Genomic DNA, 47,792 nt, shown 5'->3' on the forward strand with positions numbered 1-47,792 from the left:
CGGCAAAAGCTCGTGGCTACGTCAAGCAGCTCAATCTGTTCTTCGCTATATCCCAAACCAGCCATCTGCATGTCATTCTCTCCTCGAGCCTCTGCGTCCTCTATGGCGCGAGGCATGGCAAGAAATCAAGGCGATTTAACCGGTCGATTAAAAGCGGGGCCTAGGCCTGCTCAAGAATCTTTCGGCCTGGCCGTACTTTCATTTTATGCCCTGTCTTGGTGGCAAGCGACAGGTCCTTGACCGTCTGCATAAACACCCATTCGTTCGTTGCCGCCTGCGGGGTGAGAGCCAGATGCATGTAGCCGCGGTTAGATGTATCGACCCAGCGCAATTCCTGCTTGCTCGCGTCAAGCAAGCTGCGTGCGACATCGGCCGGGGCGGTGAACGGAATTGCGCTTTCAAAGCCAGGCGACGAGACGCTGTGACCGCCAAATTCAACGCCTGCAGGTTTGCCGCCTTCGGGCAAGTCATAGGCCCAGCCATTATGACTATCGCCCGTCACAACCACCAAGTTTGCGTCTGCGCGCTGGGCCGCCGCCAGCAAAAGCGACCGCGCTGCAGGGTATCCGCCCCAATTGTCGAGATTAGATGGCAAGCCTGCCTTTGTCGCAGCGATGCCCTGCCGCACATAATTGCGCGCACGCTCCGGCGCTAATTGGGGGACCCAATCCATCGCGTTCTCCGGCGTGTAGTTATAGCCCATATTGGTAGCCGAACCGAGCACAGCCCATGTAGAATTGTTGCGGCTAATCGCGCGTGACAACCATGCCTCTTGTTCGCTTCCCAACATCGTCATGGACGGATCACGCCATGCGCCATCGCGATATTCGGAAAGTTCCTTTGCCGGATCACCCAACCGCAGAAGGTTACTATAATCATAAGGCTCGGATCGGGCGACCGCACGCGTATCTGTACGATAATAAGTTGCGAGATCGCCAATCGGATATTCCTTCCACGGCTGCTCACCGACAGGTAACCATTCGCGCCACACCTGCATCGCAGCGTTGCGCCGAGAATTCCAATCACCTTCATCCACGCTGTGATTTTGTGCGCCGCCTTCCCAACTATCATTGGCGCTTTCATGATCGTCGGTATTGGCGATCATCGGGAAATTGGCGTGCAGCGCCTGCAACTGCTTGTCCGAACGATAGCTAGCATAACGCAAACGATAATCCGCCAGCGTCAGGATTTCATCGGCGGGGAAAATACGCGCGGCAAATTTCGCGCCGCCATCATATCCCCCACGGCCATATTCATAGATATAGTCACCCATGTGGAGCACAAGATCGATGTCATCACGCGCAGCAGCATGGCCGTATGCGTTGAATTCGCCGAAGCCCAGATTGGAGCATGAGAAGACCGCAATGTTGAACTTGGCAGTCTTACCTAATGGTAAAGTCTTGGTGCGGCCAATCGGGGAAATGCTGCCATCAGGCGCAATGAAACGGAACCAATGCCACTTGCCCGGCGCGAGATTGTCGACGGTAATCTTGACCGTATGGTCGCGCCAGGGTCCAGTCACCATTTGTCCGCCGCCTGCAATTTTTACAAAATCACGGCTTTCGGAAATTTCCACGCGCACTTTGGATGGTCCACCGGTGGGGTTCACATAACGCGTCCACAAAAGAACCGAGTCAGGGCCCGGCTCGCCGCTGGCAACATTATGGGTAAATCCGGTAAGGCCAAGAAGAGTTTGGGCCATAGCCACGCCGCCGGGCAGCAACAGTCCGCCAATACCAAATCCAGCGGTTGCAAGCAAAAGACGGCGGTTGGTTAATAATGACATTTCTAGATTCTCCTTTTGCGTTTTAGCAATCCCTGCGGCGCATGGTCCGGATGCTGAGCAGAACTCGCTAATCAAAAGCTGTTGCAGCCTTATGACAGGCGTATTTGCCGGCTCAGATAAAGTTATCCAGCCACTTTTCGGCCAAGGCCTCTGCTTCGCCGACGCTGAAGGGTGCGTTGCCGAGGCTCAGCTCCAACCAAAGGCCGTCGACTAAGGCTGTCAACGCAACTGCTGCCAATCGCGCGTCCTTTGGCGCGTTTGGACAGGCGCAGATCAGGCGTTCAATGTCTTGGCGGTTCTCGGCGTAAATTTCGTCATGGATTGCACCGATGGCTGGCACCGTGCGCGACAGGCTCCAAAACGCCAGCCATGTGGCCAGCAACGCGGGGTCAGCGATGGGCGCACGAAAGCTTGCGGTGACAAACACCAGCAATCTGCCACGCGGATTGTCCACCGCTACGTCCTCCACAGCGGCATGCATCGCGGCGGCAACGCGTGCGCCAGTGGCACGATAGGTCGCGGCCACCAATGCATCAATGCCATCGAAATAGTGCCGCAGAAGACCGGCCGAAACGCCAGCCTCCACACAAATGGCGCGTACGGATGTCCCATGGGCGCCGCGCGTCGCAAGGCATCGCGCCGTCGCTGCAATCAACGCATCGCGTCGGGTATCGGCGCTTTCGCGGGTGAAGACTTGTCGCACGGTCATGGCGCTGTTATACACTCGTATTACAAGGGGAGCAAGATGTCCGAGTCGGACTTACACAATATGCGCGATGATCTTGATTGCTGCAGCCTTCCGGCGTGGACCTATGATGATCCTGAATTCGCAGCGCTTGAGGTGGACCGCATTTTCCGCCCGTCATGGCAGGTCGTATGCCATGTCAGTGACGTCGCGAATGCGGGCGACTGGCACAGCCTTGATTATATCGGCGAGAGCGTGATCGTCGTGCGCGGCAATGACGACGTGCTGCGCGCCTTTACCAATGTCTGCCGCCACCGCGGAAGCCGTTTGGTTGACGGCTCCGACGGATGTGCGAAAAAGCTCGTCTGCCCCTATCACGCATGGACCTATGACCTTGATGGCCGCTTGACCGGCGTGCCCGACAGCGCATCCTACCCAACGCTCGACAAGAGCAAGGCGGGCCTTGTGCCCGTCGATATGGAAATCTGGCGCGGATTCATATTTGTCCGTCTTGAAGGGGATGGCCCCTCGGTCGCGGACATGATGGCCCCGTATGAGGCCCAAGTCGCGCCGTACCGCTTTGAGGAACTCAGGGCGCTTGGACGCGTGACGATGCGCCCGCGCGATGTGAACTGGAAAAATGTCGGCGACAATTATTCCGATGGCTTGCACATTCCCGTGGCACATCCCGGCCTCACCCGCTTGTTCGGCAAAAGCTATGGCATAGAAGCAGAGCCGCATGTTGACCGCATGTGGGGCGATCTTGTCGACCGGCCTTCGGCCAACTGGTCCGAGCGCGGATACCAGAATCTGCTGCCTTCGGTGCCCCATCTGCCTGAGGCCAACCAGAAACGCTGGCTGTATTTCAAGCTGTGGCCGTCGGTCGCGTTCGACATTTATCCTGACCAAGTGGATTTCATGCAATGGTTGCCCACTGGCCCCAATAGCTGCGTCATTCGCGAGATCAGTTATGTGCTGCACGATGACCGCCGCGAAATGCGGGCGGCACGTTACCTTAACTGGCGCATCAACCGGCAGGTCAACGCAGAGGACACCGTCCTCATCACCCGCGTGCAGCAAGGCATGGCAAGCCGCAGTTTTTCGATGGGCCCGCTGTCCGACAAAGAAGTGTGCTTGAAAAGCTTCTGCCGCCAAATCCGCAACATCATTCCCGAGGCCCGCCTCGAACATCGCCCCGCAACGGGCTGGAGCAAAAAATGACCAAAAAATATGACGCCCTCATCATTGGCGCTGGCCATAACGGCCTTGTTTGCGCCTTTTATCTCGCGCGTGCTGGCCTGAAGGTCCGGATTGTCGAGCGCCGCGATGTGGTCGGTGGCGCTGCTGTGACCGAAGAGTTCCACCCCGGTTTCCGCAATTCGGTGGCAAGCTATACGGTAAGCCTGCTTCAGCCGAAGGTCATTTCGGACATGAAGCTGGTCGACCATGGCTATCGCGTAATCGAGCGGCCCATTTCCAATTTCCTACCGCAGGAAGATGGCGGCTATCTGAAACTCGGCGGCGGGTTGGAGCGGACGCAAGCTGAGTTCGCGCGCTTTTCAAAGCATGATGCGGCGGTGCTGCCGCAATATTACGACATGCTTGAGGGCGTCGCCGACGTCCTGCGCGACCTTGCGTTGCGGTCGCCGCCCAATGTCGGTGATGGCCTCAAAACGTTAATCGACGCCGCAGTGCAGGGCCGTGGCTTGATGAAGCTTAATCTGTCGCAGCAACGCGATGTGTTAGAACTGTTCACAAAATCAGCGCGCAGCTTCTTGGATAGCTGGTTCGAGAGCGAGGCGGTGAAAGCGGCATTCGGCTTTGACGCTGTTGTCGGCAATTATGCCAGCCCCGATACGCCGGGCAGTGCTTATGTATTGCTGCACCACGTCTTTGGTGAAGTGAATGGCAACAAGGGCGCATGGGGCCACAGCATTGGCGGCATGGGTACCATCACGCAGATCATGGCCAAGGTATGCCGCGATCTTGGCGCAGAAATCAGCCTCGAGGCGCCTGTCTCACGCGTATTGGTGGATGGCGAAAAGGTTGCGGGCGTCCGCCTTGAAAGCGGCGAGGAAATCGTTGCCGACCGCGTCATTTCCAATGTCGGACCAAAGCTATTGTACGAACGCATGTTCGACGATGCCGACTTGAAACCGGAATTCAAACGCCGCGTAAAGGGTTTCAAGGCAGGCAGCGGCACATTCCGCATGAACGTCGCCTTGTCGGAATTGCCCAAATTCACGTGCTTGCCCGAAGCTGGCGAACATCATCAATCGGGCATCATCATTGCCCCAACGCTCGATTATATGGACCACGCATTTTTGGATGCGAAGCGTGACGGTTGGTCGCAAAAGCCAATCGTAGAAATCCTGATCCCGTCCACCGTCGACGACAGCCTTGCGCCTGCGGGACAACATGTCGCCAGCCTATTCTGTCAGCAATTTGCGCCAGAGTTACCCGCCAATGCAGATGGCACGCCACGTGACTGGGACGCCGAAGAGGGCAAGGCCGCAGACGATATCATCAGCACAGTTGAGGCCTATGCACCCGGCTTCCGCGCGTCCGTTTTGGGTCGCCAAATTCTTAGCCCCAAGGGACTTGAGCGCAAATTCGGTTTGGTCGGCGGCGACATCATGCATGGCAATATGAGCCTTGACCAATTGTGGTCCGCCCGCCCGATATTGGGCCATGGCGCCTATCGCGGACCGCTCAAGGGCCTATATATGTGCGGTGCAGGTAGCCACCCTGGTGGTGGCGTCACGGGCGCACCGGGGCATAACTGCGCGGCAGAAGTGTTGGCCGACCGGAGTATGTTCAAACGGATATTTGCCTGAGGACTTTGCCTGAGGACAATGAAAAAGCCGGACCTTTTCAGATCCGGCTTCTCCTCCCCTGTTGCCAGTGGCAACAAACTAAAATGAAACTTTAAAAATCGCGCGAGAATTTTACTCCGATCACGCGAGGCTTGATGAGGACATCATAAAACGCGCCACCCGTTGGTGTTGATGCCGTCTTACCCGTGCCGCAGACCGTTTCAAGACACTGTACCCCGGTATTTACCACGCCGCGTGTGTCAAACAGGTTGGTGGCAAAGGCTTCAATGTCCCACACGTCTTTCTTCACGCCAATGGAGAAGTCCGCCGTGGTGTAAGCATCCAGATTACCCTTGATGCTGTTCTGCGCTGGGCGCAAATCACTTCTACGGCTACCTATATGGTTCACCGCAAGTTGCACATGACCATCCCAATCTGCGATCGGGAACTCGTAACGTGCAATTGCATTGCCCTTGACCTTCGCTGTCACGGGAAGGCGCGATCCAGATGCTGCAAGCAACGAATTGCCCGCCGTGGTGCAATTAAAGGTTGCGTTGGCAATGGCGCAGAAATCGCGACGAATTTGCGCGTCATTGTAGCTGAACCCAGCGTTCAGGCTGAGCCCGCCAGTACGGAAGCCAGCGTCCATTTCGAGGCCGCGAATGCGCGCAACGCCAGCGTTGCGGATTTCGGTCAGGCCGTTCGCACCCAAGAACGACAGTTGGATATTATTCCAATCTTCTTGGAATACGGCGCCGTTCAAACGGAACGCACCGAACGTAGTTTTCCAGCCCAATTCATAATTGTCGAGCTTGTCCGAACCATAAGGCGGCAAGGTGCCGCGACGGTTGATCCCGCCCGGACGGAAACCGCGCGACCATGTGGCATAGACCAGAACATCGTCGGTGACTTTGTATGTCGCGTTTAACTTATGGATGAAACCAGTGTCCGATGTGGATTTGTCCACATTGGTGCAAGGGCTGCCGTCGACAAGGATTGGCACAGGCTTTCCCGCCGGATTGGCGCGCCGCGTTGTGCCATCGGTGTTCAGACAGGCAGCTTCACCAGTCCTGCTAGAATAGCCGGAAGAGAATCCGAAGAAGCCCTGAAGCGAGTTATCAAACTTATAATAACGTAAGCCTCCTGTCAGCGACAGCTTCTCTGTCAGGTCATAGGTCAATTCACCGAAGGCCGCGTAATCCCGGTCGACGCGCTTTTGCTTGGTCAGCCAGATATTGCTGTTGGTACCCGTCACGGTGATGGAGTCGGCAATATTATCGATGATGTAATTCTGTTCAATATTATGCGACTGACGTTGCGCAAAAAGACCGCCAATGAAGCGCAATGGAGCATCCAAGGGGCTTGCGACACGCAATTCGCCAAAGCTTTTCTTATACCGGTCAATGCCTTGAATATACTGGTTCGGGTTTACGAGATCACCGGCATTATCGTAAAAATAGTTACCGTAACCGGACAGCGCATCGTAAAAATAGGCATAATCAGAGTAATCCGATTGTGTTTCAGTTTTACGGCGCAAGTGGCCGCCTGTCGCGGTAACATCCCAGCTTCCGATTTTTCCTTCAATCGTCAGTGCAGCCTGAACCCATTTATCGCGGCTACCCTCTGGGTTATATTGCACCGTCTGAAGCTCGCCAGTGGTCTGGCCGGAACGTTCCTGCGCGTAGCTGCCATTCGTATTCTGAACCTGCCCCATCAATGTTGGCTTGATAGTCCAATTGTCGTCAAGATCGATGCCGAGCGCCAAACGCGCGCCATAGGTTTCGGCATTGTTGTAGTTATCTTCCACCAACAACCTGTTGCTTTGCGAAATGCCCGAGCTTGCATAAGTGCGTGCGCCCAACACATTGTCGATGTAACCGGCATCATCGCGATACCAACCCACGAGACGGGCTGCGGCGCCTTCAGCGATCGGCACGTTCAGGAAACCTTCGTAGATTGCGCCAAAATCACCATGCGCAACATTGTTAAACTCAACGCCAGCGCTTCCGTAAAGACCAGAAGGATCCGGCGCGTTCGTCACCAGCTTCAACGTACCAGCCATCGAGCTTGCACCATATAAGGTGCCCTGCGGTCCGGCGAGCGCCTCAACACGCGCAAGGTCATAGGCATGCAAATCAAGCGCACCTTGGATGGTCGTGATTGGCATTTCGTCCAAATAGGTGCCGACAGTTGGCAACGATGCCGAGTGGTTCGCGTTTTCGCCAGATGCCACACCGCGGAAATACACCTGAGCAAAGCCGGGGCCGCCCTGTTGAATGGTGACCGAAGGCAGGAATTTCACAACATCCTGTAATTCGCTCACTTGCAGCTGGTCGAGCTTTTCATTGCCAATGGCATTAATCGCGATCGGCACATCCTGCAAATTCTGTTCGCGCTTTTGCGCGGTCACGACGATGACGTCACTGTCGGAGCCGGCGGCTTCTTGCGCCAATGCCGGAACCGCAAAAGCTGTTGATGTCAAAAGCACGGCCAACGCCGAACGGATCCTGCTATTCTGAATTTTTAGGTGCACGCAGCTACCCTCCCTTGTTACTCTGTAACAAATAGACCCCGATTTGCGTTCTGGCGCAATATATTTTCGCTTTATCGGCCATTTGGGCCTAATTTGGCATCATTGTGTTGCAAGACAACAACTATGATATTGCCGGATATGTCTTCCAGTAATCGCCGAGCGCGCGTTTCAGCGGTTCAAGATGGGCAGCATATGGTTTCCACTGATCAACGCCATCGCGGTTGATTGGGCGACGGACTTGCTCGCTGGATGCCGTGCGCACCGCGCGTTTGTTTTGATGGAAATTCAGGCACGTCTCTTCGAACGGAAGGCGCAAAAATTCCAAGAGCGAACGGATTTCACCTTCCGGATTTTCCAACAGTTGCTCGTGGATAACGCGATATATAGAGCCTGGCTCGACAGCATCGAAATGCGCCATCAACCGCACATAATCGGCATAATATTGCCCCAAATGGGTAAGGTCATAACTAAACGCCTGCCCCTTGGCGAAATGCTGCCGGTAATTGGAGAAACAGCAATCCAACGGATGCCGCCGCGCGTCGATGATCTTGGCATTGGGAAGAATGAGGCGGATGAAGGCGAGATAATTCCAGTTGTTGGGCAGCTTATCGATAAAAAATGGCTTGTCCGTTTTGCGTTGAATGCGCGTGCGTTCCATGAACTCTGCGCCAAGCCTTTCTAAATCCTCCGCGCTGAAGCCGGCGAGCGCATCAATCCAGTCGGCATCATTGCCTTCGCGCAGCGCCATCGCCGGAATATCGGGCAGTTCCATCGTGCCTTCCACCATGGAATGGCTGGCGAGAATTTGTTCAATCAATGTAGAACCGGCACGCGGCATGCCCAAAATGAAAATAGGGTCACGCGCAACATGCCCCTGCCCTGCACGCGATGCCAGAAATTCGGGTGTGCATTGCGCAATGACCCTGTCGACCTTTTGACGGAAGGTTTGAGGGTCATATTTCAACTCAGCATTTCGCAAGGCGTTTGCGCGTTCATAATGCTTGAAGGCCGGGTCATGCTTGCTGCGTTCTTCCATCGCCTTGCCAAGCGCAAAATGCAGATGATATTCATCCTCCACATTAAGGCCGGATGAAGTCAGCGCCTTATCCATCGCGGCGACATCTTCGTCCGAGAAACTCGTGGTTTTCAGATTGGCGAGGCTCCACCAAACTTCGCCCAAGGTCGGCTCAACCGCAAGTGCGCGGCGATAGGCGGCAACGCTCTCGTCCTGATTGCCAACGGTTTTGAGCATATGGCCATAGCTCATCCACAATTTGGCGTGGTCGGGAAACCGCGTGGTCAGTTCTTTGTAAAGCGCGATGGCCTCTTCATAACCACCAATCCGACCAAGTGCCGCGGCCTTCAGATTTTGCTGGACCGGGTTATCGCCCCCGTCAGCCAACACGGCATTGAGATGCTCAAGCGCTTCTGGAAAGCGGTTTTGCTTGTACAATATCGTCGCCAAATTGGCCCGCGCTGCGCCGAAGTCTGGTGTCAGCTCCAACGCCCGGCGGAGCAAAGCCTCGCTATCCTTCAACCGGCCAACGCGTGCGGCCAGCTCGGCCATCATACGAATGGCCGCCACATCGGTCGGCGCCTCGCGCAAATGGCCGCGCAATATGGGCTCTGCGTCCTCCAACCTGTTTTCCGAAAGCGCCACGGCGGCCGCCATGAGGTTGGGGTTGCGCAAGGCGGCTTCAATGGCAGGGCGGGCGGAAGGCTTGTTCATGAGGAGCGGTCTAAGCCAAGCGGCGGCGCTTTTGAAGCGGCCAAATCATCTGGCGTATCTATATCGCGCAAGCTGCCCTCTGGTGCAGCTAATGTGTGCGCGCATGTAAGGATATGCCGCGCACCGGCATCCCCCTCGGTGTCCAGCAAGCGTGACCAGCTGTCGCGCGGGAAAATGGCGGGCGGCATGGATTGGATCCCGTCAGAGGACGCAAGTATCTCGCCGTCACAGCCCGCAATCAACGCCGCGACATGGGCAAGTTCAACGAATGGCATATCGGCGAGCAGTATCACCAACGCCTGCGCTTCGGTCTGCGCCGCAGCCTCAACCGCAAGATGCAACGAACCCGATAGGCCACTTTCAGCGTGCCGATTTTCAGCGATAGTGTAACCCAGCTTCAGATAATGCGGCGTAATCGCTGCGTCCGGTTGGCACACGGCGATATGCGCGGCTGCACCCAGCTGCCCCATCTGCGCCGCGGCGCGCACGCCAAGCGGCATCCCATCCAGATCGGCCATCAACTTATCCGCACCAAAACGGCGCGCGTTACCAGCGGCGAGGAGGACGATTGCGACGTCCTTTATGTCCATCAACGCAGGCCCATATTAAACGCGCGGATCATTCCGCCCGCAATCGATAGCGCGATTTCCGGCGCGCTGATCGCGTTAATCGCAACGCCCGCTGGACCTTCTATCCGCGCAGTTTGGTCCGCACTGACCCCCGCCGCAGATAGCCGCGATAGCCGGGCCTGATGCGACCGAACCGAGCCAAGCGCGGCGACATAAGCAGCGGGACTATCCAATGCGGAAATCAGCGCTGGGTCATCAATCTTGGGATCATGGCTCAACGTCACAATCGCGCTGCGGCTATCGGGCGCAAAGGCCTTAACCGCTTCGTCGGGCCAGCGGTCATCAAGCCGCACATCGGGGAAACGGTCCGCCGTCAAAAACCGTCCGCGCGGGTCGCATAAGGTGACATCAATGCCTTGCGAGACAGCAACCGCCGACAGCGCCGCTGCAATCTCCACCGCGCCTACAATCAACAACCGGCGGGGCGGGTAATAGACGTTTACAAAGCCCTCTGCCGCAGCATCCTGCGCGATCATGCTGCGGCCAGTGGCAAGGTTCGTTACGACGGCCAATGTTGCTCCATTGCCCCGCGCATCGACCATGTCGGCAAACAGGCTTTCCGGAAATCCGTCCGCCGACACAGGCTGCACCAGCACTTGAATATCACCGCCACAGGGCAGGCCTACGTCCCACGCCGCATCATCGGCAACGCCATAGCGGCGCACTATCGCTGGCGCGCCGGCCAAAACCATCTGCGCGCGTTCCAGAACGTCAGCCTCAACACAACCACCCGATACTGACCCTACGAAACGCCCATCGGCATGGACCAGCATATGCGTGCCAACTGGACATGGCGCCGACTTCCACGTTTCGACCACCGTCGCAATCGCCATAGGCGCGCCAGCCCATTCGATTGCGGCGGCGAGGATACGATCATGATTGGCGCTGCCCGTTTGCATGGCTAACCGCTAGCAAAGAGGATGAAGCGTTGCTATATGAAACGCATCTAAGAGTGGGAGCTTCTTCACATGGCAATTCAGACGTCAATCAATGGCAAAGCGGTCGCACTGTCCGCAGAGCCCGATACACCCTTATTGTGGGTTATTCGCGAAGAGCTTGGCCTGACGGGCACAAAATTCGGTTGCGGCGTCGCGGCGTGCGGCGCGTGCACCGTCCATGTTGATGGCGAACCCACCCGTTCGTGCAGCGTCCCCGTCAGCGACGTCGCCGGCAAATCGATTACCACCATCGAAGGCCTCAAGTCCGCCGACGGAACGCTGCATGCCGTGCAAAAAGCATGGATTTCCTCGCAAGTGCCGCAATGCGGATATTGCCAGTCCGGACAAATCATGGCCGCTGTCGCGCTCATTGAAAAAACGGGCCGCCCAAGCGACGCGCAAATTGACGAGGCGATGACCAACATCTGTCGCTGCGGCACCTATCCGCGCATTCGCAAGGCGATCCACGCGGCAACTGGGCAAGCCGCCAAAGCCGCGGAAGGAGCCGTCTGATGACCGATACCCCTACAGCCGATAGCGCAGCAGCACCCATAAAACGCAAAGGCGTGAAGCGCCGTGCCTTCCTGATCGGCGGCGTCGCAATTGTGGGCGCTGGCCTGTTCGGCATATCTATCGCCGACAGCAACGCTGCCAAGGACGCCAAGGTGCGCATCGCTGGCAAAGGCGAGCATGTTTTTGCGACATGGCTGAAAATTGGTGAGGATGACAGCATCACCATTTATTCGCCGCATACCGATATTGGTCAGGGGTCGAACACAGGTCTTGCGCAAATGCTTGCCGAGGAACTCGATGCCGCATGGGATCAGGTGCGCTTGGTCTCTGCACCTGCGGAACCCTCTTTTGCCAATGTCGGTCTGGGTCGCGGATTTCTGGGTGAGATGACGGGGCAAGCTGCGATCGTCAATGGCATTCCAGCATCCTTTTTGTCGTTCATCGCACGGCAAATGAACCTTCAGATTACGGGTGGTTCAACCGCCTTGCGCTTCACGGGGCAGCAGACCTTCCAAAAGGTCGGTGCAGCAACGCGGCTCGCATTGATTGAAACCGCCGCCAAGCGTTTGAATGTCCCTGCGGCTGAACTGACCACGCAAGACAGCCGGGTCATCCACGCCAAATCAAGCCGTGCGCTGCGTTATGGCGAGTTGGCAGCCGAAGCTGCGACCTTGTCACTCGATAATGCGCCAAAGCTTAAGGATCCTGCGCAATATCGCCTGATGCGCCAATCCATGCAGCGCTTAGATATCCCGGCAAAGGTCGATGGTACCGCCCAATATGGTATGGATTTCGCGGTGCCGGATATGCGCGTCGCAACAATCATGGCCGCGCCCGTGCGCGGTGGAAAGCTGACGTCAGTCGACACCGCGCCCGCATTGGCCATCAAGGGCGTCGAAAAAGTCATCAAGCTGGATGACGCGGTTGCCGTGATTGCTAAGGGCTATTGGCCCGCTATTTCGGGCTTGCGCGCTTTATCGCCCAGCTTCAGCGATGGCGGCAATGCAGGCATTTCAACTGCATCCATTTTTACAGCGCATAACGCACTCATCGCCAAAGGTAAGGCCGATAATGAGGCCGGCGAAGGCGATGTAAAGGCTGGGCTCGGTGCCAAGCCGATCGAAGCGAAATATCAGGTCCCGTTCCTCCACCATGCGATGATGGAGCCCTTTGCGCTCACCGCGCATTTCAAGGACGGCAAGCTCAACATTTGGGGCGGGATGCAAGACCCGTTGGCGACCAAAATGGCGGCGGTCGAAGTGTCCGGTTTGGATGCCGACAATGTCACCTTCCACCCCATGATCATCGGCGGCAGCTTTGGTCGGCGTTTGCCCATGTATATGGAAATTGTCAGCCAAGTGACGAAGCTTGCGATGCAATTGCCTTATCCGGTCAAGCTGATCTGGAGCCGTGAGGAAGAAGTCGCGCAAGGCGCCTATCGTCCACAAAGCTCTGCGGTGCTGACGGCATCGGTGACGGATAAAAAGCGGATTGCCGCATATCAAAACGATTATGCCCAACCCGAAAGCGCAGAGGACGAGACCGTGTTCCCGTACATCTTGCCTGCCGTGTCTCGTCGGCATTTTGCGCATGTTTCGAACCAGAATACAGGCGCATGGCGTTCGGTAAACTCAACACAGCAAGGCTTTTACAATGAAAGCTTCATGGATGAACTGGCGCACGCCGCTGGCGAAGATCCCGTTGTTTTCCGCCGCAACCATTTGCAGGCGGGATCGCGGCATCTGCGCGTATTGGACGAAGTCGCCGCGCGCAGCGGATGGGGCACGCCCGTGCCTGCCGGACGCGGACGCGGCGTTGCGTTGGTTGAAAGCTTCAAAACCATCGTCGCACAGGTCGTTGAAGCCTCGGCAGGCGAAGACGGCATGCCAAAGGTTCACAAAGTCACAACGGTCGTGGACGCCGGTAGCATCGTGAACCCTGATGCAGCCATGGCACAAATTGAAGGCGGCACGATCATGGGCCTGTCTTCTGCCATTGGGGAAGCCATCACGCTCGACAAGGGCGCGGTGCAGCAAAGCAATTTGTCTGATTATCTATTGCTGAAAATGGCGCAATCGCCGTTGGTGCAGGATATCCACTTCCTGAACAGCGGCGCGGATATGGGCGGCATTGGTGAACCCGGCGTTCCACCAGCGGCGCCGGCCTTGGCCAATGCGCTGTTCGCGGCGACGGGCAAACGTGTGCGCAACCTGCCAATTATGACGCAGGCGAAGGGGTAATTTTGCCGCACGCACGGGTATTGCAACCAACCGATAATCTGGAAATCGCCGAGACTTTGGCGCGTGCGTTCCAGAATGAATCGGGCTGGAGCTATGTCATACCCGACCCCCAATTGCGGGCACGGCGACTGGTGGGCGCGTTCCATTTGTTTTTACGCGACGAACATCGCAAAGGCGCTGTTTTTGGTACTGACGGTATTGAGGCGGTCACCTTATGGCGCGGCCCCGGCCAAGCGCGCGACAGCATGTTCGACACGGCAAGGAATATCATTCCCTTCGTGCAACAGTTGCGCTTTTCCATTTTCCGCGGGCTTGAAGTCGCCGACTTGATTGAAAAGCATCTACCGAAAGAGCCTGTCTGGTATCTGCATTATGCCGGATGCGACCCCGCCTTTCAGGGCAAGGGATTTGGCGGCGCGGCGATCCGCGCAGGGCTAGAGCGCGCAGATCAAGATGGCCTGCCCGCCTATCTGGAAACCGCCGACGAACATAATATCCCTTTGTACCAAAGCTTTGGCTTTGCCATCAAACATAGCTGGCAAGTCCCCGAAGGCCCCCAATTTTGGGGCATGCAACGCCCCGGCAAAACGCGGCATTAAGCGAATCATCGCGCGCCCCCTTGCCCTCCATCCAAAAGCCGCCTAACCCCGCCGAACGCACCAGGTCTGCGCGAGAGCGTGGATAATAGGGAAGCCGGCGGAAATCCGGCGCTGTTCCCGCAACTGTAACCGGCGAGCTTTTGCTCCAAATGCCACTGGAAAAACGGGTGACCGTGAAACTGGGAAGGCGGGGCAAAAGCAGTGACCCGGGAGCCAGGAGACCTGCCTGATTGCGGTTTGTCCTTTGTGCTTGCGGGACACTGGCGCAATCGGGGTTTTCCTCCGCGTGACGACATACTGTTGGACGTCATGCGAAGGAGATAAAACCATGACAATGTTAAAAATTACGGCAGCCGCGCTTGCGATGCTGCCGACGAGTGCCTTTGCGCAAACGGCAGAGGATGAAATTGTTGTCACCGCCAGCGGCTTTGAACAGCCGCGATCCGAAACCGGCCAAGCCATTGAGATTGTCGGTCGCGACCGGCTTGACCAGTTACAAAGCGCGACAATTACCGATGCCCTGCAGACCGTGCCGGGGGTGCGCATTGCCACACGCGGCGGCCTTGGCGGCCAAAGCAGTGCCTTCATCCGCGGCGGCAGCAGCGCGCAGACCTTAGTGCTGATCGACGGTGTCCGGATCAACGATCTCACCAGCCCCAATGGCGCGTTTGACTTTGGCGCATTGATGACGGGCAATATTGGCCGCGTGGAAATCTTGCGTGGGCCAAACTCAGTCATCTGGGGCAGCCAAGCCATTGGCGGCGTCGTCAACATCCAATCAATTGCGGCGGTGGATGGCCTTGAAGGCCGCATGGGTGCAGAATATGGGGCCTATGATACCAAGCGGTTGAACGCCAATCTTGCGGGCAGCAGCGGCCGGTTGGAAGGCAGCGTCGGCGGTTCTTTCGTCAACAGCGACGGCATTTCTGCGCTGGCGGGCGGAACCGAACGCGATGGGTATGACAATCTGACGGGCAATGCGCGGTTGAAGGTGCATGTCGCTGACAATGTCGACCTAGATTTTCGAAGCTATTACAACCGCGCCACGGTTGCCTACGACTCGGCCTTTGGCGTCGGTGCCAATGGCCTGCCCGTGTCGCGCAATCGCCAATTTGTAGGATATGTCGGCGCGAATTTCGACCTGCTTGATGGGCGCCTGCAAAACAGGATTGCCTATACCCGCACAGACATAAAACGCGTTGGCACCGACCCGGTTGTGTTTAGCTTCAACAATTTCAACGTGCGCGGCGCAATCGACAGGGCCGAATATCATGCGGCCTTTGACCTGAACGATGCGCTGACTTTAGTGGCGGGCGCGGAATATGAACGCAGCTTTGCCAGCACCGCGTTTGAGGGCGCGGCCCCTGATGTCGCGCGCAACGATGTGGGTAGCGGCTTTGGTCAAATCATTATGCGCCCTGTCGCTGGCCTGACGCTGACAGGAGGCGTGCGGCATGATGTCTATGATGATTATGGCGGGCAGACCAGCTTTGCCGGCAATGCGGCCTTTACCCCAAATGACGGGCGGACGATGTTCCGCGCGACCTATGCCGAGGGGTTTCGCGCCCCCACCTTAACTGAAGGGCAGCCGCCTTATGGCAATCCGGACCTCAAACCGGAAACGGCCCGCAATTTCGATCTGGGCGTTGAACATCAGTTTCTGGGCAGCAAAGCCCAAATTTTTGCGACCTATTTCAATCGCCGTAGCAATGACCTGATCGCTTTTTCGGCGATCAGTTTCCAATCGGAGAATATCGACAAAGTGACGTCAAGGGGGCTTGAGGCCGGGCTGAGCCTGAACCCCACTAACGACATTGATATCCGCGCCAGCTACACACTTGTCGACGCCATCAACCGCAGCGTAGGGACCAATTTTGGTAATCGCCAAGCCCTGCGCCCGCAGCATAGCGCCAGCTTGACCGCCGATTGGCAGACGCCGTTCGGCCTGTCCGTCGGCAGCAGCTTGCTTCTAATCGGCGACAGCTTCGACAATGCCGCAAACAGTTTGCGCCTCAATGGCTATGCGTTAGTCGGGCTTCGGGCGTCGATGCCACTGACTGACACACTAGAGGTGTATAGCCGCATCGACAATCTGCTTAACGCCGATTACACAGTGGTCGCTGGCTATAACAGCTTTGGGCGCAATGCGACGATTGGCGTGCGGGCGAAATTCTGATGCGCTTTGGCTGGTGCCTCCTTTGGGCTTTTGCCTTGGCCGGATGCGCCAGCCAGCCCGTCATTGCGCCACATGGCGTCGTGTCGAATAATCCGTGCATTGATGCCGTGTTGGCGCACATCGCAATGCCCGGACAAGTCACCGCCGTCAGCATCTATTCGCATGACCCCGATAGCGCGTCCGCACCTTTGGCATGGGCGCGGCAGTTGCCCGCCATTGGCATAAGCGCAGAGGAACTGCTGCTGGCGCGGCCCAAGATGGTGCTCACCGGAAATCTGGCGAGCTCTGGCACCAACGCGGTTCTTGCGCGGGCGGGCATTCAAACATTGGCATTGGGGGTCGCACCGACGATCGCAGACGACATGCAACAGATCCGGACGATCGCCGCCGCACTCGGCAGGGGCGATGCTGGAGAAGCCCTGATTTCCGACATTGAGGAATCTCTACCCAGCACCCAATTTTCAGGTACCAACGTGTCGGCGATTATCTGGCAAAATGGTGGATTTGTGGCGGGTAAAGGCACGTTGCAGGACGAATTGCTGGCGCACCACGGCTTTCGCAACGCCAGCGCGCAATATGGCCTGTCATCATGGGGGGTATTGCCGTTGGAAACCCTGATGCGCAACCCGCCACAGGTGATCTTTATGCCCACGCATCAGCGCGGTTCCGATGCCCGTCAAATGCGCGCACGGCAAAAGCTGCTGGCCCATTTGGGTGGTCGCACACGTATCATAGAATTCCCCGACAGGCTGTTATTCTGCGGCGGGCCGACGATCATCAAAGTGTCGGCAATACTAGCAAAAACCCGCGCTTCATTCGGCAAGGATATGCCATGAATACGCGCGCCGTAACATCGCTCCTGCTGCTCCTCACGGTCACTGCGTTCCTGCTGTCGTTGATGGCGGGCAAGGTCTGGATTTGGCCGACCTCTTGGGCGGCGGACAATGCCGATGGCTGGATTTTCTTGGAACTGCGCTTGCCCCGCGCGGTGCTTGGCCTTTGTATTGGCGCGGTGCTCGGGCTTTCGGGCGCAGTGATGCAGGGCTATCTGCGCAACCCGCTGGCTGATCCTGCGGTGCTTGGGGTTTCGGCCAGCGCGGCGCTTGGCGGCGTTGTTGCGATTTACTTGGGGCTTAACCTGCTGCCCTTTGGCCTATTTGCCTGCGCAATGCTTGGCGCGGGGTCTAGCATATTGTTATTGCTGGTAATTTCGCGTGGCGGCGGGCCGGTTGGCTTTATCTTGGGCGGCATGGTGCTGTCGACGCTGGCGGGCGCGCTAACCGCCTTTGTCATCAGCATTGCGCCAAACCCCTTTGCCGCCAATGAAATCATCAACTGGCTTATGGGCGCGCTGACCGACCGGTTGATGGCCGATGTCTGGACCGCTTTGCCCTTCATGGCGATGGGCGTTGCTTTATTACTTTCCACTGGCCGCGCGCTGGATGCGCTGACCTTGGGCGAAAATGGCGCAAAAAGCCTTGGTATCAACTTGGCTCGGCTGCAGTGGATTATCGTACTTGGCGTCGGCCTTGCCGTTGGCGCATCGGTCGCGGTGTCGGGTGTGGTCGGCTTTGTCGGGCTAATCGTCCCGCATTTTATCCGCGCCATATATGGGGAACAGCCATCGCAGATATTGCTGCCGTCGGCCTTGGGCGGCGCAATCCTGACGCTGACCGCCGATAGTCTTGTCCGGTTGGTCCCCGGCCCCGGCGAAGTGCGGCTCGGCATTGCTATGGCAGTGCTTGGTGCGCCGTTTTTCCTGCTGCTGTTGCTGCGCTATCGCAAGGGTGCCGCATGACTTTGACCGTCCGCAATCTTGGCTTTTCGCATGTGCAACGGCCCACTTTAATCGGGGTCGATGCGACATTTGAAGCCGGTAAACTCACCGTCATTCTCGGTCCCAATGGCGCAGGCAAATCTACGCTGCTCGCGTGTCTCGCCGGCTTGTTGAAGCCCGATAGCGGGACCGCCAGCCTGCATGATGCGGACATCACCCGCATGGCTCCGACCGCACGCGCCCGCCAAATCGGCCTTTTGCCGCAGGGCGCAGAAACGCATTGGGCGATCACATCACTAGCCTTGGTTGCGCTTGGCCGCATTCCCCATATGCGCGGCGCAGGGACATCTAAAGACGACCGCAGGGCGATAACAATGGCGATGTCGGCGACCGCCACCGAAGGCTTCGCGCATCGGCCAGTCACGCAGCTTTCGGGCGGCGAACGCGCCCGCGTCCTGCTGGCGCGCGTGCTGGCAGGTGAACCTTCATGGATATTGGCGGATGAACCACTCGCGAACCTCGATCCCGGCTTTCAACTCGACATTTTGAACCTGCTACGGCGGCAGGCCGAGGCCGGAAAAGGCGTCGTCGCAGTGCTGCACGACTTACACCACGCAGTGCGCTTTGCCGACCATCTTGTGTTGCTGCATGAGGGCAGATTGTTTGCGCAAGGCAGCGTCGATGACGTCATCACACCTTCCAACCTGGCGCATGTTTACGGGATTGACGCGAATCTCTTCAAAGACGAGGAAGGTTCAGTTCAGTTGTTCATCAAAGGCAAGGTCAGATCATGAAATATGCCCTCCCGATTATTGCGCTTTTGCTCTCCAGCTGCGCCATGAGTGTCACGTCGACGTCCAATATGGCCCCACTTGCCCCGCAGAGCGCGCAGGAGGCGCTTCGGCCTTATTATGCGACTATGAGCGCCAATTTGCCCAAGGCCCCTTCTAACCCCGCTTTATCGGCAGATACGGTGATCACGCGTTTCGCCTTTGGCAGTTGCGTGAACGAAAACCGCGACATGAAATTCTGGGACGTCATCGCCGCGCAGAACCCGCAGGCTTTCCTGCTGATTGGTGACAATGTCTATGGCGACACAAGGCCTACCAATGGCGCGGATATGCCGACATTGACCGCGAGCTATAGAAAGCTCAACAGCCGCGTCGAATTTGACCGTTTCCGCCGCAGCGTGCCGATGATAACGGCATGGGACGATCATGATTATGGCGCGAATGACGCTGGCGGCGCTTTTGCGTTCAAGGAATGGGCGGAAAAAGCCTATGAAACCTATTGGGGGTCCTCCGACGCGGTAAAGTCCCGCCCGGGCGTGTATGAAAGCCGCATCGTCGGGCCAGAAGGCAAACGCGTGCAGTTCATCATGCTGGATGGCCGCTTTTTCCGGTCAGCCCTTGCAAATATGCCCTATCGCGACCTCAGCCCAACGCTGGGTTGGTACATTCCCAACATGGACCCCAACGCGACGGTGCTTGGCGCTGCACAATGGGACTGGTTGGCGCAGGAGCTGGAAAAGCCAGCCGAACTGCGCTTCATCATTTCATCGACTCAGGTGATTACCGACGCGCATAATTTCGAAGGCTGGACCAATTTTCCCAAGGAACGCGATCGCCTATATGCGTTGCTCGGGCAAAAGGGCGTGAACAACGCCATTTTCCTGAGCGGCGACCGGCATAGCGGCGGTTTCTACAAAACCAATGCCCCCGGCCTTTCCAAGCCATTATGGGATTTCACATCCAGCTCGCTCAATTTAGCCTTTGGCAAGGGCGATGGCGGCGAGCGTGAACCCGACCCGCGCCGGACCGGCGGATTTTGGGGCATTGCAAACTTTGGTCAGATCGACATTGATTGGGCGGCAAAAAAGGTAGTGATGACTTTGCGCAAAGATGATGGCAGCGTGATCGAAACGCAGGTTGCTAATGCGATTGATTGATCGCTGAATAGTCAACAGCAGCAACCTTTTCCATTACTGTATCGCGGATAGCGACAGCGGTGGCCAGCGGCAGGGCGATCATTTCCAGCGTGCCGCCGGCGATACCGAAACGAAGCGACGCTAGACCTTGCCGCCGTGCGAGCGGACCTTGCGCAATTTCAATACTTTGCACCTTTACCTTTGGCGCGATGGTCAATTGCTGCTGCCACCAGCCGCGCTTGAGATATAACTGATGGTCATCAAGCCCGAAACGGTACTGCCGCCAGTCCAGCCAGAATAGCGCGCCGGGAAGCACCAGTAACAGCAGCAGGACAATCGTGCGGCCAACCGCGGCATCCGCGAAGACCACAAGCGCAGCCATGCCAGCCAACACTACAGGCACGATGACCAAAAGCTGCGTAAACCAATGTTTGGCAGCGCCTCTCTGCAAGCGATCGTCACCATCGGGGGGAGCAAATGTTGCGGCCTGTGCGATGCGCCAGACCTCGCTTAGTGTCGCAAAGGGCGCTGCGACAAAGTTGCTTTCTTCCTTGCTATCCTGCGCAAGGCTAACAAATTTCAGGCTGTGCCAGCCGCGCCGTTTGCGGATGGGGCCAGTTTGCACGACGGCGGCTTGCACCCGGTGCGTGGGCATCACGACATCGGTGAGCGTAAGTAGCCCGCGCCGACGTCGGAACCCTTTGTTGGTCTGGTCAAGCCGGAAGCCATGCTCGCGCAAATATGTCCGCACAACACCGGTGGCAAAGCCGATGAATATTAGGCTGCCAACCGCTCCGAAGGCCAAAATCAGTTGTGCGAACAGGCCAACGCCGTTGATCTGTTTAACACTAACGCCCCGCTCTTCCGCCAAACCAATCCAATGTTTGAAGTCCCAAAAATCGAACGGCAGCAGAAAATCAAATTGCTGCGTAAGACCACCAAGAACCGCAAATATGACGAGTGAGAAGGAATAGAGGCCAAGGATAAAGACGCGTTGACCGTCCATCGCAAAGATCGTTTCTGCATCTTCGGGCTCGACGATCTTTCGAACATTATGCGCTTCCGTTAGGCCAGCCTTGCGTGCGCGGATTAACGCGCGCAACCGGTTCGCCTCCTCCAACGTGACGAAGCGTAACGTCGCGTCATCGCCATCGCCACCACCTGTTTCAAACTTGACCTCGCTGAGCCCCATCATGCGCGCCAGCGGCTTTTGCTCAAAGCTCACATCCTGAATGCGGTCATAGGGAATGGAGCGGGCCGTGCGGTTCAATATGCCTTTTTCAACGCGGATATCATGCCCCCCCACATGATAACGAAAACGCCGCCATCCAAGCCAGCGGAAGAATAGGCTGAGCGCCAGCACAGCCCCGATGATGATGGGGATGAGCGCAGGGTTGTCTGATTTCCGCACGCCAAAAATAGCAGCAAACAAAGGGAACAACAGTTGCGGCAGGCCCGAAACAAAGCCGACGAAAAGGCCGCTAATGTGCAAACACTCGCCTTCCTGCCCCGTAACGTCAATAGGGCCGTCTGTGGCGTGGTTCACAAAACGTCTTGCCGAATGGCAGCCCGAATGGCCTCACGCATCGCCAGGGCGTCGGTATGCGCCAAGCCCGGCAGCACCACGGTGCTGTTGTAGTTACCTGCCGTGTGAACCGTCAGCTTGGCAAGGCCATAGCGCCGGTCGACCGGGCCTTGGTCGACGTCGATATGCTGGATGCGGCCAAAGGGAACAATCGTGTCGCGATAAAACATATATCCACGCACGACGCGCAACTGGCCCTTCCCCATATCATACCCCCAATGACGATATCTGCGGGCTGGCACAGTGTATGCGATGAACGCGTATACCAAAAATATGGGCACAAGAAAGGTGCCGGGCGGAAGCAACTTTGCAAACTCCAGAACGCCTGCCCCAACAACAAATGGCAGCAAGCCAAGCGCGGAGGCTATCCGGCTTGTTGTTACATACGCAGGATCAAGCGGGGTGAGTTCCGGCGGGGTGTCATCGGTCATGCGGCTGATATGCGCAGACTGTGTTGTGTTGGCAAGACGGTTTGTCTCCCCTCCCGCCTGCAGCCGGTGGGCGTTAGCGCGCCAAGGCAGTGTTGGCTTCGTCAACCAGCTTGGCGATGATGTCGACAACGGGTCGCTCGACATGCACCATGCCAACCGATTGTCCGGCCATCACGGAGCCATATTCGACATCCCCGTCAATCACCGCGCGGCGCAATGCCCCTGCCCAATATTTCTCAATTTCAAGCTGCGCAGTGTCCATGTCGATTTCGCCGCGATCAAGCATCGCCGCGACTTCGACCTGTTTTTTGGTGAACTCTTCAGTCCCCTTGTTCTTCAACGCACGCACCGGGATGACGGGCAAGCGCGGGTCAATCTGCACGCTTGCGACCGCATCGCGGGCATTGGCGCGCAGGAATGCTGCCTTAAAATTGGGGTGGGCGATGCTTTCATGCGCGCAGACGAAGCGCGTACCCAACTGAACCCCTGCCGCACCCATTTCCAGATAGCTTGCGACCGCGCCGCCACGGGCAATTCCGCCAGCAACAAAAATCGGCAGTTGATCGCCAAGCTCGGGTAAGATTTCCTGCGCCAAAACCGATGTCGACACAGGGCCGATATGCCCGCCCGCTTCACTGCCCTCTATCACCAGCGCATCAACGCCGGAGCGTGTGAATTTCTTGGCGAGCGTCAGCGCCGGGGCGAAGCAAATGACCTTCGCACCAAATGCCTTGATCGCTTCAATGCTGCCCTTGGGTGGAAGTCCACCCGCGATAACAACATGGCTGACGTCATATTTTGCGCAGACGTCGATCAATTCCATGATCTGCGGATGCATAGTGATTAGGTTCACACCGAAGGGCTTGGCCGTCAGCTTTTTCGTCGCCGCGATTTCCGCATCAAGCAATTCCGGCGACATCGCACCGCACGCAATAACGCCGAACCCGCCTGCGTTGGAGATCGCCGACACAAGATTGCGCTCCGATACCCACGACATCGCGCCGCACATAATCGCAACCTCGCAACCCAGAAAGTCCGTGCCACGTTGCATGAGATGTCGGAGTTTAGTCATATAGAGCCTCTTATACACAGTTCGTCAGCGCCGCGAAGGCAGCAATCCGATGCCTGACGTCTAAATTGGCGAGGGATGGAGCGGACTTACTCCGCATCCAACCCATAAGCTGTGTGCAGGACGCGCACCGCAAGTTCGGTTTCGTCTTCATCAATCAGCACGCTGACCTTGATTTCGGAGGTCGAAATCGCCTGAATGTTGATTTTACGGTCTGCCAACGCACTAAACATCGTCGCGGCAACGCCTGCATGGCTTTTCATACCCACGCCAACAACCGAGATTTTCGCGACCTTGGTATCCGAAATAAGGCGGTTATAGCCAATGGCATCGCGACGGTTCTCTAATATGTCGGTGCAACGCGCAAGGTCTGCTTGCGGGCAGGTAAAGGTCACGTCGGTCTCGCCTTTGTCGCGGCCGACATTCTGAATAATCATATCGACGTTAATATTTGCATCGGCCAATGGCGCAAAAATATTGGCCACCGCGCCAGGACGGTCAGGGACCCGCGTGAGCGTTATCTTCGCTTCATTCTTGTCATGGGCGATGCCGGTGATCAGTTGACGTTCCACTTGGCTATTCTCCAATTCTGCGTCGGTCACGATCATCGTGCCGGGGATGCTATCGGCGTCGGGCGCGCTGTCGTCGACGAATGAGGACAGCACTTGAATGCGCACGCCTTCCTTCATCGCAAGCCCTACAGAGCGGGTTTGCAATACTTTCGATCCGACCGAGGCCAGCTCAAGCATTTCTTCGTAGGTGACCGCCTTCAATTTACGCGCGCGGGCCACAATGCGCGGGTCCGTCGTGTACACACCATCCACATCGGTGTAGATATCGCAGCGGTCCGCTTTCACGGCGGCAGCGACGGCAACGGCAGAGGTATCCGACCCGCCACGTCCAAGGGTAGTAATGCGATTGTCATCGGTCAGGCCCTGAAATCCAGGGATAACCGCGATATTCCCTGCCTTCATCGATGCGAGCAATTCTTGCGAGTCAATTGACCCGACCCGCGCCTTGGCATGTGCATTATCGGTGTGGATTGGCATCTGCCAGCCCAACCAACTGCGCGCCTCGCAGCCTAGCGCCTGAAGCGTTATCGCCAAAAGGCCAGCCGTGATTTGCTCACCGGCGGCGACAACCACATCATATTCGGCTGGGTCATAAAGCGCATTTGCCTCACGACAGAAATTGACGAGGCGATCCGTGTCGCCTGCCATGGCCGAAACGACAACGGCAACCTCGTCCCCACGCTCGGCCTGCCGCTTGACCAGCTGGGCAACACGGCGGATGCGCTCGGTGCCAGCCATCGACGTACCGCCAAATTTCATTACAATGCGCGCCATGAACACCTTCAATATTCGCTATATTACAATCGCGCGCCCTGATAGGGACAGGATATGACAAACGCAAGCTTACCCACGACAATTAACGCCGCGGAAGCCGCGCATTTTGGATCCCTTGCCGCCGAATGGTGGGATCCAAAAGGTAGCTCTGCCATGCTGCACAAGCTAAATCCCGTGCGCTTAGGTTTCATCCGGACCGCGATCGATGCGCATTTTGGTGGCGATGGTAAGTCGCGTCATCCGCTGATGGGCAAAGCTGTGCTCGATGTAGGTTGTGGCGCTGGATTGCTGTGTGAACCCCTCGCGCGTCTTGGCGGCGCAGTCACCGGTGTGGATGCCGCCCCGGAAAATATTGAGGCTGCAAAGGCACATGCGGCGTTATCCGGCCTAGCGATAGACTATCGTGCTGGCGAAATTGCCGCGCAGGGCCTTGGTCAGTTCGATGTCGTGACCTGCATGGAAGTTATCGAACATGTCATGGACCCCGCGGCGTTTGTTGGAGAGCTTGTCCGCCATCTAAAGCCCGATGGTCTATTGTTGCTCTCTACGCCAAATCGCACAGCAGCATCGCGCATATTCTTAGTCGAGGCGGCGGAGCGTTTGGGTCAAGTCTCACGAGGCACACATGATTGGGACAAATTCCTGACGCCAGAGGAGGCGACCGTTTTGCTTGAGGATTCCGGGCTTGAGATCGTGGACATGAAGGGCATCGCCTTTTCGCCAATGTCCGGATTGCACTTGAGCAGCAATATGGCGCTGAATTACATCCTCAGTGCGCGGTTGCGGGGGTAAAGTTCGTTTCGAAGGTGGTCGGGATAACCTCCACTTCACTCCTGCCGTCAGCTCTGACCCGCCGCCTCAATCATAGCGCGCATCGGCATATTGGTCATCGGCAAGATCGCTAAAGCGCGTGATTTTTGCTTCGAACTTCATCCGCACGCGCCCTGTCGAACCGTGCCTTTGTTTGGAAATGATAAGTTCTGCAACGCCGTGGATTCTCTCCATTTTTTCGTTCCAAGCGTCAAATGCGGGCGTGCCTTCATCGGGTTTTTTCATCAGCTCGTAATAATCTTCGCGGTAAACGAACCACACCATATCGGCGTCCTGCTCGATTGACCCTGATTCACGCAAATCGGACAACATCGGCGTCTTGTCTTCGCGCTGTTCGACAGCACGACTAAGCTGCGACAGTGCAACGACAGGAATACTCAGTTCCTTTGCCAGTGTTTTCAGGCCCCGGCTGATCTCTGAAATTTCATTCACGCGGTTGTCGTTCGCACGGCTTGAACCTTGAAGCAGCTGCAAATAGTCAACAACGATTAGTCCAATCCCATGCCGACGCTGTAGGCGCCGCGCGCGGGTGCGCAAGGCTGCGATCGTCAGCGCCGGCGTGTCGTCAATGTAGAGCGGCAATTCCTGCAATTCGCGGGACGCACGCGAAAGTTCCCGGAAGTCGTCGCGGGAAATTTTGCCCATACGCAGCAATTCGGAACTGATCCCCGATTGTTCGGCCAAGATACGGGTAGCGAGCTGATCTGCGGACATTTCGAGGCTGAAAAAGGCGACCTTTGCACCGGCACCCTTGGATTCCTCAATGCCGTCTTCGCGCTCGCGTACCCAACGCCGTGCTGCGTTAAAGGCGATATTGGTGGCAAGCGAAGTCTTACCCATGCCGGGGCGTCCGGCCAGAATCACAAGGTCAGAATTATGCAAACCGCCGCATTTGGCGTTGATGCTGTTCAGGCCCGTCGTGATGCCCGAGAGGCTACCACCGGAGTTTAGCGCCTTCTCGACATTTTTAATCGCCTCAGTCGACGCCTGCAAAAAGCTCTTCATTGAGCCGGTTTCGCTCTCGCCCTCGGCAACCTTATACAGCGCGCTTTCGGCAGCTTCAATCTGCCCTTTGGGGTCAACGCTTTCGCTAGTGTCGAGCGCGTTGTCGACCAGCGTTCGACCAACGGTCACCAACTCGCGTAACAATGCCAAATCGTAAATCTGCTGGGCAAAGTCGCGCGCACCAATCAATCCCGCGCCATCGGCGGTAAGCTTAATCAGATAGCCCGGCCCGCCCAGTTCACGCATCGATTCATCCGCTTCGAAAAACGGCTTCAGCGTGACGGGCGTGACGAGCATGTTCCGGTCAATCAACCGCAGGATTTGTTCAAAAATGCGGCCGTGCAACGGTTCGAAAAAATGATCCGGCTGAAGTTTGATCGAAACATCCTCGTTCACGCGGTTATCGATTAAAATCGCACCGAGAAATGCTGCCTCCGCCTCGATATTGCGGGGCAATCTTTGGGGTTCAGCTTCATTCGCTGCAGCAAGTCTAATCAGTTCGGCCATAGCTCCCTATCCTTTAGCACGTTGCACTCCGCAAGGGGGCAGAAAAAGAAGTGCGGGGATATGGCTGTGGACAACATTCTGCACGCGACCAATCGCTTGGAACTCGATACCCCTTGCTCCAAAATTATCTGAAGCTAACACAGCAGAATGAGCGATCCACGCATCATTAAGGTTGAATTGGACGAAGCAACGATTCTGCGGCGCAACGCCGATATTGAGCAGGAGCGGCGCGTCGCCATTTTCGACCTGATTGAAGAAAATTTCTTTAAACCGCTGCGCGATATGGGCGACGGCTATGCCGGTCCCTACCATTTGAGCATAAGCGTGACAGAGGGCCGCCTTATCCTCGATATCCGCCGGGAGGAAGGTTCTCCGCACGAGACGTTGATCCTTGGACTTGGCCGGTTCCGCCGCCCGCTGAAGGATTATTTCGCCATTTGCGACAGCTATTACCAAGCTATCCGCAAGGCAAGCGCGGCGGAAATCGAGACCATAGATATGGCACGGCGCGGGGTCCACAACGAAGCGGCAGAATTGTTGATGGAACGACTTGAGGGCAAAGTGGAGGTTGATTTTGCCACCGCACGCCGGCTGTTCACGCTGATTTGCGTTCTACATATCAAGGCTTAAACGCGCCGCGCGCAACTTCTCTCGACTTCGCTAGACCGGAGCGCCTAGAGAGTGGCAGAATCAAGCACGTAGATTTGGGGTCGCATGTTCGGGAGAAATCGCAAATTGATCCGCTGGGGCGCGCTCCTGCTTGGCCTGGCTATCGCGAGCTTTGTCGTTTGGAGCTATGTGACAGCATGGGCGCCCTCACGCGACGTCTATCCGGTGCAAGGCATTGTCGTGAATGCAAGCAATGGGCAACCCGAATGGGCGGAGCTCGGCGCAACAGGCGTCGATTTTGCCTATCTAACTGCCGTCGAAGGCGCGGGAGGTCGTGACCCCCAGTTTCAGAATAATTTAGCGGCCGTGCAGGAAGCCGGTATTCGCTTCGGAGCGCTGCACCATTTTGACCTTTGCCGTTCGGCGTCGGAACAGGCAACGATGTTTATCACCAGCGTGCCGCGCAACAACAGTGCGTTGCCACCAGCGGTACAACTGGATTTCTCGGAAGGCTGCAAAAGCCGTCCGAACCGCGCATTGATATTGTCGGAATTGGCAACCTTCCTGAACCAGATTGAGGCGCATAGCGGCACACCCGCAATCCTGTTACTAACCCCCGCGTTCGAGAAGGAGTATCAAGTGAGCAAGTCGATTGACCGCAACATCTGGCTTGAGGGCAATGGCTTGTCGCCCGATTATTCTGCTAGGCCTTGGGTTATGTGGACGGCCAATGCCCATCGCCGCATCACCGGGATTGACGGCGCCTTGCGCTGGGTCGTGGTCCGCAAATGAGCGCGGCAACACAACGGCTCGTCCAAGCCGCCATTGATGCATCCAAGACCGCATATGCGCCTTATTCCAACTTCCATGTTGGCGCTGCGCTGTTGCTCGACAATGGCCAAATTGTCACTGGCAGTAATTTTGAGAACGCAAGCTACGGCATGACATTGTGCGCCGAAACTGTGGCAATCGCCAAAGCGAACAGTGACGGCCAATTGCGCGCTATACGAGAAATCGCAGTCGCAGGCGGCTTGGCTGGGCATGTTGGTGCAGCGGCAGAGCCTATCACGCCGTGTGGCCGCTGCCGTCAGATTATCAAGGAAGTGGCTGACCTCACCGACACCGACATTCCCGTGCATTGTGCACATGCCGGAGGCTATGAGACATTTACGCTCTCGGAACTGCTACCCCACGGCTTTGGTCCAGCCAGCTTGAAGTAATTCGCTTTTTGGGGCGCGCAAGATACGCACAATTTTTTCTTGACCACCTCTTGCGCTCGCCTCGCAAATTGGCACAAGCGGTTCGCATAACAGGGAGTTTTTATGTCTATCTTGTCTGACATCTGGATCCGCGAACAAGCGCAGGCGACCAGCATGATTGAACCATTTGTCGAGGCCCAGCGCCGCGATGGGTGCATCAGCTATGGCTTGTCCTCTTACGGTTATGACGCCCGCGTTGCCGATGAGTTCAAGATTTTCACTAATGTCGATAGCTCTGTCGTTGACCCTAAAGATTTTGACCCGAGAAGCTTCGTCGATCGTAAGACCGATGTGTGCATCATCCCGCCCAACAGCTTTGCTCTTGCCCGCACGGTGGAATATTTCCGCGTGCCGCGTGATGTGCTTGTCATCTGCTTGGGCAAATCGACCTATGCCCGCTGCGGCATCATCGTCAATGTGACACCGCTTGAACCAGGTTGGGAAGGCCATGTGACGCTGGAGTTCAGCAACACCACGCCTTTGCCCGCCAAAATCTACGCCAATGAAGGCGCATGCCAGTTCCTGTTCCTAAAAGGCGAGCAGCCCTGCGAAACCAGCTACTCCGACCGTGCGGGCAAATATATGGGCCAGCGCGGCGTAACTTTGCCAAAGCTGTAAACCAAATAACATCCTGATAGCTCGGATCAGCCCGTTGCGCATTACCTACAGGATCGGGTTCTGCTGCCACTCGGCTGGACCTAGTCAAACTGGATGGCACCGAGGCCACTACCATCGCGGTTTATGACCGTGTTCCCCGCATTTGGTTCTGCCTCGCAGCGATTTTGGTCGACTCATCGCGCGTTTTTGAGCATCGATTTCAAAATCATTTTTCTGGGAGAGAGACATGCCAACTGAAAGCCGCGAATTCGATATCATTGTCTATGGTGCCACTGGCTATACTGGGCGTTTGGTGGCTGAATATCTCAAGGACAAGAACGGCCTGAAATGGGCGATGGCGGGGCGTAGCCTTTCCAAGCTGGAAGAAGTGCGCGACCTGATTGGTGCCGCCGCAGACACAGATTTGATCGTTGCCGATGCGTCTGACCCCGCTTCGCTCGACGCGATGGCCAAGCGCGCCAAGGTCGTTTTGACGACGGTTGGACCCTATCAACTATATGGCAATGAACTTGTCGCCGCCTGCGTCGCCAATGGAACCGATTACACCGATCTGTGCGGCGAACCGGCTTGGATGCGCCAGCAAATAGACCAGCATGACGCCGCGGCAAAGGCGTCGGGCGCACGGATCGTGTTTTCCGCTGGCTTTGACTCCATCCCCTTCGATTTGGGCGTGATGATGCTGCAAAAGCATTGTGTGGATACCTTCGGTGCACCTGCCCCGCGCGTAAAAGGCCGCGTGCGTGCCATGAAGGGGACTTTTTCCGGCGGCACAGCAGCCAGCCTCAAAGCAACAATGGCGGCGGCGGCGAAAGACCGAGCAGTCGTTGGCTATCTTACGAATCCGTTCAGCCTGTCAGGCGATTTTGACGGCCCGCCGCAGCCTGCGGGGAACAAGCCAGAATATGACGAAAGGTTGGGTAGTTGGGCGACCAGTTTCGTCATGGCCCCGATCAACACCAAAAATGTCCACCGCACCAACCATTTGCTGGTTCAGGCCTATGGCGCAGACTTTGTCTATGACGAAATGGTGCTGACTGGCCCCGGCGAGCAGGGCGAGGCCATGGCCAAGCATGTTGCCTCCACCCCCATGATGGGCGGCGCGGATGACCCGAAGCCCGGCGAAGGCCCGACCAAAGAAGAACGCGAAACCGGCCATTATGACGTGTTGTTCATCGCGGAATATCCCGATGGCCGCACGGCGCAGTTCAGCGTCAAGGGCGACCGTGACCCCGGCTATGGTTCAACCAGCAAGATGATTAGCGAAACCGCGATTGCTTTGTGCGAACATAATGGTCCCGGCGGCGTGACAACACCGGGGGCTGCCTTGGGCGAGCGCCTTGTTGACCGGTTGCAAAAAAATGCTGGATTGATCTTCGCTGTTGAGAGCTGAATACTCCCATAAAGCGCGGGATGGGACGGGAACGATAATGAAAAAACTACACTTACTGGCAGGTATAATCGCTATTGGTTTAGCTTCGCCCGCAACCGCACATATTAGCCCCCCGGGCAATCCGAAGCCAGAGCGCCTGAAGGCTGACGTTGAAAAACTCGTGAGCTTTGGCACGCGCCATACGCTGTCATCGGCGACTGATCCGAAACGCGGCATCGGCGCCGCTCGCAAATGGGCGCAAGGCGAGTTCGAGAAAATCGCTAAAGCCTGCAACGGCTGTCTGAGGACTGAATTGTTAGAGCGCAACATGTCCGGCCCGCGCATTCCCAATGGCGTTAACATCGTCGATGTCCTTGCGATCAAGCCTGGCAAAATGGGCTGGGACCATGTCATCATCATTGCTGGACATATCGACAGCCGCGTCTCGGACGTGATGGATTTTACAAAGGACGCGCCGGGGGCCAATGACGATGGTTCAGGCAGCGCATTGGTGATCGAGGCGGCGCGGATCATGGCACAGCAGCCGCAGACCGAGGCGACTATAGTGTTCGCCTTGCTATCCGGCGAAGAACAGGGCCTGATGGGCGGACGACTGCTGGCCGAAACCGCCAAAGAACGCGGTTGGAAAGTCAGCGCCATGTTGAACAACGACATTGTCGGCGGCACCGTTGGCACCGACGGGCGCAAGGTCGACAATGTCGTGCGCGTGTTCAGTGAAGGCATCCGCGCATCGGAAGATCTGGCGGGCCAGATGGCGCGTCGCAACAGCGGTGGTGAGGATGACGGCCCCAGCCGCGCACTGATGCGTTATGCCGACAAGGTCGCAGCCACGGCCTATCCAGACGTCACGCTCGATGTCTTTGGTGTCCGCCGTCCCGACCGTTTTGCGCGCGGTGGGGACCATTTGCCTTCGCTTGAGCTTGGATTTCCTGCAATTCGCTACACAGTTGGTGTCGAAAATTACAACCAGCAGCATCAGGACCTGCGTACTGAAAACGGTATCGAATACGGCGACACAGTCGACAAAATGGATTTTGGCTATTTGGCGAAGGTCACAGCATTGAATGTGCTGACCGCAACGGCATTGGCAGAAGCCCCGCCAGCGCCAACGTCTGCAACCTTGGGTGGCGCGGTAACCTCAGACACTACGGTAAAATGGGACGCCGCACCCGGCGCACAACGCTATCGCGTGTATCAACGCCCCGCAGATGCACAGGATTGGACGTTTGTCCGCGACGTCTATGGGACAGAAACGGTCCTGGACGGCCTAATCGTCGATGACCATTTTGTCGGCGTAAGCTCCGTCAACGCAAAAGGCGCCGAAAGCACAATCACCTTCGCTGGCCTGCCCCCGCGGCGGTAAGTAGCAGATAAAAATGGGCGCTGCCATTTCCGACCGCGCCCATCATGCCTTTAGACTATTTCAACGCAACTGCGTCAGGCGACGAGCGGTTGCTCTATTGCCCGCGATGACGTGGCGATCAGTGAAGGCATGTAACGTATAACCGCAGTTGAAGACGCTGAAATAATTTTGGTGGACCCGCGGTAACAATATGCCAAGACTAGCTTGTTTTTGATGCCCTTTACAAACCAACCAGATCTCACCGGTGGCAACCTTCTGGTCTCAAGTTGACAGTGTAAGGCTGTCTGCGTGATATTGGCAAAATCCAACGATGGCTGTTACAGGCGTCGCTATGACCTTTGACCTTCCCGAAGATTTGCTTGAAGAAACTTTCTTGGCCTCTACCGGGCCGGGTGGGCAGAATGTCAACAAGGTCGCTACCGCTTGCCAGTTGCGCGTGGACGTATATGCGCTTGGCCTGCAACCTTATGCCTTTCGTCAGTTAAAAATCCTCGCGGGGAGCAAAATGACGATTTCGGGCGAGCTAATCGTAACAGCGCGCAGCCACCGCACGCGCGAGGCCAATCGGCGAGACGCGCGCGCGCGCGTGATCGAACTGATAGACCGCGCGCATGTCCGCCAACCCCACCGCGTGGCCACAAAGCCAAGCAAAGCGGTCAAGGCGCGGCGCGTGGACGCGAAAAAGGACCGAGCCACGATCAAGAAAAACCGTGGCAAGGTAAGCTTCGATTGATAAGGCAAATCCATGTACACATTTAAAATTAAAGCCGCTGCGCCGAAATCCGAATTTTATGCTGAATTGGCCCGCGCGGCTGACGCGCTGACCAGCGGAGAGACGGACGCAGTCGCCAATATGGCAAATGTCGCAGCGTTGCTTTGGGAATATCTGCCGGACGTAAACTGGACAGGGTTCTACCGTGTGGTCGATGGCGAACTTGTCCTCGGGCCATTTCAGGGCAAGGCGGCCTGTATCCGCATCCCTTTTGGTAAGGGCGTCTGCGGGACCGCTGCACAAACGGGCGAGACGCAGTTGGTCGAAGACGTCCATGCGTTCCCCGGTCACATCGCCTGTGATGCCAACAGCGCATCGGAACTGGTCGTGGCGGTGAAGCGTGCTGGTCAGGTTATTGCTGTCATCGACCTCGATAGCCCCTCACTAAATCGTTTCGATGCCGAGGACGCCAAGGGCGTTGAACTGCTGGCTGGGATCATCGCTGCCAGGATCTAATCGCTTGCGTCAAATTTAGCACAAGCGCCTGTCTGTAAATTACAGAGCCTGCGCCTCAGCGTCGGGATCAAAATATTCCCATCCATCGGGACCACGGCGCTCCAATGGCCTGTAACGCGTCTTATACTGCATCCGCGCTGCGCCGTTCACCCAATAACCCAGATAGACATATGGAAGCCCTGCGGCCCGTGCGCGCATGATATGGTCCATGATGATGAAGTTACCAAGGCCGGTGCGGCCCTCGATATCCGGATTATAAAAACTGTAAATCATCGACACGCCATCGCTCTGCTGATCGGTCAGGCAAGCGCCGACCAATTCGCCAGGTCGACCGAACCGTGTCGGTGTGCGATATTCGATCACATGGCTGCGAACGGGAGAATGTTCAACCATGTCAGCATAGTCCATGTCGTCCATATTCGCCATACCGCCATCGGGATGGCGCGACGAAAGATAATGGCGCAGCAGGTCATATTGCTCGGTAGTTGACCATGGGCGGCACTCGCTGACCACCAGATCCGCATTGCGGCGCAAAATACGGCGTTGCGTTGCGTTCGGCCGGAACTCGTCAGTCCGAACACGCACCGATACGCATGCTTTGCAGTCGAGACAGCTTGGCCGATAGGCGACATTCTGGCTTCGACGAAACCCAATGCGGCCAAGCGCCTCGTTCAGTTCATCGGCGTGATTGCCATTGAGTTCAGTAAAGACTTTACGTTCAGTTTTGCCCGGCAAATAGGGACAAGGACCAGGACTAGTAATAAAAAATCGCGGAAAACGAACTGGTGCACTCATATTCTCTTCGCTTACCTGCCGTGGTTGTTGAGAAATTCTGTACCTTTTATGCACAGCTCATCCAGCGCTGAAAAGCGAATTTACCATCTTTTTTGCGATACCTGTTTATTTGTTAAGCTCGACCCGCTCGACTTTGTATCCCGCGACATTCAAGCCATCGACAAGCCCCTGCAACTGCTGGGCGTCGCGGGCTTCGCATTCAATATCGGTGATCAGTCCCTTGGCAGGCAGGGTTGTAAAGATACGCTGGTGGTAGATTTCGATGATATTGATATTATGCTCGTTGAAAAGGCGCATAACCTTAAACAACGCGCCGGGCCGATCCTGCAATGTTAGGCGCAAACGCGCTAGGCGGCCAGACCGCGCGAGATCACGCAAAAGGACATTGGCGAGCAGCCGCGTATCGATATTACCGCCGCACAGAACGATACCGACATTCTTGCCAGCAAACATCTCCGGATTGGCCATCACCGCCGCTAGGCCAGCTGCACCTGCGCCTTCGACCACAGTCTTTTCAATCTGCAACAAGAGGCTGACTGCGGTTTCTAGTTCCGCCTCGCTAACCAAAACAATTTCGTCCACCAGTTCGCGGATGACTTCGCTGGTGAAGGCACCGGGAATTTTAACCGCAATGCCCTCCGCCAAGGTGTCGCCCTCACACGGCATCTGAAGATTTTTAAGCAGCGCGTACATTGACGGGTAAAGTTCGGCCTGCACGCCGATTAGGCCGATGTCGGGCTTCGAGGCGCGCGCGGCTGTCCCCATTCCAGACAGCAAGCCACCTCCCCCGATTGGTACCACAAGCATGTCCAGCGATGGGATGCTTTCAAGCATTTCCAGCGCGACCGTCCCCTGCCCAGCGGCAACGTTGGGGTCATCAAAGGGATGGACAAATGTCAGACCCTGCTCTGCCTCAAGCTGCCGCGCATATTTATACGCATCATCAAAGGTCTCACCAAACAGGACCACCTTACCGCCCACGCTTTCGGTCTGCATCACCTTCACGGTAGGTGTCGGCACCGGCATGACGATAGTGACGGGAATCCCAAGGCGGGTGCCATGATAGCTCAGTCCCTGGGCATGATTGCCAGCCGATGCAGCGATGACCCCCTTGCTGCGTTGTTCTTCCGATAGCAACAGTATCGCATTCAGCGCGCCCCGCTCTTTATAAGCCGCTGTAAACTGGAGGTTTTCAAATTTCAGATATATATTCGCACCTGTCAGCTTTGACAAAGTCTGGCTGTGCAGCGTTGGCGTCTCCACGATGGAATCGCGAATACGGGCGTGGGCGGCGCGGACATGGTCCAGGGTCAATAGGTCAGACATATAAAAGGGCCCTAACGCATCTGGCATTAAGTGAAAACAAACATTAAGGCTGGGGCATGACTAGAATAGCTTTTATCGGATTGGGCGTCATGGGCGCCCCTATGGCTCGACACCTCATACGGGCGGGACATGACCTGACGGTGTACAACCGTTCGCGTGCCAAGGCTGAAAACTGGGTGACTGAACATGGCAGCAGCTTGGCCGCTTCGCCAGCGGACGCCGCCAAGGACGCAGAGGTCGTCATCAGTTGCGTTGGTACCGACGATGACCTGGCTGGCGTGACACTTGGACGAAACGGTGCGTTTGCAGCCATGGGCAAGGGCAGCCTGTATATCGATCACACAACGGTTTCCGCGCGCATTGCCCGGCAACTTGGTGTCGAGGCCAAGTCGCGCGGACTTCTCATTGTCGACGCGCCTGTAACTGGCGGACAAGCCGGCGCAGAAAACGGCACGCTGTCCATTATGTGCGGCGGCACCGAAGCATCTGTCGATGCGGCCCGCGCAATCATCGCGGCTTATTCTAAGCGCATTGTCCATGTCGGCGGGCCCGGCACGGGCCAGATAACCAAGATGTGTAACCAAATCGCCTTTGCCGGCGTAATCCAGTCGCTGTCCGAGGCTTTACGTTTTGCGCAATCGGCTGAGCTTGATGTCGAAAAGGTGTATGAAGCAATCTCGGGCGGCGCTGCACAGAGTTGGCAGATGGACAACCGCTGGGCCACCATGGCGCAAGACAAGTTCGATTTTGGCTTTGCGGTAGATTGGATGCGCAAGGACCTTGGGCTGGCATTTGAAGAAGCGCGCGCGGTGGGCGCAACTTTACCGATCACTGCAATCATCGACCAGTTTTATGCCGATGTGCAGCATATGGGCGGGGGTCGCATGGATACCAGCTCGATTGTGAAGAGATTGCCAAAAGGATGATGAAAACTCCAATTTCGTTCGCTTTCCCTATCCGTTCCGCAAAATCTCTCCGTGCCTCGGCGGCGCTCGACACCGAGGGAAAAAGCAGGCTCAAGACAGCTCTCGCTCTCTTTTTGCTGGCGACCGGAAGCCCTGCATTTGCAGACGGACTGGTCGAAAATGTGAACGGCATTACGCCGATTTCATATTGATTGATGTTGACCCAATGCTTGCAAGCCCGCGTGAATTGCGTAAGGCAGTTGTCAAGGAAACATGGGCGGTGGACGCCCCGTATATAAAAATACTGCAGCAAATGCTGCGGATAGCAAAAAAGATGGAGAGACACGATAATGCGCGCATGGACATTGGCCAGTCGGCCAGCGGGGCTTCCGAACGACAGCAATTTTGCGATGATTGACCATCCCGACGCACCCTTGGGCGCGGAGGCGTTTCGAGTGCGCAACAGCTGGCTATCGGTTGACCCCTATATGCGCGGGCGCATGAATGACGCAAAAAGCTATGCCGACCCATTTACTTTGGGCGAGCCAATGACAGGCGGCGCAGTCGGCACCGTGACCGAGAGCAACAATGCCGAGTTCCCTGTCGGGGCCAAAGTATTGCATATGGCTGGCTGGCGCGATTCCGCAGTTTTTGGCGGTGGCAAGACGCCACCTGCCGGCATGCCCCCCGTCAAATTGCCCGACATAGGCGTGCCCGACCAACATTGGCTAAGCATCATCGGAATGCCAGGCGGCACCGCATGGTTTGGTCTGCTTAAGGTTGCTGAAGCCAAGCCCGGCGAGGTGATTTTTGTTTCCGCCGCTGCTGGCGCAGTTGGATCTACCGTGACCCAGATTGCGAAAGCCAAGGGAATGAAAGTCATCGGTTCTGCGGGCGGCGCAGACAAATGCGCCTGGGTGAAAGAACTCGGTGCAGACGCCGTGATCGATTACAAATCGGGCAAGGTGCTGCCGCAATTGATAGCCGCGCTTCAGGATATGGGTGAAACCGGCATTGATGTCTATTTTGACAATGTCGGCGGCGAACATTTCGACGCAGCGCTCGCCACTGCCAAGGAATGGGCGCGGTTTGCGATTTGCGGCATGATCGATGTCTACAACGACTTCAAGGCACAGCCGATGCAGTATCTGCCGATGATTATTGGTAAAAGGATCATGATCAAGGGTTTCCTTTACCCTGATTTCTATGCGCAAGTACCAGAGTTCAATGCCGACATGGCTGGTCTCATTCAATCCGGCGCAGTTAAGGGTCGCGAAACCGTGAAAGACGGGCTGGAGAAGGCACCAGAAGCCTTTATCGGACTGTTCAGTGGTGAGAACACCGGCAAGATGTTGGTCAAGTTGTAAATAAATTGCTGCGCAGCATTTTGGTGCGGGATGCAGGAGACCTGCAACCCGTCACACTAGCTTTCTGAAACGTCAGGCAGACTAATGTTGCAATATTGTCGCACGAGAAAAATTTTCGAATTTTAGCGTTTAACCACGATGACATCCGCATGCTTAACCACGATGACATCCGCATGCTCCCTCAGTAGGTTGTAACAAGAGTGTCAAATAGGAGAAACTATATGTTGCGACGTGACAAACCCCTTAGCCATGCATTGAAACTATCGGCGGCCTGCCTTGCGCTCGCCATACCTAGCCTTGCATTCGCGCAAGAGACGCCTCAGGCAGAAGATGCCTCGGACGGGGAAATCGTCGTTACGGCGCAGGGTCGTAGTCAGTTGCTTTCGGACGTGCCCGTCGCGATTTCAGCTGTGAGCGCCGAAACGCTGCAAAACAGTGGCGCAAACGACATACGCCAGCTCAACCAAGTTGCACCATCGTTGCTCGTGTCCTCCACGGGATCGGAAGCCAATGGTTCCGCCCGTATTCGCGGTATCGGCACTGTCGGCGACAACCCCGGCCTTGAAAGCTCGGTTCCCGTGTTTATCGACGGCGTCTACCGGTCGCGTTCGGGCATTGGCCTGAACGAACTTGGCGAAATTGACCGTGTCGAAGTGCAGCGCGGGCCACAAGGCACCTTGGGAGGCCGTAACTCGTCGGCTGGTCTGATCAGCATCTATTCGAAAAAGCCAAGCTTCACCTTTGGCGTCAGCGGTGAACTGACATACGGCAATTATGACTTCATGCGCGCCGCGGGCAGCGTCACTGGCCCAATTTCAGAGCAATTGGCATTCCGTGTCGACGGCGTGTACGTAAAGCGTGACGGTTTCTACCGTGACGACCAGAATGGACATGACGTCAATAACCGTGACCGTTATTTCCTGCGTGGACAGTTGTTGTTTGAACCCACCGATGCGCTGTCGGTTCGCCTGATTGCGGATTATACCTCGCGTAAGGAAGAATGCTGCGCGGCAACTTATGTCGACCGGACCGTCAATCAATTTATTGGTGACCTGAACACACCAAGCACGGTCGGCGTCGCGTCAACCGCCACGTCAAACAACATCATCAATGTATTGCGCGACTTGGGTCAGCCACTGGCTGCGTTCAACCAAGGCTATGGCCGCAATATTTCGGTTAGCCCGAACCGCGTATTCAGCGGCGAAACCAAGGACTACGGCTTCTCGGGCCAGATCGATTATGACTTTGGCGGCGCAACTTTGACTTCGATTACGGCTTACCGTCAGTATCGTTCCGGTCAGGCTTCGGATACCGATTATGGCGAAGTCGACATCCTGTACCGTGCGCCAAGCGACGAAGCTTACCGTCAGTTCCACACCTTCACGCAGGAATTGCGTCTTCAGGGTGAGGCATTCGGCGGCAAACTTGACTGGCTGGTCGGCGGATTTTTTGCCAACGAAAAGCTGACGGTGCGCGACAATCTGCGTTTCGGCAACCAATATGGCCGCTTTGCAACATGCCGCATCATTTCGGGCGGTGGCTTGGCGGGTCTGTATTCGCCTGCCAGTCCCTCTTGTGTGGTTCCCGGTGTCGGTGCAGCAACAATCGGTGGCGCTGCGGGGCTTTCCGGTCCAGATGTACTCGCAGCCTTCACGCGGCTTGATACTCTGAACGATCTTGGCACCACTAATGATCGATATTTCCAGAATGGCACCAACTTTGCAGCATTTACCCACAACATCGTGCACATCACCGATACGCTCGATCTGACGCTTGGCCTTCGTTTCACAAGCGACAAGAAGAAGTTCGACGCCACTTTCGGTAATGACAACAGCGCGTGTACTGCTGTCCAAGGCCTCGTGCTCGACGATTTGGTCAATCCGCTGACCACCGCAACGGCACGTGCGCTTGCAGGCTCATTGATTGGACTTTCTTGCCAGGGCAACTCAACCGCGGAATTGAATGGCGTTTCCATTAACGACAAGCGCAGTGAAGATGAATTTACCGGCACTGCAATCCTCTCCTGGAAGCCAGTTGACGATCTCTTGGTCTACGGCAGCTTTGCACGTGGGTATAAGGCGGGTGGCTTCAACCTTGACCGCTCCGCCTTGAAGTCACCTATTCTGCCATTCGGCGGACAGGCCGGGACGCAGGCGCTTGTCCGCAATCTGCAGTTCGATCCGGAACTGGTAGACAGCTATGAACTGGGTGCTAAATTCTCAAATGGTCCATTTGGCCTGAGCGTTTCGGCATTCCGTTCGGACTTCAGCAGCTTCCAGCTAAATACCTTCAACGGCACCGTCTTCCTCGTGCAAAACGTTAACGGTTGTGACAGCCTCGTTGGCGGCTCAAGCGCAGATACTGACCTAAGTAATACGACCGGCAGCTGCGCCGCCGGCGACATCACTTACGGTGTCCGTACGCAGGGTCTGGAACTTGAAGCATCGCTTGTGCCAGCACGTAACTTCCGCGTGGCGGCTGGCCTCACTTATGCCAAGACCACCTATCGGGACGATCTGATCGGAACCAAGAACGGGGCGCCGCTGGATCCCGCGCTGCGCAAATTGCCGGGCGACAATTTGTCTAACGCACCTGAATTTGTTGCCACCTCAAGCGTCACATGGACGCCTGATATCGGCAGCGGCGGCATGAGTGGCCTCGTATACATCGACGGTCGCATGACCAGCGATTACAATACGGGTTCTGACCTCTTCCCGCAAAAGGAACAGGATGGCTTTGCCGTATTCAACGCGCGTATCGGTCTTCGCGGTCCTGACGAAGCATGGGGCCTTGAGCTTTGGGGCCAAAATATTTTCAATCAGGATTATGCGCAGGTCGCGTTCAACGCGCCATTCCAGGGGGGTCAAAGCTCGGCACCATTTGTCGACCCACGATATCCAGGTGGCCGCCAGATCTTCGCGCACTTCCTTGCCGAGCCGCGGACCTACGGCATCACACTGCGCGGCAAGTTCTAAAAACTTAGCCAACGTAAACGGGAAAGGGCCTGCAGCGATGCGGGCCCTTTTTTGTTCTTATGCCTATTGAAACAGCTTTGAAGGACGGGGACCCTCCACCCTGAACTTATATCAGGGCCTTACTTCTGCGTCGTCGAAAAATGAAGACCCTGAAGCAAGTTCGGGGAGACCAATGCAAAGGGTCCCTAACTCCCGAAACCGACGCTCAAGAAGCCAGGCATCGGCCCATTCCAGCTGTCATCGCCAGGCGCCGCCGCTCCCGCAGACTGATCGGGCTTAGCCGTTTCAATCTTAGGCGCGGGCTTCTTGCGCGCGGGCTTTGCGGCGGCTTTCTCTGGCACGGGCTTGGCCGCCGCTTTCGCACGCACGGGCGTTGCCTCTGGAGCTTCAACAGATGCCTCAGGCGTTTCCATCTGCGCTTCTTTAACCTTACTAACCGGGGCCCTGCGGGCACGTTTGGCAGGCGCGCGCTCTTCGCCATCGGCGGGCGCCTCGATTTGACCGAGACGGGCAATCTTATTCCCGATAAGCTTTTCGATGCTTTCAATTGCCTCTTCATCCGCCTTAGTGACAAAGGTAAATGCCTTGCCCTTGGCTCCGGCACGGCCAGTTCGGCCAATGCGGTGGATATAGTCATCGGGGTGCCACGGCGCGTCAAAGTTGAAGACGTGGCTCACGCCCTTAACGTCAAGGCCGCGTGCTGCGACGTCGGACGCTACGAGCAAATCAATGTCACCATTTTTGAATGCCTCTAACTGCCTCTGACGCGACGCTTGGTCGATATCGCCATGAATTTCGCCCGAACGCAATCCGTGCCGCTGAAGGCTGGTGTTCAACTCGCGCACGGTTGTCTTACGGTTGCAGAAGATGATCGCGTTTGACACTTTTTCCGTGCGCAAAAGATCGCGCAACACGTCGCGTTTTTTCATCGGCGACACGTTGACCAAAAACTGTTCGATATTGACATTCGCCGTCGCGGGACGCGCGACTTCGATGTATTTTGGGTTGGACAAGAACTTGTCGGCAAGCTTTTTAATCGGCGGCGGCATCGTTGCCGAAAACAAAAGCGTCTGCCGCGTGCTCGGCAGCTTTGTGCAGATATGTTCAATGTCGGGAATGAAACCCATATCGAGCATCCGGTCGGCTTCGTCGATGACCAGCATTTCGCAACCCGTCAGCAAAATTTTGCCGCGTTCAAACAAGTCCATCAGGCGGCCAGGGGTCGCGATCAGCACATCAACGCCCTTTTCAAGCGCCTTGACCTGATCGCCCATTTGCACGCCGCCGATCAGCAGCGCCATCGACAGCTTGTGATATTTGCCGTATTTTTCGAAATTCTCCGCCACTTGCGCCGCCAATTCGCGCGTTGGCTCCAAAATGAGGCTACGCGGCATGCGCGCGCGCGCGCGGCCATTGGCGAGCACATCGATCATCGGCAGGACAAAGCTTGCGGTTTTTCCCGTGCCCGTTTGCGCAATGGCGATGATGTCGCGCATCATCTGCACTTGCGGGATGGCGGCCGCCTGAATGGGGGTTGGCTCATCATAGCCAGCCTCGCTTAAGGCTCTCAATAACTCGTCAGACAAGCCGATGTCGGCAAAACGCATATGATGTTCCGGAAAAAATGGTGCGACGCCGCCCGTGACAAACCCACGGGGACCAGCGTCGCGATTGGTCGCTACGGGCAGAAATGTCAAGATATATGCCAGCGGCGCCGCCTTTAGCGCGGTATAAGCAGTCTGAATTTGTCGATCTGGCATTTGGCGCCGGTTCGCGCATGCAACATGTCACGATCTACACATAATTTGCCATCATAAGATCGCTCCATATATGCTCCAGCGTAAAATTCACGCGCAAGGCAGCCTTCGCTCAAATATGCGCGAATAAGAATACCGTCCCGCGTGAGCAACTCCAGCGTGCGATCGGGCCCAGGGCGCGAACCACCTAGCCTGTCCAACCGCAGGCATTTCCCGATCTTTTTCTCCTTATACTCGACCTTAGCCAATGACTGTCGCTTTGCCCCGACGGCAGCGGGCGGAGCGGGTTGACTGGGCAGCCTGATAACGACCCGTTGGTTAATGCGCACTTGATCAAAATCGGTCTTCAACCCAAATAGGGGGGTGAACGGGTTCTGCGCAGCGGTGACTTTAAAGTCCGCCAAAGCGCTATGCGACAATGTTGTCAATCCAACCGTAAGCAAGATAAAGGCCATTAATGCGCGCAAGAAACATTCCGGTATCAAGTTGAAGTTCGATCAGCTTTGCTCGATAAGGTTGAACCTATCATGAATTGCATGCCAGACCCTTTGCAGACAATGGAAAATACCGTGCCAGATGTAAACATTTTATCGGAATTTCGGGCCGTATTGGGGCCAAAGGGCTATTCAGACGAAAACGACGTCATTTCGCCTTGGCTAACCGACTGGCGTGGGCGTTTTACAGGATCGTCACCTGCCCTGCTCTCACCCGCCAATACGCAAGAGGTTTCTGCGGTGATAAAGCTTGCGGCCAAACACAGAATTTCGCTTGTTCCGCAGGGCGGGAATAGCGGCATGGTCGCCGGCGCAACCCCAGATAGCAGCGGACAGCAGCTTATCCTTTCCCTGCGGCGGATGAACAGCATCACGGCGATTGACGCGGATGACGGCTTGGTGACGTGCGATGCTGGGGTAATTCTGCAGAATTTGCACGGGGCCGCAGCAAAAGTCGGCAGACGCTTCCCTTTGACCTTAGGTGGGAAGGGGTCGGCCACAATCGGCGGTCTTATTTCGACAAATGCTGGCGGGACCCAAGTTTTGCGACACGGCACAATGCGTATGTTGGTGGCGGGACTTGAGGCGGTACTACCCGACGGATCCATCTATGATGCGATGGCGCCGCTGAAAAAAGACAACCGCGGATATGATTTGAAACAGCTACTGATTGGCGCGGAGGGCACTATTGGCGTTGTCACGAAAGCCGTCCTGCACACTGTCCCTGCGTTGCTGGATCGCTGCGTCGTGTGGGCAGGTATCGACAGCCCAGCCCAAGCTTATGAATTGCTGCTGTTCATGCAGCGGCACGGCCGTGAGCGACTTGAAGGGTTCGAGATACTGCCAGACCGCGCGTTGAACACTGTTACTACCCACATCGCAGGCACGCGCGCGCCGCTTGAAACGCAGCACCGCTGGCATGCGTTGATGGAGTTTGCTCAGGATGACGCCGCCCAGTCGTCACCCCGCGAATTGGCGATGCATCTGCTAGAGCAGGCCATGAGCGCCAATCTGCTCGGCAACGCAACCATAGCAAGCAGCGACGCACAAGCGGAAGCCTTCTGGAAAATCCGCGACACTATTGCCGAGGCCGAACGTGCTGCAGGGCCGGCGCTGCAACATGATATCAGCGTGCCCGTGGCGGCTATGGCGCGGTTTATTGAGGTTGAAGCCCCCCCGATTGAAGCCGCGTATCCGGGCACAAAAATATTAGCCTTTGGACATTTGGGCGACGGCAACATCCATTTCCACGTCAAGGCGCCCGACGGCGTCGATATAGTCAATTGGTATGCGGGTGACGGTAAAGCTATCACGTCGCACGTCTACGACCGGGTCCGCGCATATGGCGGATCACTCTCGGCTGAACATGGGATTGGGCAGGCAAAGATAGCCGAGTTTGAACGATTAGCAGAGCCAGCCCGGCTGGCGGCCTTACGTGCAATTAAAAATGCATTTGATCCGCTCGGCATTATGAACCCGGGCAAGCTTGTTCCACTTGCCTAACGCCTGCTGTCCGCCTAAAGCGCCGGATCGAATTTTCGTCACATAATCAAGCACTGGAGTTACATATGGCCACCGCACCCCAAGCCGCCAACTTGCCACTTTTGTACAACGACCTGATCCCGCTTAACAGCAACGATCACGTGACCTGGAAATCGCGTATGCTTGAAAACGCGAAATTTATGGATGGACAACACGCTATCCCGTTGACGATTGAGGAGTTCGTTCCCGCATCGCGCAACTATCCGATCATTTTTTCCGCGACGGACAATCCCGTGCCGCTGATCCTCATGGGCATGAATGAAGGCGTGAACACCTTCATGAACGAAGATGGGCAGTTTGACCGTCCCGTATATATCCCTGCATATATCCGGCGCTATCCCTTCCTGCTTGCAAAGTTGCGTCCGGATACAGACGAGTTGTCCTTGTGCTTTGACCCAACGTCTGGAGCAGTGGGTGAATTCGACGAAGGCACACCAATGTTCGAAGACGGCAAGCCAAGCGAGAACACGCAAGCCATTTTGAAGTTCTGTGAAGACTTTGAAAATGCCGGCGCGCAAACGCATGCCTTTGTCGAAGAACTGATAAAACTCGACCTTCTCATGGACGGCGAAGTGTCCATCCAACAAGAGGGCCAAGAGCAGCCGTTTATCTATCGCGGCTTCAAAATGATTGACGAGACAAAGTTGCGCGATCTGCGCGGTGACACTGTCCGCAAGTTAAACCAGAATGGTATCTTGGCACTGATCCACGCGCATTTATTCTCGCTGCAATTAATGCGGGAAATATTTGCAGTTCAGGTCGCACAGGGTAAGGTGCCGCAAGTGACGGAATTGCCTTCGAACTGATTTCGATTGCTTCCTACGTGCCGTCACCCCCTCTTCAGGAGTGACGGCATGGGCAAATATAGTAAAATCGCGATCCTATTTCATTGGGCGATAGCCCTATTGATTGGCGCCAACATCCTGTTGGCAAATCTGGCGGAAGATCTGCCTAAGGCGGCGCGCGCGGCTTACATGAGCCCGCATAAGGCCATTGGCATTTCCATTTTGGTCCTGACTGTCGGCCGGATTTTATGGCGCCTTAGCCACCGTCCACCTGCGATGCCTGACAAGGTGGCTGGTTTACAAGCCAAAGCGGGCCTTACGGTTCACATTTTATTCTACGTCCTCATGATCGTCATGCCACTCACAGGTTGGCTCATGATTGGTGCAAATGGCAAAGCCGCGCCAGTGGATTTCTTTGGCCTGTTCACCGTTGATATGGCCATTGGCAAAAATACAATGCTGTCGGGCTTCGCGCATGAGAGCCACGAATTCTTGGCAACGCCGCTGCTTATTCTCATAGGTCTGCATGTCATGGGCGCGCTGAAGCACCAGTTTATCGACAAGATGCCGTTCATTCAACGCATGTGGCCTTAGGCAGCTAACGCACATTTCCCCACAATATTCCGGCGACTGGCCGCCTGCGGGGATAAAATACGAATTTGAGTCTTGAAACTGACACGAGAAGAGCCCATTTCTAGTACTGGATGGAATCATCCCCTCCCGTTTCCATCCAACCGGTGCCTGCATGGGCACCAACTCCCTGAACCTTGGCCACCCCGGAACATTCCGGGGTGGTTTTTTTACGCCTTCATTCGGCGGCAATCAGCGCGGCAGAGCCTAAGGCCTCGTCTGCAAGCGCGGCGACAAGGGCTGGGATAAGCGCACTGATGCGATCAAGGCCGTCACCGGGCTGACGCAAATCGGGATCGAGATAGAGCGACCTGTCGACTTCGAGTTGAAGGGCGTGGATGTTCGCGCGCGGCCTTGCATGACGGCGCAAGATATACGCGCCAGCATAGGGATGGTTCAGCGCCGCAACATAACCCTGGGCATGCAGTCGCGATAACAGCAGCTCTGCATATATGGACGCTGCGCTTTTACCGAACCGGTCGCCGACCACAAATTGCGGCGCGGGTCCGTCAGCGGCGCTGCGGATTGGCGGCATGCTGTGTAAATCCAGCAGGATAGCGACCCCGAACCTTTGCCGCATACGCTCCAGTATCGCGCCGACTGTGTCATGATAAGGCTGGTGGAGGGATGTTATACGGTGCTGCACTTCATCCAGCGTGAACTGACGCTTCCAAAGCTCACCCTCCCCTGAGAGCCGCCGCGGGATGAGGCCAAGGCCGCCCCGCGTTTTGACCCCGGGGCTTGGATAATCCCCCCGCTGCGCCCCTTGCACCATATCTGCGTCGACATCCTGCGTGTCCCGGTTCAGGTCAATCCACGCCCGCGCTCGGTGCGCCATAATTACGGGATGCCCCATTTGCACGCAACGGCGCGTCAGCAGGTCAGCATATCGGTCCTCAAGCCGAACCAGAGCGGCAGGCGGAAGCCGAAGTGCGTCGTAAATGTCATTGGGATAATCGCGCCCGGCATGGGGCACGGACAGCAACACCGGGACCGATGGCGCATCGGTGCCCCAACTTGCAAACCCATCTGCATCCCGTGTCGTCACGTGCGTCCTCACCTTGCTCCCAGTGATTATTGGCAGATAATTGGCAAGATGGTGCACAAAAAATTAATTCTCCGCAATTATTCAGGTTGTTCAGGGCGACGCCCGCATTGTCTAGGGATTTTTAAGGACCGGTGATGTTCCGCATTTTGCTCGCTGAAGATGAACAGGTCATGCACGCATATCTCGCGCAGGCGTTGGAACGATCGGGCTATAAAGTCGTCGCTGTTGATCGTGGCACCGCAGCCGCGCCCTTGCTCGAGGCAGAGCGGTTCGGCTTGTTGCTCACCGACATAATCATACCGGAAATGCACAGGATCCAACTCGCGCGCCATTGCGACACGGTTTCGCCAAGCACCGAAGTCATATTCATCACAGGATTTTCCGGCGTCACCCTGCGCGCCGGCGCGTCGATACCAAATGCCAAGGTTCTGGCTAAACCCTTCCATCTCAAGGATCTGGTTCTGGAGGTCGAGCGGCTCTATGCCAAGGAAAGCTTAGGCGAATTGAAATAGGCTTGAATGATACACCAAGCCCCGCTAGACGCTGGCGCAGCGTGGGCGTATAGCTCAGTGGTAGAGC

43 protein-coding genes and 1 riboswitch are annotated in these 47,792 nt (G+C 56.4%); of the genes, 27 read left to right on the top strand and 16 right to left on the bottom strand.

What is annotated here, in order from left to right; translation table 11 throughout:
• Nucleotides 1-160 precede the first annotated feature (160 nt).
• Together QE270_RS09115 and QE270_RS09120 are read right to left on the bottom strand one after the other, a co-directional pair.
• Nucleotides 161-1,786: an alkaline phosphatase D family protein gene (locus tag QE270_RS09115; RefSeq protein WP_300038397.1), complete on the bottom strand. Its 1,626-nt coding sequence runs from the start codon at nt 1,784-1,786 to the stop codon at nt 161-163.
• Between the two features lie 112 nt (nt 1,787-1,898).
• Nucleotides 1,899-2,495 (bottom strand): TetR family transcriptional regulator C-terminal domain-containing protein, encoded by a 597-nt coding sequence (locus tag QE270_RS09120; RefSeq protein WP_300038399.1) that lies wholly within the window; start codon nt 2,493-2,495, stop codon nt 1,899-1,901.
• A gap of 36 nt (nt 2,496-2,531) precedes the next feature.
• Here QE270_RS09120 and QE270_RS09125 point away from each other — a divergent pair, with 36 nt between their 5' ends.
• Both QE270_RS09125 and QE270_RS09130 read left to right on the top strand, forming a co-directional pair.
• A complete protein-coding gene (locus QE270_RS09125; RefSeq protein WP_300038402.1) occupies nt 2,532-3,692 on the top strand; it encodes an aromatic ring-hydroxylating dioxygenase subunit alpha in 1,161 nt (386 codons plus the stop codon).
• Nucleotides 3,689-5,308, top strand: coding sequence for an NAD(P)/FAD-dependent oxidoreductase (locus QE270_RS09130; RefSeq protein ID WP_300038405.1), 1,620 nt, complete (start codon nt 3,689-3,691; stop codon nt 5,306-5,308). Before QE270_RS09125 ends, QE270_RS09130 begins: the two co-directional genes overlap by 4 nt.
• 91 nt (nt 5,309-5,399) lie before the next feature.
• Here the strand turns inward: QE270_RS09130 and QE270_RS09135 are convergent, their stop codons facing one another.
• The 4 genes from QE270_RS09135 to QE270_RS09150 all read right to left on the bottom strand — a co-directional run bounded on the left by QE270_RS09135 (nt 5,400) and on the right by QE270_RS09150 (nt 11,077).
• Nucleotides 5,400-7,820 (bottom strand): TonB-dependent receptor, encoded by a 2,421-nt coding sequence (locus QE270_RS09135; RefSeq protein ID WP_300038408.1) that lies wholly within the window; start codon nt 7,818-7,820, stop codon nt 5,400-5,402.
• 121 nt (nt 7,821-7,941) lie between these two features.
• Nucleotides 7,942-9,549 (bottom strand): tetratricopeptide repeat-containing sulfotransferase family protein, encoded by a 1,608-nt coding sequence (locus QE270_RS09140; protein WP_300038411.1) that lies wholly within the window; start codon nt 9,547-9,549, stop codon nt 7,942-7,944.
• The gene (locus tag QE270_RS09145; protein ID WP_300038414.1) at nt 9,546-10,139 is read right to left on the bottom strand and encodes a nucleotidyltransferase family protein; all 594 of its coding nucleotides are present in this window, start codon (nt 10,137-10,139) and stop codon (nt 9,546-9,548) included. Before QE270_RS09145 ends, QE270_RS09140 begins: the two co-directional genes overlap by 4 nt.
• Entirely contained in the window at nt 10,139-11,077 is a 939-nt protein-coding gene (locus QE270_RS09150) for an XdhC family protein (RefSeq protein WP_300038416.1), read from the bottom strand. Before QE270_RS09150 ends, QE270_RS09145 begins: the two co-directional genes overlap by 1 nt.
• Before the next feature lie 69 nt (nt 11,078-11,146).
• On the opposite strand from QE270_RS09150, the gene QE270_RS09155 reads away from it, so the two are divergent.
• From QE270_RS09155 to QE270_RS09190, 8 genes are all read left to right on the top strand, one after another.
• The gene (locus QE270_RS09155; protein ID WP_300038420.1) at nt 11,147-11,629 is read left to right on the top strand and encodes a (2Fe-2S)-binding protein; all 483 of its coding nucleotides are present in this window, start codon (nt 11,147-11,149) and stop codon (nt 11,627-11,629) included.
• Nucleotides 11,629-13,869, top strand: a complete 2,241-nt coding sequence (locus QE270_RS09160; protein WP_300038423.1) for a molybdopterin cofactor-binding domain-containing protein — start codon at nt 11,629-11,631, stop codon at nt 13,867-13,869. Before QE270_RS09155 ends, QE270_RS09160 begins: the two co-directional genes overlap by 1 nt.
• Before the next feature lie 20 nt (nt 13,870-13,889).
• Nucleotides 13,890-14,468 (top strand): GNAT family N-acetyltransferase, encoded by a 579-nt coding sequence (locus QE270_RS09165; RefSeq protein WP_300038426.1) that lies wholly within the window; start codon nt 13,890-13,892, stop codon nt 14,466-14,468.
• 45 nt (nt 14,469-14,513) lie between these two features.
• Nucleotides 14,514-14,713: riboswitch (cobalamin riboswitch) on the top strand.
• Nucleotides 14,714-14,796: 83 nt separating this feature from the next.
• A complete protein-coding gene (locus QE270_RS09170; RefSeq protein WP_300038429.1) occupies nt 14,797-16,644 on the top strand; it encodes a TonB-dependent receptor in 1,848 nt (615 codons plus the stop codon).
• Nucleotides 16,644-17,480, top strand: coding sequence for an ABC transporter substrate-binding protein (locus QE270_RS09175; protein WP_300038432.1), 837 nt, complete (start codon nt 16,644-16,646; stop codon nt 17,478-17,480). The genes QE270_RS09170 and QE270_RS09175 overlap by 1 nt, the downstream gene beginning before the upstream one ends.
• On the top strand, nt 17,477-18,442 hold the full coding sequence (locus tag QE270_RS09180; RefSeq protein ID WP_300038435.1) for an iron ABC transporter permease: 966 nt from the start codon (nt 17,477-17,479) through the stop codon (nt 18,440-18,442). Before QE270_RS09175 ends, QE270_RS09180 begins: the two co-directional genes overlap by 4 nt.
• The gene (locus QE270_RS09185; RefSeq protein WP_300038438.1) at nt 18,439-19,215 is read left to right on the top strand and encodes an ABC transporter ATP-binding protein; all 777 of its coding nucleotides are present in this window, start codon (nt 18,439-18,441) and stop codon (nt 19,213-19,215) included. Before QE270_RS09180 ends, QE270_RS09185 begins: the two co-directional genes overlap by 4 nt.
• A complete protein-coding gene (locus QE270_RS09190; RefSeq protein WP_300038441.1) occupies nt 19,212-20,369 on the top strand; it encodes an alkaline phosphatase D family protein in 1,158 nt (385 codons plus the stop codon). The genes QE270_RS09185 and QE270_RS09190 overlap by 4 nt, the downstream gene beginning before the upstream one ends.
• Here the strand turns inward: QE270_RS09190 and QE270_RS09195 are convergent.
• From QE270_RS09195 to QE270_RS09210, 4 genes are all read right to left on the bottom strand, one after another.
• Nucleotides 20,353-21,894 (bottom strand): PH domain-containing protein, encoded by a 1,542-nt coding sequence (locus tag QE270_RS09195; RefSeq protein WP_300038444.1) that lies wholly within the window; start codon nt 21,892-21,894, stop codon nt 20,353-20,355. The genes QE270_RS09190 and QE270_RS09195 overlap by 17 nt on opposite strands.
• Nucleotides 21,891-22,364, bottom strand: coding sequence for a PH domain-containing protein (locus QE270_RS09200; protein WP_300038446.1), 474 nt, complete (start codon nt 22,362-22,364; stop codon nt 21,891-21,893). The genes QE270_RS09195 and QE270_RS09200 overlap by 4 nt, the downstream gene beginning before the upstream one ends.
• A 73-nt stretch (nt 22,365-22,437) precedes the next feature.
• On the bottom strand, nt 22,438-23,436 hold the full coding sequence (locus QE270_RS09205) for a nitronate monooxygenase (protein ID WP_300038448.1): 999 nt from the start codon (nt 23,434-23,436) through the stop codon (nt 22,438-22,440).
• Nucleotides 23,437-23,522: 86 nt separating this feature from the next.
• Complete coding sequence (locus tag QE270_RS09210) at nt 23,523-24,779, bottom strand: aspartate kinase (RefSeq protein ID WP_300038450.1); 1,257 nt, start codon at nt 24,777-24,779, stop codon at nt 23,523-23,525.
• Nucleotides 24,780-24,833: 54 nt separating this feature from the next.
• Between QE270_RS09210 and ubiG the strand changes: the two genes are divergently transcribed.
• Nucleotides 24,834-25,571 carry a bifunctional 2-polyprenyl-6-hydroxyphenol methylase/3-demethylubiquinol 3-O-methyltransferase UbiG gene (gene ubiG, locus QE270_RS09215; protein WP_300038452.1) on the top strand — a complete coding sequence of 246 codons (738 nt, stop codon included), beginning with the start codon at nt 24,834-24,836 and terminating at the stop codon, nt 25,569-25,571.
• Nucleotides 25,572-25,637: 66 nt separating this feature from the next.
• Here the strand turns inward: ubiG and QE270_RS09220 are convergent, their stop codons facing one another.
• Nucleotides 25,638-27,122, bottom strand: coding sequence for a replicative DNA helicase (locus QE270_RS09220; RefSeq protein WP_300038453.1), 1,485 nt, complete (start codon nt 27,120-27,122; stop codon nt 25,638-25,640).
• A 147-nt stretch (nt 27,123-27,269) separates the two neighbouring features.
• Between QE270_RS09220 and QE270_RS09225 the strand changes: the two genes are divergently transcribed.
• The 8 genes from QE270_RS09225 (at nt 27,270) to QE270_RS09260 (ending at nt 33,589) form a co-directional block, all read left to right on the top strand.
• Nucleotides 27,270-27,752, top strand: coding sequence for a UPF0262 family protein (locus QE270_RS09225; RefSeq protein ID WP_300038455.1), 483 nt, complete (start codon nt 27,270-27,272; stop codon nt 27,750-27,752).
• 105 nt (nt 27,753-27,857) lie between these two features.
• Complete coding sequence (locus QE270_RS09230; protein ID WP_300038457.1) at nt 27,858-28,523, top strand: GH25 family lysozyme; 666 nt, start codon at nt 27,858-27,860, stop codon at nt 28,521-28,523.
• Nucleotides 28,520-28,951, top strand: a complete 432-nt coding sequence (locus tag QE270_RS09235) for a cytidine deaminase (protein WP_300038459.1) — start codon at nt 28,520-28,522, stop codon at nt 28,949-28,951. Before QE270_RS09230 ends, QE270_RS09235 begins: the two co-directional genes overlap by 4 nt.
• Before the next feature lie 102 nt (nt 28,952-29,053).
• Nucleotides 29,054-29,608, top strand: coding sequence for a dCTP deaminase (gene dcd, locus QE270_RS09240; protein ID WP_300038461.1), 555 nt, complete (start codon nt 29,054-29,056; stop codon nt 29,606-29,608).
• 226 nt (nt 29,609-29,834) lie between these two features.
• Nucleotides 29,835-30,998, top strand: a complete 1,164-nt coding sequence (locus QE270_RS09245) for a saccharopine dehydrogenase NADP-binding domain-containing protein (protein ID WP_300038463.1) — start codon at nt 29,835-29,837, stop codon at nt 30,996-30,998.
• A gap of 37 nt (nt 30,999-31,035) precedes the next feature.
• Nucleotides 31,036-32,361, top strand: a complete 1,326-nt coding sequence (locus QE270_RS09250) for a M28 family metallopeptidase (protein ID WP_300038465.1) — start codon at nt 31,036-31,038, stop codon at nt 32,359-32,361.
• A 310-nt stretch (nt 32,362-32,671) separates the two neighbouring features.
• On the top strand, nt 32,672-33,094 hold the full coding sequence (gene arfB, locus QE270_RS09255) for an alternative ribosome rescue aminoacyl-tRNA hydrolase ArfB (RefSeq protein WP_300038467.1): 423 nt from the start codon (nt 32,672-32,674) through the stop codon (nt 33,092-33,094).
• 12 nt (nt 33,095-33,106) lie between these two features.
• Nucleotides 33,107-33,589 (top strand): GAF domain-containing protein, encoded by a 483-nt coding sequence (locus QE270_RS09260; protein WP_300038469.1) that lies wholly within the window; start codon nt 33,107-33,109, stop codon nt 33,587-33,589.
• A 39-nt stretch (nt 33,590-33,628) separates the two neighbouring features.
• On the opposite strand, the gene QE270_RS09265 is transcribed toward QE270_RS09260, so the two are convergent.
• Together QE270_RS09265 and QE270_RS09270 are read right to left on the bottom strand one after the other, a co-directional pair.
• Nucleotides 33,629-34,384: an arginyltransferase gene (locus QE270_RS09265; protein WP_300038471.1), complete on the bottom strand. Its 756-nt coding sequence runs from the start codon at nt 34,382-34,384 to the stop codon at nt 33,629-33,631.
• A gap of 105 nt (nt 34,385-34,489) precedes the next feature.
• Nucleotides 34,490-35,710: a threonine ammonia-lyase gene (locus tag QE270_RS09270; protein WP_300038473.1), complete on the bottom strand. Its 1,221-nt coding sequence runs from the start codon at nt 35,708-35,710 to the stop codon at nt 34,490-34,492.
• A gap of 56 nt (nt 35,711-35,766) precedes the next feature.
• Between QE270_RS09270 and QE270_RS09275 the strand changes: the two genes are divergently transcribed.
• The 4 genes from QE270_RS09275 (at nt 35,767) to QE270_RS09290 (ending at nt 40,957) form a co-directional block, all read left to right on the top strand.
• The gene (locus tag QE270_RS09275; RefSeq protein WP_300038475.1) at nt 35,767-36,636 is read left to right on the top strand and encodes an NAD(P)-dependent oxidoreductase; all 870 of its coding nucleotides are present in this window, start codon (nt 35,767-35,769) and stop codon (nt 36,634-36,636) included.
• Nucleotides 36,636-36,827, top strand: coding sequence for a hypothetical protein (locus tag QE270_RS09280; RefSeq protein WP_300038477.1), 192 nt, complete (start codon nt 36,636-36,638; stop codon nt 36,825-36,827). Before QE270_RS09275 ends, QE270_RS09280 begins: the two co-directional genes overlap by 1 nt.
• A gap of 138 nt (nt 36,828-36,965) precedes the next feature.
• Nucleotides 36,966-37,982, top strand: a complete 1,017-nt coding sequence (locus tag QE270_RS09285; RefSeq protein WP_300038479.1) for an NADP-dependent oxidoreductase — start codon at nt 36,966-36,968, stop codon at nt 37,980-37,982.
• Between the two features lie 221 nt (nt 37,983-38,203).
• Nucleotides 38,204-40,957, top strand: a complete 2,754-nt coding sequence (locus QE270_RS09290; protein WP_300038481.1) for a TonB-dependent receptor — start codon at nt 38,204-38,206, stop codon at nt 40,955-40,957.
• A 185-nt stretch (nt 40,958-41,142) separates the two neighbouring features.
• Here the strand turns inward: QE270_RS09290 and QE270_RS09295 are convergent, their stop codons facing one another.
• Together QE270_RS09295 and QE270_RS09300 are read right to left on the bottom strand one after the other, a co-directional pair.
• A complete protein-coding gene (locus QE270_RS09295) occupies nt 41,143-42,564 on the bottom strand; it encodes a DEAD/DEAH box helicase (RefSeq protein ID WP_300038494.1) in 1,422 nt (473 codons plus the stop codon).
• A 113-nt stretch (nt 42,565-42,677) separates the two neighbouring features.
• Entirely contained in the window at nt 42,678-43,169 is a 492-nt protein-coding gene (locus QE270_RS09300; RefSeq protein ID WP_300038483.1) for a hypothetical protein, read from the bottom strand.
• 81 nt (nt 43,170-43,250) lie between these two features.
• Here QE270_RS09300 and QE270_RS09305 point away from each other — a divergent pair, with 81 nt between their 5' ends.
• The 3 genes from QE270_RS09305 (at nt 43,251) to QE270_RS09315 (ending at nt 46,129) form a co-directional block, all read left to right on the top strand.
• Nucleotides 43,251-44,711, top strand: a complete 1,461-nt coding sequence (locus QE270_RS09305) for an FAD-binding oxidoreductase (protein ID WP_300038485.1) — start codon at nt 43,251-43,253, stop codon at nt 44,709-44,711.
• A gap of 65 nt (nt 44,712-44,776) precedes the next feature.
• The gene (locus QE270_RS09310; RefSeq protein WP_300038487.1) at nt 44,777-45,556 is read left to right on the top strand and encodes a SapC family protein; all 780 of its coding nucleotides are present in this window, start codon (nt 44,777-44,779) and stop codon (nt 45,554-45,556) included.
• 48 nt (nt 45,557-45,604) lie between these two features.
• Entirely contained in the window at nt 45,605-46,129 is a 525-nt protein-coding gene (locus QE270_RS09315) for a cytochrome b (RefSeq protein ID WP_300038489.1), read from the top strand.
• Between the two features lie 214 nt (nt 46,130-46,343).
• Here the strand turns inward: QE270_RS09315 and QE270_RS09320 are convergent, their stop codons facing one another.
• Nucleotides 46,344-47,225, bottom strand: a complete 882-nt coding sequence (locus tag QE270_RS09320) for an N-formylglutamate amidohydrolase (RefSeq protein ID WP_300038491.1) — start codon at nt 47,223-47,225, stop codon at nt 46,344-46,346.
• Nucleotides 47,226-47,347: 122 nt separating this feature from the next.
• On the opposite strand from QE270_RS09320, the gene QE270_RS09325 reads away from it, so the two are divergent.
• Nucleotides 47,348-47,725 (top strand): response regulator, encoded by a 378-nt coding sequence (locus QE270_RS09325; RefSeq protein ID WP_300038492.1) that lies wholly within the window; start codon nt 47,348-47,350, stop codon nt 47,723-47,725.
• The last annotated feature ends 67 nt before the right edge of the window (nt 47,726-47,792 follow it).

This window comes from Sphingorhabdus sp. (assembly GCF_029865925.1).
GTDB lineage: Bacteria > Pseudomonadota > Alphaproteobacteria > Sphingomonadales > Sphingomonadaceae > Sphingorhabdus_B.

Excerpts from the sequence above, each read along its gene's own strand:
- QE270_RS09115 (WP_300038397.1), bottom strand. The coding sequence starts at position 1,786 with ATGTCATTATTAACCAACCGCCGTCTTTTGCTTGCAACCGCTGGATTT.
- QE270_RS09120 (WP_300038399.1), bottom strand. The coding sequence starts at position 2,495 with ATGACCGTGCGACAAGTCTTCACCCGCGAAAGCGCCGATACCCGACGC.
- QE270_RS09125 (WP_300038402.1), top strand. The coding sequence starts at position 2,532 with ATGTCCGAGTCGGACTTACACAATATGCGCGATGATCTTGATTGCTGC.
- QE270_RS09130 (WP_300038405.1), top strand. The coding sequence starts at position 3,689 with ATGACCAAAAAATATGACGCCCTCATCATTGGCGCTGGCCATAACGGC.
- QE270_RS09140 (WP_300038411.1), bottom strand. The coding sequence starts at position 9,549 with ATGAACAAGCCTTCCGCCCGCCCTGCCATTGAAGCCGCCTTGCGCAAC.
- QE270_RS09145 (WP_300038414.1), bottom strand. The coding sequence starts at position 10,139 with ATGGACATAAAGGACGTCGCAATCGTCCTCCTCGCCGCTGGTAACGCG.
- QE270_RS09150 (WP_300038416.1), bottom strand. The coding sequence starts at position 11,077 with ATGCAAACGGGCAGCGCCAATCATGATCGTATCCTCGCCGCCGCAATC.
- QE270_RS09155 (WP_300038420.1), top strand. The coding sequence starts at position 11,147 with ATGGCAATTCAGACGTCAATCAATGGCAAAGCGGTCGCACTGTCCGCA.
- QE270_RS09160 (WP_300038423.1), top strand. The coding sequence starts at position 11,629 with ATGACCGATACCCCTACAGCCGATAGCGCAGCAGCACCCATAAAACGC.
- QE270_RS09170 (WP_300038429.1), top strand. The coding sequence starts at position 14,797 with ATGACAATGTTAAAAATTACGGCAGCCGCGCTTGCGATGCTGCCGACG.
- QE270_RS09175 (WP_300038432.1), top strand. The coding sequence starts at position 16,644 with ATGCGCTTTGGCTGGTGCCTCCTTTGGGCTTTTGCCTTGGCCGGATGC.
- QE270_RS09180 (WP_300038435.1), top strand. The coding sequence starts at position 17,477 with ATGAATACGCGCGCCGTAACATCGCTCCTGCTGCTCCTCACGGTCACT.
- QE270_RS09185 (WP_300038438.1), top strand. The coding sequence starts at position 18,439 with ATGACTTTGACCGTCCGCAATCTTGGCTTTTCGCATGTGCAACGGCCC.
- QE270_RS09190 (WP_300038441.1), top strand. The coding sequence starts at position 19,212 with ATGAAATATGCCCTCCCGATTATTGCGCTTTTGCTCTCCAGCTGCGCC.
- QE270_RS09200 (WP_300038446.1), bottom strand. The coding sequence starts at position 22,364 with ATGACCGATGACACCCCGCCGGAACTCACCCCGCTTGATCCTGCGTAT.
- QE270_RS09205 (WP_300038448.1), bottom strand. The coding sequence starts at position 23,436 with ATGACTAAACTCCGACATCTCATGCAACGTGGCACGGACTTTCTGGGT.
- QE270_RS09210 (WP_300038450.1), bottom strand. The coding sequence starts at position 24,779 with ATGGCGCGCATTGTAATGAAATTTGGCGGTACGTCGATGGCTGGCACC.
- ubiG (WP_300038452.1), top strand. The coding sequence starts at position 24,834 with ATGACAAACGCAAGCTTACCCACGACAATTAACGCCGCGGAAGCCGCG.
- QE270_RS09220 (WP_300038453.1), bottom strand. The coding sequence starts at position 27,122 with ATGGCCGAACTGATTAGACTTGCTGCAGCGAATGAAGCTGAACCCCAA.
- QE270_RS09225 (WP_300038455.1), top strand. The coding sequence starts at position 27,270 with ATGAGCGATCCACGCATCATTAAGGTTGAATTGGACGAAGCAACGATT.
- QE270_RS09235 (WP_300038459.1), top strand. The coding sequence starts at position 28,520 with ATGAGCGCGGCAACACAACGGCTCGTCCAAGCCGCCATTGATGCATCC.
- dcd (WP_300038461.1), top strand. The coding sequence starts at position 29,054 with ATGTCTATCTTGTCTGACATCTGGATCCGCGAACAAGCGCAGGCGACC.
- QE270_RS09245 (WP_300038463.1), top strand. The coding sequence starts at position 29,835 with ATGCCAACTGAAAGCCGCGAATTCGATATCATTGTCTATGGTGCCACT.
- QE270_RS09250 (WP_300038465.1), top strand. The coding sequence starts at position 31,036 with ATGAAAAAACTACACTTACTGGCAGGTATAATCGCTATTGGTTTAGCT.
- arfB (WP_300038467.1), top strand. The coding sequence starts at position 32,672 with ATGGCTGTTACAGGCGTCGCTATGACCTTTGACCTTCCCGAAGATTTG.
- QE270_RS09260 (WP_300038469.1), top strand. The coding sequence starts at position 33,107 with ATGTACACATTTAAAATTAAAGCCGCTGCGCCGAAATCCGAATTTTAT.
- QE270_RS09265 (WP_300038471.1), bottom strand. The coding sequence starts at position 34,384 with ATGAGTGCACCAGTTCGTTTTCCGCGATTTTTTATTACTAGTCCTGGT.
- QE270_RS09270 (WP_300038473.1), bottom strand. The coding sequence starts at position 35,710 with ATGTCTGACCTATTGACCCTGGACCATGTCCGCGCCGCCCACGCCCGT.
- QE270_RS09275 (WP_300038475.1), top strand. The coding sequence starts at position 35,767 with ATGACTAGAATAGCTTTTATCGGATTGGGCGTCATGGGCGCCCCTATG.
- QE270_RS09280 (WP_300038477.1), top strand. The coding sequence starts at position 36,636 with ATGAAAACTCCAATTTCGTTCGCTTTCCCTATCCGTTCCGCAAAATCT.
- QE270_RS09285 (WP_300038479.1), top strand. The coding sequence starts at position 36,966 with ATGCGCGCATGGACATTGGCCAGTCGGCCAGCGGGGCTTCCGAACGAC.
- QE270_RS09290 (WP_300038481.1), top strand. The coding sequence starts at position 38,204 with ATGTTGCGACGTGACAAACCCCTTAGCCATGCATTGAAACTATCGGCG.
- QE270_RS09295 (WP_300038494.1), bottom strand. The coding sequence starts at position 42,564 with ATGCGTTTTGCCGACATCGGCTTGTCTGACGAGTTATTGAGAGCCTTA.
- QE270_RS09300 (WP_300038483.1), bottom strand. The coding sequence starts at position 43,169 with ATGGCCTTTATCTTGCTTACGGTTGGATTGACAACATTGTCGCATAGC.
- QE270_RS09305 (WP_300038485.1), top strand. The coding sequence starts at position 43,251 with ATGCCAGACCCTTTGCAGACAATGGAAAATACCGTGCCAGATGTAAAC.
- QE270_RS09310 (WP_300038487.1), top strand. The coding sequence starts at position 44,777 with ATGGCCACCGCACCCCAAGCCGCCAACTTGCCACTTTTGTACAACGAC.
- QE270_RS09315 (WP_300038489.1), top strand. The coding sequence starts at position 45,605 with ATGGGCAAATATAGTAAAATCGCGATCCTATTTCATTGGGCGATAGCC.
- QE270_RS09325 (WP_300038492.1), top strand. The coding sequence starts at position 47,348 with ATGTTCCGCATTTTGCTCGCTGAAGATGAACAGGTCATGCACGCATAT.